This is a genomic window from Planococcus sp. ISL-109 (assembly GCF_018613655.1).
In the GTDB taxonomy this organism is placed as follows: Bacteria; Bacillota; Bacilli; order Bacillales_A; family Planococcaceae; genus Planococcus.
Map to the genome: position 1 here is coordinate 1 of NZ_JAGGPW010000022.1, position 51,449 is coordinate 51,449.

At 49.8% G+C, this 51,449-nt stretch carries 47 protein-coding genes and 1 tRNA gene; 43 read left to right on the forward strand and 5 right to left on the reverse strand.

From position 1 onward, the window contains the following. The first annotated feature begins 145 nt into the window (after positions 1 to 145). From J7E21_RS13710 to rsmI, 11 genes are all read left to right on the forward strand, one after another. On the forward strand, positions 146 to 1,567 hold the full coding sequence (locus J7E21_RS13710) for an aminotransferase class I/II-fold pyridoxal phosphate-dependent enzyme (protein ID WP_215108707.1): 1,422 nt from the start codon (positions 146 to 148) through the stop codon (positions 1,565 to 1,567). 63 nt (positions 1,568 to 1,630) lie between these two features. Then, positions 1,631 to 3,157: an exopolyphosphatase gene (gene ppx, locus J7E21_RS13715; protein WP_215108709.1), complete on the forward strand. Its 1,527-nt coding sequence runs from the start codon at positions 1,631 to 1,633 to the stop codon at positions 3,155 to 3,157. Positions 3,158 to 3,183: 26 nt separating this feature from the next. Then, a complete protein-coding gene (locus J7E21_RS13720) occupies positions 3,184 to 5,301 on the forward strand; it encodes an RNA degradosome polyphosphate kinase (RefSeq protein WP_215108711.1) in 2,118 nt (705 codons plus the stop codon). A gap of 86 nt (positions 5,302 to 5,387) precedes the next feature. After that, a complete protein-coding gene (gene tmk / locus J7E21_RS13725; RefSeq protein ID WP_215108712.1) occupies positions 5,388 to 6,017 on the forward strand; it encodes a dTMP kinase in 630 nt (209 codons plus the stop codon). 178 nt (positions 6,018 to 6,195) lie between these two features. After that, a complete protein-coding gene (locus tag J7E21_RS13730) occupies positions 6,196 to 6,525 on the forward strand; it encodes a cyclic-di-AMP receptor (protein ID WP_215108714.1) in 330 nt (109 codons plus the stop codon). Positions 6,526 to 6,625: 100 nt separating this feature from the next. Continuing rightward, on the forward strand, positions 6,626 to 7,618 hold the full coding sequence (holB, locus tag J7E21_RS13735; RefSeq protein WP_215108716.1) for a DNA polymerase III subunit delta': 993 nt from the start codon (positions 6,626 to 6,628) through the stop codon (positions 7,616 to 7,618). A gap of 4 nt (positions 7,619 to 7,622) precedes the next feature. After that, complete coding sequence (locus tag J7E21_RS13740) at positions 7,623 to 8,435, forward strand: PSP1 domain-containing protein (RefSeq protein WP_215108718.1); 813 nt, start codon at positions 7,623 to 7,625, stop codon at positions 8,433 to 8,435. 10 nt (positions 8,436 to 8,445) lie between these two features. Further along, on the forward strand, positions 8,446 to 8,805 hold the full coding sequence (yabA, locus tag J7E21_RS13745) for a DNA replication initiation control protein YabA (protein WP_215108720.1): 360 nt from the start codon (positions 8,446 to 8,448) through the stop codon (positions 8,803 to 8,805). A gap of 364 nt (positions 8,806 to 9,169) precedes the next feature. Then, positions 9,170 to 9,910 (forward strand): tRNA1(Val) (adenine(37)-N6)-methyltransferase, encoded by a 741-nt coding sequence (locus tag J7E21_RS13750; RefSeq protein WP_215108722.1) that lies wholly within the window; start codon positions 9,170 to 9,172, stop codon positions 9,908 to 9,910. Continuing rightward, the gene (locus tag J7E21_RS13755) at positions 9,894 to 10,166 is read left to right on the forward strand and encodes a GIY-YIG nuclease family protein (protein ID WP_215108724.1); all 273 of its coding nucleotides are present in this window, start codon (positions 9,894 to 9,896) and stop codon (positions 10,164 to 10,166) included. The genes J7E21_RS13750 and J7E21_RS13755 overlap by 17 nt, the downstream gene beginning before the upstream one ends. Further along, positions 10,163 to 11,035: a 16S rRNA (cytidine(1402)-2'-O)-methyltransferase gene (rsmI, locus tag J7E21_RS13760; RefSeq protein ID WP_215108726.1), complete on the forward strand. Its 873-nt coding sequence runs from the start codon at positions 10,163 to 10,165 to the stop codon at positions 11,033 to 11,035. The genes J7E21_RS13755 and rsmI overlap by 4 nt, the downstream gene beginning before the upstream one ends. A gap of 45 nt (positions 11,036 to 11,080) precedes the next feature. Here the strand turns inward: rsmI and J7E21_RS13765 are convergent, their stop codons facing one another. Beyond that, on the reverse strand, positions 11,081 to 11,365 hold the full coding sequence (locus J7E21_RS13765) for a transition state genes transcriptional regulator AbrB (RefSeq protein WP_215108727.1): 285 nt from the start codon (positions 11,363 to 11,365) through the stop codon (positions 11,081 to 11,083). Positions 11,366 to 11,671: 306 nt separating this feature from the next. Here J7E21_RS13765 and metG point away from each other — a divergent pair, with 306 nt between their 5' ends. From metG to J7E21_RS13855, 18 genes are all read left to right on the forward strand, one after another. After that, entirely contained in the window at positions 11,672 to 13,636 is a 1,965-nt protein-coding gene (gene metG / locus J7E21_RS13770) for a methionine--tRNA ligase (protein WP_215108729.1), read from the forward strand. Positions 13,637 to 13,829: 193 nt separating this feature from the next. Further along, positions 13,830 to 14,597 (forward strand): TatD family hydrolase, encoded by a 768-nt coding sequence (locus J7E21_RS13775; protein ID WP_215108731.1) that lies wholly within the window; start codon positions 13,830 to 13,832, stop codon positions 14,595 to 14,597. Between the two features lie 86 nt (positions 14,598 to 14,683). Continuing rightward, positions 14,684 to 16,054: a G5 and 3D domain-containing protein gene (locus J7E21_RS13780; RefSeq protein WP_251048010.1), complete on the forward strand. Its 1,371-nt coding sequence runs from the start codon at positions 14,684 to 14,686 to the stop codon at positions 16,052 to 16,054. 116 nt (positions 16,055 to 16,170) lie between these two features. Then, positions 16,171 to 16,734, forward strand: coding sequence for a ribonuclease M5 (gene rnmV / locus J7E21_RS13785; protein ID WP_215108808.1), 564 nt, complete (start codon positions 16,171 to 16,173; stop codon positions 16,732 to 16,734). Then, positions 16,731 to 17,609 (forward strand): 16S rRNA (adenine(1518)-N(6)/adenine(1519)-N(6))-dimethyltransferase RsmA, encoded by an 879-nt coding sequence (rsmA, locus tag J7E21_RS13790; protein ID WP_215108733.1) that lies wholly within the window; start codon positions 16,731 to 16,733, stop codon positions 17,607 to 17,609. Before rnmV ends, rsmA begins: the two co-directional genes overlap by 4 nt. A gap of 161 nt (positions 17,610 to 17,770) precedes the next feature. Beyond that, complete coding sequence (gene veg, locus J7E21_RS13795; protein WP_215108734.1) at positions 17,771 to 18,034, forward strand: biofilm formation stimulator Veg; 264 nt, start codon at positions 17,771 to 17,773, stop codon at positions 18,032 to 18,034. Between the two features lie 141 nt (positions 18,035 to 18,175). Then, positions 18,176 to 19,039 carry a 4-(cytidine 5'-diphospho)-2-C-methyl-D-erythritol kinase gene (ispE, locus tag J7E21_RS13800; RefSeq protein ID WP_215108736.1) on the forward strand — a complete coding sequence of 288 codons (864 nt, stop codon included), beginning with the start codon at positions 18,176 to 18,178 and terminating at the stop codon, positions 19,037 to 19,039. A 57-nt stretch (positions 19,040 to 19,096) separates the two neighbouring features. Continuing rightward, on the forward strand, positions 19,097 to 19,924 hold the full coding sequence (gene purR, locus J7E21_RS13805; protein WP_215108738.1) for a pur operon repressor: 828 nt from the start codon (positions 19,097 to 19,099) through the stop codon (positions 19,922 to 19,924). Position 19,925: 1 nt separating this feature from the next. Next, positions 19,926 to 20,303 (forward strand): RidA family protein, encoded by a 378-nt coding sequence (locus J7E21_RS13810; RefSeq protein WP_215108740.1) that lies wholly within the window; start codon positions 19,926 to 19,928, stop codon positions 20,301 to 20,303. Between the two features lie 150 nt (positions 20,304 to 20,453). Further along, on the forward strand, positions 20,454 to 20,738 hold the full coding sequence (spoVG, locus tag J7E21_RS13815; protein ID WP_215108749.1) for a septation regulator SpoVG: 285 nt from the start codon (positions 20,454 to 20,456) through the stop codon (positions 20,736 to 20,738). Positions 20,739 to 21,049: 311 nt separating this feature from the next. Next, entirely contained in the window at positions 21,050 to 22,420 is a 1,371-nt protein-coding gene (gene glmU, locus J7E21_RS13820; RefSeq protein ID WP_215108751.1) for a bifunctional UDP-N-acetylglucosamine diphosphorylase/glucosamine-1-phosphate N-acetyltransferase GlmU, read from the forward strand. 17 nt (positions 22,421 to 22,437) lie between these two features. Further along, entirely contained in the window at positions 22,438 to 23,400 is a 963-nt protein-coding gene (locus J7E21_RS13825) for a ribose-phosphate diphosphokinase (protein WP_215108753.1), read from the forward strand. A 97-nt stretch (positions 23,401 to 23,497) separates the two neighbouring features. After that, positions 23,498 to 24,136 (forward strand): 50S ribosomal protein L25/general stress protein Ctc, encoded by a 639-nt coding sequence (locus J7E21_RS13830; RefSeq protein ID WP_215108755.1) that lies wholly within the window; start codon positions 23,498 to 23,500, stop codon positions 24,134 to 24,136. Positions 24,137 to 24,252: 116 nt separating this feature from the next. After that, the gene (gene pth, locus J7E21_RS13835) at positions 24,253 to 24,816 is read left to right on the forward strand and encodes an aminoacyl-tRNA hydrolase (protein ID WP_215108757.1); all 564 of its coding nucleotides are present in this window, start codon (positions 24,253 to 24,255) and stop codon (positions 24,814 to 24,816) included. 108 nt (positions 24,817 to 24,924) lie between these two features. Then, a complete protein-coding gene (mfd, locus tag J7E21_RS13840) occupies positions 24,925 to 28,461 on the forward strand; it encodes a transcription-repair coupling factor (RefSeq protein ID WP_215108759.1) in 3,537 nt (1,178 codons plus the stop codon). Positions 28,462 to 28,480: 19 nt separating this feature from the next. Beyond that, positions 28,481 to 30,064, forward strand: coding sequence for a putative polysaccharide biosynthesis protein (locus J7E21_RS13845; RefSeq protein ID WP_215108761.1), 1,584 nt, complete (start codon positions 28,481 to 28,483; stop codon positions 30,062 to 30,064). 3 nt (positions 30,065 to 30,067) lie between these two features. Then, positions 30,068 to 31,546 (forward strand): bifunctional methyltransferase/pyrophosphohydrolase YabN, encoded by a 1,479-nt coding sequence (yabN, locus tag J7E21_RS13850; RefSeq protein ID WP_215108763.1) that lies wholly within the window; start codon positions 30,068 to 30,070, stop codon positions 31,544 to 31,546. Further along, positions 31,533 to 31,823 carry an RNA-binding S4 domain-containing protein gene (locus J7E21_RS13855; RefSeq protein ID WP_215108765.1) on the forward strand — a complete coding sequence of 97 codons (291 nt, stop codon included), beginning with the start codon at positions 31,533 to 31,535 and terminating at the stop codon, positions 31,821 to 31,823. The genes yabN and J7E21_RS13855 overlap by 14 nt, the downstream gene beginning before the upstream one ends. 651 nt (positions 31,824 to 32,474) lie before the next feature. Here J7E21_RS13855 and argF read toward each other — a convergent pair. Genes argF through J7E21_RS13870 form a run of 3 tightly spaced genes read right to left on the reverse strand, consistent with a single transcriptional unit; the run spans position 32,475 to position 37,580 of the window. Beyond that, entirely contained in the window at positions 32,475 to 33,425 is a 951-nt protein-coding gene (gene argF / locus J7E21_RS13860; protein WP_215108767.1) for an ornithine carbamoyltransferase, read from the reverse strand. Next, entirely contained in the window at positions 33,422 to 36,520 is a 3,099-nt protein-coding gene (locus J7E21_RS13865; protein WP_215108769.1) for a carbamoyl-phosphate synthase (glutamine-hydrolyzing) large subunit, read from the reverse strand. Before J7E21_RS13865 ends, argF begins: the two co-directional genes overlap by 4 nt. Beyond that, entirely contained in the window at positions 36,513 to 37,580 is a 1,068-nt protein-coding gene (locus tag J7E21_RS13870) for a carbamoyl phosphate synthase small subunit (protein ID WP_215108771.1), read from the reverse strand. Before J7E21_RS13870 ends, J7E21_RS13865 begins: the two co-directional genes overlap by 8 nt. A gap of 244 nt (positions 37,581 to 37,824) precedes the next feature. Here J7E21_RS13870 and J7E21_RS13875 point away from each other — a divergent pair, with 244 nt between their 5' ends. From J7E21_RS13875 to J7E21_RS13885, 3 genes are all read left to right on the forward strand, one after another. Beyond that, positions 37,825 to 38,235: an FtsB family cell division protein gene (locus tag J7E21_RS13875; protein WP_215108773.1), complete on the forward strand. Its 411-nt coding sequence runs from the start codon at positions 37,825 to 37,827 to the stop codon at positions 38,233 to 38,235. 120 nt (positions 38,236 to 38,355) lie between these two features. Beyond that, the gene (locus J7E21_RS13880; protein WP_215108775.1) at positions 38,356 to 38,775 is read left to right on the forward strand and encodes a S1 domain-containing RNA-binding protein; all 420 of its coding nucleotides are present in this window, start codon (positions 38,356 to 38,358) and stop codon (positions 38,773 to 38,775) included. Between the two features lie 192 nt (positions 38,776 to 38,967). Next, positions 38,968 to 39,429 (forward strand): DinB family protein, encoded by a 462-nt coding sequence (locus tag J7E21_RS13885; RefSeq protein WP_215108777.1) that lies wholly within the window; start codon positions 38,968 to 38,970, stop codon positions 39,427 to 39,429. A gap of 41 nt (positions 39,430 to 39,470) precedes the next feature. On the opposite strand, the gene J7E21_RS13890 is transcribed toward J7E21_RS13885, so the two are convergent. Continuing rightward, positions 39,471 to 39,544: transfer RNA gene (locus J7E21_RS13890), tRNA-Met, on the reverse strand. 121 nt (positions 39,545 to 39,665) lie between these two features. On the opposite strand from J7E21_RS13890, the gene tilS reads away from it, so the two are divergent. The 11 genes from tilS (at position 39,666) to lysS (ending at position 51,024) form a co-directional block, all read left to right on the forward strand. Then, positions 39,666 to 41,069: a tRNA lysidine(34) synthetase TilS gene (gene tilS / locus J7E21_RS13895; protein WP_215108779.1), complete on the forward strand. Its 1,404-nt coding sequence runs from the start codon at positions 39,666 to 39,668 to the stop codon at positions 41,067 to 41,069. A gap of 10 nt (positions 41,070 to 41,079) precedes the next feature. Next, on the forward strand, positions 41,080 to 41,631 hold the full coding sequence (gene hpt, locus J7E21_RS13900) for a hypoxanthine phosphoribosyltransferase (RefSeq protein ID WP_215108781.1): 552 nt from the start codon (positions 41,080 to 41,082) through the stop codon (positions 41,629 to 41,631). 120 nt (positions 41,632 to 41,751) lie between these two features. Further along, positions 41,752 to 43,767, forward strand: coding sequence for an ATP-dependent zinc metalloprotease FtsH (ftsH, locus tag J7E21_RS13905; RefSeq protein WP_215108783.1), 2,016 nt, complete (start codon positions 41,752 to 41,754; stop codon positions 43,765 to 43,767). A gap of 105 nt (positions 43,768 to 43,872) precedes the next feature. Then, the gene (locus J7E21_RS13910) at positions 43,873 to 44,640 is read left to right on the forward strand and encodes a type III pantothenate kinase (RefSeq protein WP_215108785.1); all 768 of its coding nucleotides are present in this window, start codon (positions 43,873 to 43,875) and stop codon (positions 44,638 to 44,640) included. A gap of 16 nt (positions 44,641 to 44,656) precedes the next feature. Further along, positions 44,657 to 45,538, forward strand: a complete 882-nt coding sequence (hslO, locus tag J7E21_RS13915; RefSeq protein ID WP_215108787.1) for an Hsp33 family molecular chaperone HslO — start codon at positions 44,657 to 44,659, stop codon at positions 45,536 to 45,538. Next, a complete protein-coding gene (locus J7E21_RS13920) occupies positions 45,519 to 46,445 on the forward strand; it encodes a peptidyl-prolyl cis-trans isomerase (RefSeq protein WP_215108789.1) in 927 nt (308 codons plus the stop codon). The genes hslO and J7E21_RS13920 overlap by 20 nt, the downstream gene beginning before the upstream one ends. 108 nt (positions 46,446 to 46,553) lie before the next feature. Next, a complete protein-coding gene (gene cysK / locus J7E21_RS13925) occupies positions 46,554 to 47,489 on the forward strand; it encodes a cysteine synthase A (RefSeq protein WP_215108791.1) in 936 nt (311 codons plus the stop codon). 148 nt (positions 47,490 to 47,637) lie between these two features. Further along, on the forward strand, positions 47,638 to 48,447 hold the full coding sequence (folP, locus tag J7E21_RS13930) for a dihydropteroate synthase (RefSeq protein ID WP_215108793.1): 810 nt from the start codon (positions 47,638 to 47,640) through the stop codon (positions 48,445 to 48,447). Continuing rightward, positions 48,447 to 48,809 (forward strand): dihydroneopterin aldolase, encoded by a 363-nt coding sequence (folB, locus tag J7E21_RS13935; RefSeq protein WP_215108795.1) that lies wholly within the window; start codon positions 48,447 to 48,449, stop codon positions 48,807 to 48,809. The genes folP and folB overlap by 1 nt, the downstream gene beginning before the upstream one ends. Further along, on the forward strand, positions 48,809 to 49,315 hold the full coding sequence (gene folK, locus J7E21_RS13940) for a 2-amino-4-hydroxy-6-hydroxymethyldihydropteridine diphosphokinase (protein ID WP_215108797.1): 507 nt from the start codon (positions 48,809 to 48,811) through the stop codon (positions 49,313 to 49,315). Before folB ends, folK begins: the two co-directional genes overlap by 1 nt. A 224-nt stretch (positions 49,316 to 49,539) precedes the next feature. Further along, positions 49,540 to 51,024, forward strand: coding sequence for a lysine--tRNA ligase (lysS, locus tag J7E21_RS13945; protein WP_215108805.1), 1,485 nt, complete (start codon positions 49,540 to 49,542; stop codon positions 51,022 to 51,024). Positions 51,025 to 51,449 lie beyond the last annotated feature (425 nt).

The following is a 51,449-nucleotide window of genomic DNA, read 5'->3' on the forward strand; positions in this document are numbered from 1 at the left end:
CATGAAGAAAGTCGTTACCGTTACCGTTACCGTCATCGGTAGCGGCTTTTTTGTGTTGTTTTTGTAAAAATGCAGGACGCCTTTTCGAAAGGGAGCTGTGTTCGGTATAATGAACTATGAATGAAAACGTGAGGATGTATGAGCTATGACGCAAAGACGTCCCATTGTGGATGCATTAGTGGAATTTCAAAGAAACCGGCCGACTTCGTTTCATGTTCCTGGCCATAAAAACGGACAGTTATCAGGGTTGCCGCAAGAATTGAAGGCTGCCCTTTTATACGATATGACAGAGTTGGAGGGGCTTGATGATTTGCATGCTCCAAAGGCAGCGATCAAGGAAGCGGAAGCGTTGCTTGCACATGCATACGGTGCCGAAAAAAGTTATTTTCTCGTTAACGGCTCTACAGCAGGTAATTTGGCGATGATCCATGCTGTCTGTAGAGAAGGCGACCGAGTTATTGTGCAACGCAATTCCCATCAATCGATTTTTCATGCGCTGGAGCTTGCGCGTGTAAGGGCGATTTATGTAGCGCCGGAGTGGGACGAGACATCTAAGAGTGCTGCCGCTGTCTCTCTTTCCTCGGTAACTTCGGCTTTACTGGAATATCCGGATGCAAAAGCTGCCGTATTGACGTATCCGAACTATTACGGAATGGGATCATCCGAACTGACAGCGGTTATTGAACTTTGTCATGAACAAAGTATTCCGGTTCTGGTCGATGAAGCTCACGGTGCCCATTTCACAGCTGGTGCACCGTTTCCCGTGAGTGCCCTGACCTGCGGAGCCGATGCCGTTGTACAATCTGCCCATAAAACCTTGCCGGCGATGACGATGGGCTCGTATCTTCATATACAAGGAGAGTTGGTGGATGAAGGGGCAATCCGGAAATATTTACGAATTTTTCAATCGAGCAGCCCTTCATATCCGATCATGGCTTCACTTGATGATGCACGGGCATATATTCAAAACTATTCAGCGTCCGATAAACAGGAGTTTCTTGAAAAGCGCGAGCACTTTGTAACTAGCTTAAAACGTATTCCTTTAATTGAAGTGGTTGAATCTACTGATCCGCTGAAATTATTGCTGCGAGTGGAAAAGTGTGGCGGTTTTCAGTTGAAAGACGCGTTGGAAAAGGTAGGCATTTATGCAGAGTTAGCAGACCCATTTCAAGTGCTGTTGATTTTGCCGCTGATCAAACGAGGATATGCTTATCCATCCGCTGAAATCTGCAGTCGCATCAAAGAAGCTGTAGCCAGTCTGAGCCATCAAGAAAGCGTTATTCCAAACTTTCAGCCCCGTCAGCAAAACCCAGTCGTCGTACCTGAATTGACGTTTGAGGAAGTTGACTTGTCGGCACGGAAATGGGTGCCATATACACAAGTAGCTGGGCGGATTTCGGCTGCGATGGTCACGCCTTACCCACCAGGCATACCACTTGTCGTGGCGGGTGAGAAATGGACCATCGATAAGGTGGAGGTATTGGCGGATTACGTGGCATCAGGCGCCGAAATCCAAGGCGAACACCGGCTGGCGCAAAAGCTGGTCTTGGTCATCGGCAGTGAGTAGAATAAACGCCCGGGTGGTATACAATAGCATATAGCGAAAGCGAGAGAGTGTGGGGATAATCATATGGAACAAGAAAAATACGCAATTATCGATATCGGCTCAAACACCATCCGTCTGGTCATCTATACACGGGACAAGAGCGGACGCTTTTCGGAAAGCGAGAACGTCAAGGCTGTTGCCCGTCTCCGTAATTATTTAGCGGAGGACAATACGCTTTCCGAGCAAGGAATCGGCGTATTGATCGATACGTTAACAAGCTTCCAGGAAGTCACGCGTCATCATCAGCTCGAGGCAATTAAATGCGTCGCGACGGCCGCTGTCCGGCAAGCGAAGAACCAAGAAGCCATTATTCAACGGGTAGCAGATGAAACGGATTTCACGATGCGCATTTTATCGGAATATGAGGAAGCGCATTACGGCTACTTGGCAGTGGTCAATTCGATGTCCTATAAAAGCGGCATCACCGTCGATATCGGCGGTGGTAGTACTGAACTGACCTTGTTCGAAGACCGGGAACTTGTCCATTTCCATAGTTTTCCGTTTGGTGCATTATCACTAAAAAAGCAGTTTATTGAAGGCGATACCCCGAAAGCGAGTGAGCTAAAGGCGCTGCGTGAGTTTTTGAAAAACCAGTTCCTGACGCTGGACTGGCTAAAAGGGCAGAAAATGCCGCTGATCGGCATTGGTGGCAGTGCGCGAAACTTGGCGCAGGTTCATCAGGAAAAAGTCGATTATCCGCTTTCCGGCGTCCATGAGTACACGATGGAGCGAAAAGAAGTGGAAGAAACAAACAAATGGCTTGTGTCTATGGAATTCGACGACTTGCAGCGCGTGGAGGGATTGTCACGTGATCGCGCGGACATCATCATCCCCGCAGTGGAGGTGTTCCGCTGTTTGATGGACTTGATTGATGCCGAACTGTTTGCCTTGAGCCGAAAAGGGCTTCGTGACGGGGTCTTCTATGAGGAGATGACCAAGGATTTCGAGATGCCGGTCTTTCCGAACGTCATCGAAGAAAGCTTTTATGACCTGGCAATCGACTATGACATCAATTTGACACATGCGATTCATGTTACGAACAGTTCGCTGATGATTGTTCGGGAATTGGAAGAGGAGGGGCTGCTCGAACTGACGAAAAAAGACTTCCAGTGGGTCCGCCTCGGCAGTTCGATGTATAATCTCGGCAGCTATATCGATTCCGAATCAAGCAACCAGCATACGTTTTATTTGCTGGCGAACCGGACGATCGACGGGCTTTTGCATCAAGAACGCATCATTGTCGCCTTGATGGCTTCCTATAAAAATAAAAATCTCTTTAAACGTAATGCCGCGCTTTATGAAGGCTGGTTTTCTGCGCAAGAGCTGGATAAATTCCACACGATCGGTGCGGTCATTAAATTTGCCTATAGTTTGAATGCGACCAAACGCGATATTGTCGAAGACATTCAATTAAAGGTTCAGAAAGAGGAACTCGTTTTCTCCATCAAGTGCCGGGAAGATTGGAAGCCGGAACAATATCAAGTCGAGAAGCAGAAAAAGCATTTGGAGAAACTATTGAAGAAGACGATTACCGTTGATTTTCATGAATGAGTAAAACCTGAGGGGGGAGTCTTGCCGTGGGAAAGAAAAAAGACGAAGCGACACAGTTGAACAATCCTTCTTATTATAATAACCGTGAGCTCAGCTGGCTGGCGTTCAATGAGCGGGTGCTGCAGGAAGCACTCGATCCACGCAATCCGCTGCTTGAGAAGCTCAAGTTCCTGGCGATTTTCAGTTCGAACTTGGACGAGTTTTTCATGGTCCGGGTAGCAGGGCTGCAAGATCAGGTAAAAGTGGGCTTTAATAAGCCAGAGAATAAAGCCGGGATGACGCCGAAGCAGCAATTGCGGGAAATCGCCTTGAAAAACCATCAATTGGTTAATTTGCAATACGAAACGCTTCGTAAAGCGCTGTATCCAAAGCTGCAAAAAGAGAGTGTTCATTTCCTGAAAGTCCGGGAGCTGAGCGATTCGCAGCGTGAGTCGCTGGAGACACATTTCGATGAGCATATCTTTCCCGTGCTGACTCCGATGGCGATCGATGCTTACCGGCCGTTTCCGATGCTGCTGAGTAAAAGCATCAATTTGGCGGTTGTATTGGAAGATAAATCGAAAGAAGCGGATTCCGAAAAGCGCAGACGGACTGCAATCGTGCAATTGCCGGCGATCCTTGAGCGGTTTGTGCAATTGCCGGAAAATGGTGGGTTGCATAAGTTATTGCTGCTTGAAGACGTCATCGGTTTCTTTATCGGCAAGCTGTTTTACGGCTATGAAGTCAAGGCAACGACCGCATTCCGCATTACCCGCAATGCGGATATGACGATACACGAAGAAGGCGCACGCGACTTGCTCAAGGAAATCGAGGAAGAGCTGAAAAAGCGCAAATGGGGCGCGGCGGTTCGGCTGGAAGTGCAGAAGGATGGGTTAGATCCGAGCATTCTTGATTATTTGATGGACGAGCTCGAAGTGCATCCGAAAGACGTGTATGAAATTGACGGTTTTTTGGATTTGACGGTATTTTTTGATTTTTATAAAAAGATGGCGCCATTATGGGAACATTTGGTATATGAAGGGAAGGTCTCTCAATTGCCGGCTGGGATGGAAAACGGCAAAGCGATCTTTGCGAAAATTGCTGAAGAAGATGTCTTTTTGCATCACCCTTACGAATCATTTGAGCCGGTCGTCGAGTTTATTTCGGAGGCGGCCGATGATCCGGATGTGTTGGCAATCAAGCAGACATTGTACCGTGTCAGCGGCGATTCGCCAGTCATCAATGCGCTCAAGCGAGCGGCGGAAAACGGCAAACAAGTGACGGTGCTCGTTGAATTGAAGGCGCGTTTTGACGAAGAAAACAACGTGCACTGGGCAAAGGAACTGGAAAAAGCGGGCTGCCACGTTATTTATGGCATGACCCATTTGAAAACTCACAGCAAGATCACTTTGGTCGTCCGCAGAAAGCAAGGCCACATCGAGCGGTTTGTCCACCTCGGGACCGGCAATTACAATGACCAGACCGCGAAAATCTACACCGATATGAGTTTGTTCACGTCTCAAAAAGAAATCGGCATCGATGCGACGAATTTTTTCAACTATTTGAGTGGATATACCGAAAAGCCGGAGTTCCATTATTTATCGGTCGCGCCATTTTCAATCCGTGAGGACATCCTCCATTTGATCGACTCGGAAATCCGCTATGAAAAGAAATACGGCACTGGCCGGATTGTTGCGAAAATGAACTCCTTAACCGATAAAACCATTATCATGAAGCTTTACGAGGCGTCACGTGCTGGTGTGAAGATTGAGCTGATCGTCCGCGGTATCTGTTGCTTGCGCCCGGGGATTCCTGGGGTGAGCGATAATATTCGTGTGCGGAGCATTGTCGGCCGTCTGCTCGAACATAGCCGGGTCTATTCTTTCCACCAGAACGGCAAACAGAAAATCTATTTGTCTTCTGCGGATATGATGACGAGGAATCTGAACAACCGCATCGAAATCCTGTTCCCGATACTCGATAAGCGTATTAAAGCACAAGTGTGGAGCATACTCGACCTGGCATTAAAAGATAATGTCAAAGCCCGCGAGCAGGACGAGAACGGAAATTACGGTTATATCCGGCGCTTGGAAGGGCAAGCGGTGATCGATAGCCAGATGGAGCTATTTGAGCGAGCTTACCAAGTGGCGGAAGACGAGGAATAAGTGTCTTTGGGCGTTTGTAAAAGTGGCGCCGCTTGCGGTATAGTGGATGGAGTTTCAGTAAAAAGATCAGGAAAACAGGTGAGAACATGAGTTATTTTATAACGCTTGAAGGCGGCGAAGGTTCGGGCAAAACAACGGCGCTTTCTAAGCTGGCGGAAAAACTGGCGGCTGCTGGTTTTGAAGTGGTGACGACACGCGAACCGGGTGGGATTGAGATTGCGGAGAAAATACGTGAGGTCATCCTGGACCGGTCGCATACGGCGATGGATGCCCGCACGGAAGCGTTGTTGTATGCAGCTGCGCGGCGCCAACATTTGGTGGAACGGGTTCTCCCGGCACTGCAGCAAGGCAAAATCGTTTTATGCGACCGCTTTGTCGACAGCAGTTTGGCGTACCAGGGACATGCACGAGGGCTCGGCTTAGAAGATGTGCTCGCCATCAACGAGTTCGCCATCGAAGGCCATATGCCTGATCTGACTTTGTATTTTGACGTCAACCCGAAAACGGGGCTTGCGCGCATCGACCTCGACCAAGGCCGGGAATTCAATCGGTTGGACGAAGAGTCGTTGGCGTTTCATTACAAAGTGCGAGAAGGCTATTTGTTATTGCTCAGTCGTTACCCGGAACGCATCCAGCTGATCAATGCAGAAAATGAACTGGATGAAGTGGTAGCGGATGCGTTCGAAACTTTGCAGCGCTTTCTGGCTGAAAAATAATAAAATGACTGCAACAGCCCTGTTGGTTCAGGGCTGTTTTTTCATGGGATGGAACAAACATAGTCCTGTGCATATTGTCATGAATTTTTCGTATCGCTTATAGGAAAGTTATGACGAGACGTTCTCCGTTCGTGCTATACTAATACATAGAGAAGTAACCAAAAAGGAGTGAGTGCTGATGAAACTTGTCGTTGCAGTGGTACAGGATCAAGACAGTAACCGCTTATCCAATGCGTTGACGAAAAATGATTTTCGGGCTACCAAACTTGCCAGTACTGGAGGGTTTTTGCGCTCAGGAAATACCACCTTTTTGATTGGGGTCGATGATAGCCGTGTACCGAAATTAATGGATTTGATCCGCGACAATTGCCGCTCACGTGAGCAGATGGTGGCGCCGGTTTCCCCGATGGGCGGAAATGCGGATTCATATATACCGTATCCGGTCGAAGTGGAAGTGGGGGGCGCGACGATTTTCGTCTTGCCGATCGAACAGTTCCAGCAATTTTAAGCAGCAGCTAGAGCCGTCTCGGCGACAGCTGCTGCTTCGTCCGCACTACCCGTGATCCATCTGGAACACGGGATTTTTTACAAAGTTTGAAGGTGGAATCATGCACAAGACAATTGAGGAATTGCAGGACATGCAGCCCGTCGTAGTAAAGCGGATGCAAGGGGCTTATGCGAAAGACCGTTTGGCTCATGCCTATTTACTTGAAGGGCCTTCGGGGTCCGGAAAAAAGGAACTGACGCATTTTTTCGTCAAATTATTATTATGCGAAACACCACGTGAAAATGTTCCATGTGAAACATGCAGAAGCTGCAAACTTTATGACAGCGGCAATCACCCGAACATTTTATTCATAGAACCAGACGGCCAGAACATCAAAATCGACCAGATCCGCGAGTTGATTTATACGATGAACAAAACCGCCCTCAAAACCGGGCGAAAAATCTACGTGATTGAGAAGGCAGACCGGATGAATAATTCATCTGCCAACGCCCTGCTGAAGTTTTTGGAAGAACCGGAAGCGAATGTCACGGCAATCCTCTTGACGGAGCGCTTGAACGCCATCATGAGCACGATCCGCTCGCGCTGCCAGCTGTTGTCGTTTCAGCCGCTGTCACGGCCGAAGCTGATGGAAAATCTGATGGCGGACGGCATGACTGGTTCGATGGCTGCTACCGTGAGTATGCTGACGCAAAGCGGGCAGGAAGCGAAGCGGCTAAGCGAAGAAGAGCATTTTGCCGAAGAGCGGAAACTCGTTTTGAAGTTGGTGGAGACGGTAGGGGACAATGTCCACGAGGCATTACTTTTGGTTCAATCTGACTGGTTGCCGTTGTTCAAAGAGAAAGAAGATGCCGAAAGAGGGCTCGACATGTTATTATTTGCATATCGGGACATTGCTACAGTGAAAGCGGGTCTTGAAACTGCACGCACATATCCGGACATGGAAGAAACTTGGAAGCAGATGGCGCTTCAGCGTTCGTTCGATGTATTGTCCAGGCAGCTGCAGGCAGTGCTACAAGCCAAACAGCAATTGCCGCGCAATATGAACCGGACACTGTTGATGGAGCAATTAATGCTGAATCTGCAGGAGGGGTAAGCAATTGTATAAAGTAATAGGAGTCCGCTTCAAGAAAGCGGGTAAAATATATTATTTCGATCCAGGTGAAGCTGTGATCGAAAAAGACGATTATGTCATTGTGGAAACAGCGCGCGGCGTCGAGTACGGAAAAGTGGTCGTGCCCGTTAAGGAAGTCGGCGAGAACGATGTTGTTCTGCCGCTTAAGCAAGTCGTACGGGTCGCAACCGAACGCGACCGCCTGCAAGTGGAAGAAAACCGTTCGGAAGCGGAACGCGCTTTTGAGGTCGGTACGGAAAAAATCGAATCGCACCGACTCGATATGAAGCTGGTTGAAGTGGAATATACATTTGACCGCAACAAAGTCATTTTCTATTTCACCGCTGAAGGCCGCGTCGATTTCCGCAATTTGGTGAAAGATTTGGCGTCGATTTTCCGCACGCGCATCGAGTTGCGCCAAATTGGTGTACGGGACGAGGCGAAAATGCTCGGTGGTATCGGGCCATGCGGACGCATGCTTTGCTGTTCGACTTTCCTCGGCGATTTTGAACCGGTGTCGATCAAGATGGCGAAAGACCAGAACTTGTCATTGAACCCGTCGAAGATCTCAGGACTATGTGGCCGTTTGATGTGCTGCTTGAAATACGAAAACGACGAATACGAACAGGCGAAAAAAGAAATGCCGGACGTCGGGGCACGCGTCGAGACGCCGGATGGCAATGGCCGCGTCGTCAGCTTGAACTTGCTCGAACGGGTATTGAAAATCCGCCTGTCAGAGCAAGAGCAGACGCTGGAATATACATTGGATGAAATTATGAACCAGGGAACGAGAGCGTGAGGTGGTTTCAGTGAAGGATAAGAATTTTTTGGATACGGTCATGGATTTCGAACAGCAATTGGAATCGATGCAAGAACAGTTCCGCGACCTGAAAGTGGTCGTGGCGCGGACGATGGAAGAACATCACGCGCTGCAATTGGAAAATCACCATTTGCGTGCTCGACTTGATGAGCTGAATGCAAAAGTGCCGGAGCCTGAAAAAGTTGATCCGGTCAAATTGAAAAAAGCCGTCATGGACATCGGCGAAGGCTACGATAACCTGGCGCGCCTATACCACGAAGGCTATCACGTCTGCAATGTCCATTTCGGCAGCTCCAGAAAAGGCGACGACTGCCTGTTCTGCCTATCGTTTTTAAACAAGCAAAATTAAAGAAGAAAAGCGGAGGCAGCCGTTTAGACCCGACAAGCACAAGCCGGTTTGCCGCATAAGCAAAGTGGCTTGTGACCTCGAGGGTCTGGCTGCCGCAGCTAGACAACGAAGAAAAGTCGAAGCGGCAGTTCTGGCTTGACAGGCGTAAGCCGAGTTCCCGAAGCGGCGCACTTTGCCGCACAGGGAAATTGGCTTACGATTCGAGAGCCAGGCCGCTGAGGCTAGACACGAAGAAAAGCGAGAGCGGCTGTTCAGCTCCGACAGGCATAAGGCCCGAGACGGCAGGCGCGATCATGAAAAAGTACCAAAAGGCTTCCGACACTCCGTGTGGCGGCAGCCTTTTATTATGGCAGGAGTGAACGATATGTTAACAGATGACGAACGGTTGGATTATTTATTAGCGGAGAATTTGCGCATTATCCAAAGTCCGTCGGTATTTTCATTTTCTTTGGATGCGGTGCTTTTGGCACGTTTTGCGTATGTGCCAAAAAAACGCGGCAGAATCGTTGATTTGTGTACAGGGAACGGGGCCATTCCGCTGTTTTTGAGCGCACGCACCGAATCACGCATTACGGGTGTCGAGTTGCAGCCGCGGCTTGCAGGGATGGCACAGCGCAGCGTGGAATTTAATGAGCTGACTTCGCAGATCGACATTGTCGAAGGGGATGTGAAAGAAATCCCGGCAAGCCTCGGCTACGAGAAATTCGATGCTGTTCTATGCAATCCGCCGTATTTCCCAGCGCATGAAATGAGCGACAAAAACTTGAGTGAGCATATGGCGATTGCGCGTCATGAACTCCACCTGACACTCGACGAAGCGGTGCGGTCTGCGAGCCAGTTGTTGAAACAAGGAGGCAAAGCGGCATTTGTCCACCGCGCGGGCCGATTGATCGACATCATGGCGGCGATGCGGGCAAACCGCTTGGAGCCGAAGCGTATCCGGCTAGTGTATCCGAAAGCGGGAAAAGAAGCGAATACTTTATTGATCGAAGGCATCAAAGACGGCAAGCCTGACTTGAAGGTGTTGCCGCCGCTCATCGTCTACGGAGACGACGGCGAATACACCGAAGAAGTGCGGGGCTTGTTGTATGGAAACGAGCAGTGAGCATTATTTTTACGTACTCGAATGCGGGGACGGCTCGTACTATGCGGGCTATACAAACGATTTGCTAAAGCGCTTGGCCAAGCATGAAAGCGGCAAAGGTGCCAAGTATACGCGCTCACGCGGCCCGCTAATATTACTCCATTCCGAGCCGTTCGACACCAAGCCGGAAGCAATGAGGGCGGAATACGCCTTCAAGCAATTGAGCAAGGCGGAAAAAACCGCCTATATTCGGAACAGAAAGGCGGAACGTACATGAAATCACAAAAAAGCTTCAGCGGTGAACAGCCGACGCTTTATTTGGTCGCGACGCCGATCGGCAATTTGGAAGACATCACGGTCCGCGCACTTCGGCTCTTAAAGGAAGTGGACGTCATTGCGGCGGAAGATACCCGCAACACACGGAAACTGTGCAATTACTTCTCCATCGAGACGCGCTTAGTCAGCTATCATGAGCACAATCAGGAAAGCGGCGGCGAGAAGATTTTGGCATATTTGGCAGAAGGCAAATCGGTCGCGCTCGTGAGCGATGCGGGCATGCCGTGCATTTCCGATCCTGGAGAAGACATCGTGAAAAAAGCAGTCGATGCGGGTTATCCCGTCGTGCCGGTGCCCGGTGCGAATGCCGCACTCAGCGCATTGATTGCGTCCGGAATTACGCCGCAGCCGTTCCTGTTTTATGGATTCCTATCGCGCAATAAGAAAGCGCGTCTTGTGGAACTCGACAAGCTGAGCCAAAAGCAAGAGACGCTGCTGTTCTATGAAGCGCCGCATCGTTTGAAAGACAGTTTGAAAAGCTTGGTGTCGGTGTTTGGCGGGGAGCGTCGGATTGTGTTAGCGCGGGAAATAACGAAGAAGTTTGAAGAGTTTCTGCGCGGAACACTAGAAGAAGCAGTCGTTTGGGCGGAAACGAATGACATCCGCGGCGAGTTTTGCCTCGTCATCGAAGGCAATTCGGAGCCTGATGAGGTAGAAGTGGATGAGTGGTGGAAAGAACTGACAAACGAAGAGCACGTCAATCAGTTAATGGAAGAAAAGCAGTTATCTTCAAAAGAAGCGATCAAGGAAGTGGCAAAAGCGCGTGGTGTCCCGAAGCAGGAAGTGTACCAAGCCTTCCATCAGGATTGACTGGATTCCATAAAAAAACCGGTGTGCACAAGCACTCCGGTTTTTTTATTTCTTCAAGTTGTTTTGGATTTCTTTCACAAGCAACTCGGCGCCTTCTGAGCTAAGGATCAATTTCCCGCCAACCAATTTCATGTTTTCGTCCGAAACTTCTCCAGTTACGGCACATGTCATATTTGGCATATATTTTTTCAAAATAATTTTGTCGTCGTCGACGTAAATCTCCAACGCGTCCTTCTCTGCGATTCCAAGCGTACGACGCAATTCAATCGGAATAACTACGCGGCCCAATTCGTCTACTTTACGCACAATGCCAGTCGATTTCATAATCATTAGCCCCTTTCAATTTTAGCGGCAGAATTCGTCAAAATTCGACATTTACCACTTCTTGTCATAAATCATACCAAGTAATGTCAATTGGGTCAATAAAAAACTATAGATTTCATAATAAATTTTGGGTTTTTGAGGAAAATGCCTGTTTTCCCGCCATTTTTCTGCCATCTTATTTCCTGTACTTCTATTTTTGGGAGTATTCACCAATTAGTATAAGGCTCCGGTGACTCGTTGGAAGGAAATATTGTACAAAATTCGTGACTTCGTTAAAATGAAGAATATACAAACAAACTGGAGGAATTTTTCGTGACTGCCAACAACAAGACATTTTACCTGACCACGCCCATTTATTACCCGAGCGGAAAATTCCATATCGGGACAGCTTATACGACCGTAGCTTCCGATGCGATGGCGCGCTACAAACGTCTGCGTGGCTTCGACGTCCGTTTTTTGACGGGTATGGATGAGCACGGCCAAAAAATCGAAGAAAAAGCACAGGAAGCCGGCCAAGAACCACAAGCCTATGTAGACGACATGGCAGAAGCAGCGAAAAAAGTCTGGGAAGTTATGGACATTAGCTATGATGACTTTATCCGCACGACGGAACAGCGCCATAAACAAGGCGTCGAAAAGATTTTCCAGACATTCCTCGACAATGGTGATATTTACAAAGGCGAGTACGAAGGCTGGTATTGCACACCGTGTGAGTCTTTTTATACAGAAGCCCAACTCGAAGACGGCAATTGTCCGGACTGCGGACGCCCAGTCCACAAAGTGAAAGAAGAATCGTATTTCTTCAATATGAAGAAGTACGCAAACCGTTTGCTTGATTATTACGACAAGCATGTCGAATTCATCGAGCCGGAATCGCGCAAAAATGAAATGGTTAATAATTTCATCAAACCGGGACTTGAAGATTTGTCCGTGTCCCGCACGTCCTTCGACTGGGGAATTCCGGTTCCGGGAGATCCGAAGCATGTCATTTATGTTTGGGTCGACGCCTTGTCGAATTACATCACGTCACTCGGTTACGGCTCTGATGATGAGTCCGATTTCAATAAATATTGGCCGGCGGATGTGCACGTAGTCGGTAAAGATATCGTACGATTCCATACAATATACTGGCCAATCTTCCTTATGGCCCTTGATTTGCCGTTGCCGAAAAAAGTATTTGCACACGGCTTCATCATGATGAAGGATGGGAAAATGTCCAAATCGAAAGGCAATGTCGTCTATCCGGAAATGCTTGTCGAGCGCTACGGACTCGATGCAGCGCGTTATTTCCTATTGCGTGAGCTGCCGTTCGGTTCAGACGGCGTGTTCTCACCGGAATCGTTTGTCGAGCGGACGAATTACGATTTGGCGAACGATCTCGGGAATTTGCTGAACCGCACCGTGTCGATGATCAATAAATACTTTGACGGCAAAGTGCCGCAAGTCGATGGTATTAAAACCGATTTCGATGAAACTTTGCAGAAAGTCGCAAAAAATACGGTCGCTGTCTACGAGGAACATATGGAGAAAATGCAGTTCAGCCTCGTGTTGAGCGAAGTGTGGGCATTGATTTCCCGCACGAATAAATACATCGACGAAACACAGCCGTGGGTGCTGGCGAAAGACGAAGCCGGGCGTGAACAATTGGCGTCCGTCATGGCCCATTTAGCCGAGAGTTTGCGCATGACCGCTGTCATGCTGCAGCCATTCTTGCCGAATGCGCCGAAACAGATCATCGAACAGCTGGGACTCGCTCCAGAATTTTTGGAATGGCACACACTTGAAATATTCGGTGCGATTCCTGCGGATACGTCCGTCGTTAAAAAAGGCACGCCGATTTTCCCTCGCCTCGAAGTCGAGCCGGAAGTAGCGTATATCCGCGAACAGATGCGTGGCCCAGTCGCTCCACAAGCGGAGCCTCAAGCGCCAACTGTTCCGGAAAAGCCGGATGTCCCGGAAATCACCATTGATGAATTCATGCAAGTGGACCTGCGCGTTGCAACGGTCACTGCATGTGAACCGGTGAGGAAAACGGATAAGCTGTTGAAGCTTCAAGTGGATATGGGCTATGAAGAGCGCCAAGTAGTCTCCGGCATTGCCGAGCATTACAAGCCGGAAGAGCTCGTCGGACGAAAAGTCATCATTGTCGCCAACTTGAAACCGGTAAAATTGCGTGGCGAACTGTCGCAAGGCATGATCCTCGCCGGGCAGCAGGATGGTTACTTGACCATTGCCTCGGTGGATCAGAAATTACCAAACGGCACGAAAGTTAAGTAAATATTCATGTGACAGCCTACTCAGTCGAGTAGGTTGTTTTTTTGCGTTCAAGGACTTATCGACTAGAAAAATCGCAAATTCCGCCCAAATGTCTTCAAATCATCATGTTTTGTAATCCAAATGTAATATTGCTGTGAAGAAAGAAATGACTGTAACCCTTACAATGAAATCTATGTGAAGGAGACTGATGAAGATGTATATCGATACCCATGTTCATTTAAACGCCATTCAATACGACGAAGATTTACAAGACGTCATTGATCGCGCGTTAAAAAGCAAGGTGGAGAAAATGGTCGTCATCGGTTTTGACCGGAAAACGATCACTCGTGCCATTGAATTGGCCGAACACTACGATTTTATTTATGCGGTCGTTGGCTGGCATCCTGTCGATGCGGTCGATTGCACAACAGAAGATCTCGAGTGGATCGAACAACTAGCTGCCCACCCGAAAGTGGTCGGCATCGGCGAAACGGGTCTTGATTACCACTGGGACAAATCGCCGAAAGATATTCAACAAGACATATTCCGCAAACAAATCCAGCTCGCAAAACGTGTCGGCTTGCCGATCATCATCCATAACCGGGAAGCGACAGAAGATGTGCTAAGCATTCTCCGAGAGGAAGATGCACAGGAAGTCGGCGGCGTCATGCACTGCTTCGGAGGCAGCGTCGAAACAGCCCGTGAAAGCATCGACATGAATTTCATGATTTCACTCGGCGGACCCGTGACTTTCAAAAATGCCAAAAAACCGAAACAAGTGGCAGCTGAAATTCCATTGGAATATTTGATGATCGAGACGGATGCCCCTTACTTGGCGCCGCATCCACACCGTGGAAAGCGCAACGAGCCTTCGTATGTGCCGCTTGTCGCGGAAGAAATCGCTCGCCTGAAAGAACTGCCGGTCGAAGAAGTGGCAAAAGCGACGACAAAAAATGCTGAACGATTCTATAAATTTTCATAAATGCCGGTTAATTGAAAAAACGTATCCATTGACACGGAAGATTGAGGCACCTATAATCACTCAGGTGTACAAAGGAGGAGTTATTTTTGACAAAAGAAACAAATACTGCCAATTCAAATAAATCATTTACAGGGAAATCGGTGGCTGTCAGCATTGCGACTGTCTTATTATTCGCAGCGGTTCTCGCGTTCGCGATTTTCGAAGGAACGAAAAACATGGTGACGATCACTGCAAATGGTGAAACCGAAGAAATCCGCACGCACGCAAAAACGGTCGGGGATGTCCTCGATGAGCAAGCGATCGAAGTAGGGCAAGATGACTTTTTAAGCCATTCAGCCGATACCGCGATTGAAGAAGACGCTGCAATCGAATGGGATGAAGCAGAACAATACACAGTCACAGTAGACGGCGAAGCCCGTTCGGCTTGGACGACTGAAAATACCGTTTCCGCTATTTTGGATAAAGCGGAAGTTGAAGTAACAAAGCATGATAAAGTAAGCCCGGCACTTGATGATACAGTCGCTGAAACAACTGTAATCGATGTCGAAAAAGCATATGAAGTAACTATCGTTGATGGCGGAAAAGACAAGAAAGTCTGGTCCACTTCGACTACGGTCGCTGACTTTTTAAAAGAGCACAAAGTGAAAGTAGGCAAACTCGATCGCGTGGAAAAGGACATGGATGAACTCGTTCTTCCAAACACGAAAGTCGAAGTTGTGCGCGTAAAAAAAGTCACCGATGTAGTGGAAGACGCTGTGAAATACGCAGTGGAAACGAAGAAAGACTCTTCTCTTTTGAAAGGCAGCGAAAAGCTTGTTCAAAAAGGACAGAACGGATTGGTTAAGAAAACGTACGAAGTTGTGACAGAAAACGGCAAAGAAGTAAAACGCGAATTGAAAAAAGAAAAAGTCGTCAAAGAACCGAAAAAGCAAATTACAGCTGTCGGAACGAAAACTATCGTGGCGAGCGTATCACGCGGCACTGCGAAAAAAGAAACAGCGACACCTGTCAAGCAAGCATCTAGCGAAAAAGCGGCAACACCAGCGAAGAAGGCCGTTGTGAAAACAGCTTCTAAGCCTGCCAAAAAAGCAGCAGCAAAAGCACCGGAAAAAAAGCAAGCTGCTCCTCAGCCAGCGAAAAAAGAAGCGCCTTCTGAACCAACAGGCGGCAAGGAGTTCTACGTATCCGCTACAGCGTATACGGCAAGCTGCACAGGCTGCTCCGGCATCACTGCTACAGGCATCAACTTGAAAGCGAATCCTGGACTTAAAGTGATTGCAGTTGATCCGCGCGTCATCCCACTCGGCTCGAAAGTATGGGTGGAAGGCTACGGAAACGCGATCGCTGGCGATACAGGCGGCGCCATCAAAGGCAACAAGATCGATTTGTTCATGCCAAACCGTGCCGACGCGATTGCATTCGGACGTAAGCAAGTGAAAATCAAAGTATTAAACTAAGCGATATTATATAGAAGAAAAAGCTTTCCCGTAGTATAGGGAAAGCTTTTTACATGTTTGCCTAAAGCACGGTAGAATGGACAGTACTTGCAGAAACGAGGGAACTAGCGATGAACATGAACATAAAAGAAGTGATCGTCGTCGAAGGAAAAGACGACACCGTCGCCATCAAGCGGGCAGTTGGAGCGGACACGATCGAGACGAATGGTTCGGCCATTTCGAAAGATACGCTGCGCCGCATCCTTCATGCCCAGGAAAAGAGGGGCGTCATCGTCTTCACCGATCCCGATTATCCGGGCCGGCGGATTCGTGCTATTATTGAAGAGCATGTGCCGCATGCCAAGCACGCCTTTTTGCCGAAAGAAAAAACGATCGCCAAAAACGGCAAAGGGGTCGGTATTGAGCATGCCTGCGATGAAGACATACGCACCGCGCTATCCGCAGTTTATACGCCGCTAACCGAAGCGCGGCCGGTGGAGATCACTTTAGAGGACTTGATCGATGCCAAGCTGATTGCCCATCCGTCGGCGAAAGCCCGCAGGACAGTGCTCGGCGAAACGCTCAATATCGGCTATACGAACGGCAAACAGCTGCAGAAGCGTTTGCATGTGTTCGGCATCACGAAGCAGCAGTTTATCGAAGCGGTGCAAGCGTTAACCCAGGAGGACAGAAGAATATGACCAAAGATATAGCAACACCGATCCGCACACAGGAAATCATGGCTAAACACGGCTTGACGTTCAAGAAAAGCCTCGGCCAGAATTTTTTGATCGACCCGAATATTTTACGCAAAATCGTCGCCCAGGCTGGCCTGACGAAACAATCGGCAGCCATTGAAATCGGCCCCGGCATCGGTGCGTTGACCGAACATTTGGCGCGTGACGCAGGGAAAGTGCTGGCGTTTGAAATCGACCAGCGGCTGCTGCCGGTGCTAGCTGATACATTGTCCCCTTACGACAATGTCAAAGTGATCCACTCCGATATTTTAAAAGCAGACGTCGAACAAGCAATCCGGGAAGAACTTGCCGGTTTCGACGATATCATGGTCGTCGCCAATTTGCCGTATTATGTAACGACGCCGATCATTCTTAAATTATTACTCGAAAAGCTGCCGATCCGCGGACTGGTCGTCATGCTGCAAAAAGAAGTGGCAGAGCGCATCACGGCGAAGCCCGGAACGAAAGCATACGGTTCTTTGTCGATCGCCATCCAGTATTACACGCAAGCTGAATTCGCAATGACGGTACCGAAATCGGTGTTCATGCCGCAGCCGAACGTCGACTCTGCGGTCATCCGTATGATCAAGCGGACGGAACCGGAAGTGACAGTCATTGATGAAGACTTTTTCTTTACCGTGACACGCGGTTCATTCGTGCAGCGGCGCAAAACCATCCTTAACAATCTGCAAAGCGCGTTGCCGGATGGAAAAGCCAAAAAAGAGCAGATTCTCCAAGCGTTAGAAGAAGCTACCATCGACCCGACGCGGCGCGGTGAAACGCTTAGCATCAAGGAATTCGGATTGCTTGCCGATAAATTATATCCTCATTTCAATTGAATGTTGAAACTGTAACAGTTTCGGCACAGTTTGATTCGGAAGTAGAATATTTCGGATAAAAAACTGTTGCAATTCCTGTAGCGCGCTGTTAAAATTTAAAATTTGATTGACTCCAAAGGCATTTTATGATAGACTTTAGACTATAGTGAGGTGTAGACAAAATGCCCAAAACTTTGGCGGAGATTAAAAAGTCATTAGACCTGCATTTAGGTAAAAGGTTGCTGTTAAAAGCAAACGGAGGTCGCAAGAAGACGGTCGAACGTGCCGGGATTCTGCGTGAAACCTATCACTCCGTGTTCGTGATTGAATTAGATCAAGATGAACATGCATTTGAACGCGTTTCTTATAGCTACGCGGACATCTTAACTGAAGCAGTGGAAATCACTGTCTATGAAGGAACAGAAGACGCATTAGTCGTTAAATAATTGAACTTCATTTTATACTTATTGCATAGCCCGCTTTCGGTGAATCTGCCGCAAGCGGGTTTTTTCTGTCGTTCCGGTTCTTCCGAAGCGCTGCGACTGTGTTAAAATAGTTTTCATTAGAACAGAAAAGGAGGCAGTGGAATGCTCTATGTAAAAGCACCTGCCAAAATCAATTTGACGCTTGATGTGCTGTACAAGCGTCCGGATAATTACCATGAAATCGAAATGATTATGACCACCGTCGACTTGGCGGACCGGATCGGCCTGCAAGGCACAGCAAAAGGCATACATATCCAGTCGGCGGACCGTTTCGTGCCGAACGACTCGCGTAATTTGGCGTACCAGGCGGCACAATTGATCAAAGATACATTCAACATCAACACCGGCGTCATCATCTCGCTCGACAAGCAAATTCCGGTAGCTGCGGGACTTGCCGGGGGTAGCAGCGATGCTGCCGCGACATTGAAAGGGCTGAACCAGCTATGGCAATTGAATTTGTCGCTCGATGAACTGGCGGAGCTTGGTGCAAAAATCGGTTCTGACGTATCGTTTTGCGTTTACGGCGGAACGGCGCTTGCCACAGGGCGCGGCGAGATCATCGAAGAATTGCCGGCCCCGCCGCATTGCTGGGTCATTCTCGCGAAACCGTCCATTGGCGTGTCGACCGCTGATGTCTACGGAGCGTTCAACCCGGAAAAAGTGGATCATCCGAATACGCAATCCATGATTGAGGCATTGCGGACGGGTGATTACGATGCGATGTGCCAAAACCTCGGCAATGCGCTCGAGAGCGTAACGATGAATATGCATCCGGAGGTTGGTCAAATTAAAGAGCAAATGATCAAATTCGGCGCGGACGCTGTCCTCATGAGCGGAAGCGGGCCGACTGTCTTCGGTTTGGTCAACCAAGAAGCGCGCATCCCGCGCATCTACAACGGCCTGCGCGGTTTTTGTTCGGAAGTTTACGCCGTACGCTTGCTCGGCGACCGTGAGCCTCTTGCTTAAAGACGTATATTTATGGTAAGTTTTCATTATAATATTCGTGTTTAGGAGAGGGTAGCAGTGAAATGGAAGCGCAGTGAACGCTTGGTCGACATGACGCATTATTTATTGGAGCATCCGCATCAATTGATTCCGCTGACATATTTTTCAGATCTGTACCAATCGGCTAAGTCTTCCATCAGTGAAGATCTTGGGATTGTTAAAGAAACGTTCGAAGAAAAAGGTATCGGGCTGCTGAAGACCGTGCCTGGAGCTTCGGGCGGCGTGAAATACGTGCCTAGATTGCGGGATGCAGAAGTGCGTCAAGTCATGGAGGAATTGATCACCGAGCTGAGCCAGTCTGACCGGCTGTTGCCGGGGGGCTATTTGTATATGACCGATGTGCTCGGCAATCCGCAAATGATGAACCGTGTCGGCAAAGTGTTCGCTAGTGCGTTTGCGGGGGGAAAAATCGACGCCATCATGACGGTGGCGACAAAAGGCATTCCGATTGCCCACGCGATTGCGCGGCATTTGAATGTGCCGGTCGTCATCGTCCGGCGCGACAGCAAAGTGACGGAAGGTTCCACGGTCAGCATCAATTATGTGTCCGGCTCCACGCGTCGCATCCAGACGATGGTGCTGTCGAAACGCAGCATGAAGAGCGGCCAGCGCGTCCTCATCACCGATGACTTCATGAAAGTCGGGGGCACGATGAACGGCATGAAAAATCTGCTCGAGGAATTCGACTGTACGCTCGCCGGTGTAGCGGTGCTTGTTGAATCAGAGCATCAGGATGAGCGGCTCGTCGAAAAATATTTATCGCTCGTCAAATTGGCGGAAGTCAGTGAAAAGGACCGGACCATCGCACTCAAGGCCGGAAACTATTTTGAACATGGAGGCAACTAATATGAAATACGTAGCGACAGACAAAGCAGCAGCGGCAATCGGGCCGTACTCACAAGGCGTCATTGCAGGGGATATGTTCTATAGTTCCGGACAGATTCCGCTGAAAGCGGACGGAGAGCTCGTACAAGGCGGCATTACCGAACAAACGCATCAAGTGTTCGCCAATCTGCAAGCTGTCTTAGAAGAAGCGGGATCGTCCCTGGCGCATGTTATCAAGACGACCGTGTTCATTAAAGACATGAACGATTTTACGGAACTCAATTCCATCTATGCTTCTTATTTCGGAGACCATAAACCGGCGCGCTCGACTGTCGAAGTGGCACGCCTGCCAAAAGATGTGAAAGTGGAAATCGAAGTCATTGCAAAAGTTGCACAGTAAAACCACCTTTTTAGGTGGTTTTTGTTTATTTTTCATTTATTAAGTAAATTTTCTAATAAATTCTGTAATTTTTGAAGGAATTTAGTCCTCCCCCCCAGAATACAAACAAAAGCGCCAAAAAATTACAGCAAGAGAAGGGGAGATTTGAGAATGGAAGTAACTGATGTAAGGTTGCGCCGGGTCCAGACCGATGGACGTATGCGGGCGATCGCCTCAATCACACTTGATAATGAATTTGTTGTTCACGACATCCGCGTCATTGATGGCAACGATGGGCTGTTTGTGGCAATGCCAAGCAAGCGGACGCCAGACGGTGAGTTCCGTGACATTGCACATCCAATCAATTCCGGTACACGCAATAAATTGCAGGAAGCGGTACTATTCGCATACGGACAAAGTGAAGAGCAGGCCGTTCTTGAAAATGCTGGCATCTGATTACCCTGAAGAACCTTCAACTTTAGAGAAGGTTCTTTTTTTATGGACGAATAGTGGAGTGCTTGCTGCAGGTTTTCGGTGGGCGAAAGGCACAAGGCGTAAAAAAAAGCGGTGAATTGCGCTCGTTTCGGGCTTTGTCATGGGATTGTCATGCCTTGGAACCTTGAAAATCAAGGGTTTTTCAGCTATAGTCAATAAGGAAACGTGAAAGTGGCATTTTTTTGTCTTGCACGGCTGGCGCTTTTACCAGACAATTAGTTTTTCAGTTAATCAAAGTGCAGTTGATTACAGGAAATGGAGGGATTCGACCGATGGACCATACATATGCGGTAATTCTGGCGGCCGGACAAGGCACACGAATGAAATCGAAGTTGTATAAAGTGCTTCATCCAGTATGCGGCATGCCGATGGTAGAGCATGTTACTGGAAATATCCAGCGCCTCGGCGTTGAAAAAATCGTGACAATCGTCGGCCACGGAGCGGAAAAAGTGAAAGACCAGCTCGGGGACATGAGCGAGTATGCGCTGCAGGAAGAGCAGCTCGGCACAGCCCATGCGGTGCAGCAAGCAGCACCGCTCATTGAAGGCAAACTGGGAACGACATTGGTCGTTTGCGGGGACACGCCATTGATCCGTGCGGAAACGATGCAGGCGCTGATTGACCACCACAAGGAAACCGGAGCGAAAGCGACGATTCTGACAGCGATTGCAGGGGACCCGACAGGTTACGGCCGCATTATCCGCGCCGCTTCGGGAAGTGTTGAGAAAATCGTCGAACAAAAAGATGCGTCGAAAGAAGAACAGCAGGTCAAAGAAATCAATACGGGAACCTATTGCTTTGATAACGAAGCGCTGTTTGAAGCATTGAAGAAAGTTTCAAACGATAATGTCCAAGGCGAATATTATTTGCCGGACGTCATTGAAATTCTGCAAAAACAAGGCCAGATAGTCGCAGCATACGCAACCGATAGTTTCGAAGAGACGCTCGGCGTGAACGACCGTGTAGCGCTCAGCCAGGCAGAGACCTTCTTGCGCCGCCGCATCGCTGAACAGCATATGCGTGCAGGCGTGTCGATTATCGACCCTTCAACGGCTTATATTAGCGCCCAAGCTAAAATCGGTGCGGATACCGTCATCCAGCCGAATGTTACGATCGAAGGCGCGACAGTGATCGGGGAAGATTGCGTCATTACTTCTAATACGCGCATAGTTAACAGTACGATCGGTGAACGGACAGAAATCCGCAGTTCGGAAGTATATGACAGCACGATCGGAGACGACACAGCTGTTGGCCCGTTTGCACACATTCGCCCGCAATCGGCACTTGGCGATAAAGTGAAGATCGGCAATTTCGTGGAAGTGAAAAAATCTTTGCTTGGCACGGGCAGCAAAGTGTCTCATTTGAGCTATATCGGTGATGCGTTGGTCGGCAGCGGCGTCAACATTGGCTGCGGCACGATTACCGTTAACTATGATGGCAAAAACAAGCATCTCACGACGATCGAAGACGATTCATTCATCGGCTGCAATTCCAACTTGATTGCACCGGTGACCATCGGCAAAGGTTCTTATGTAGCGGCAGGATCGACCATCTCGAAAGATGTTCCAAGTGACGCCTTGGCGATTGCCAGAGCGCGCCAGGAAAACAAAGAAGGCTACGCAAGCAAACTAAACCGCAAATAATAGGAGGGTTTCCCCCAATGGGCATTCAAAATACTAACACGAAGTTGAAAATCTTCTCGCTGAATTCGAATAAAGATCTAGCTGCGGAAATTGCAGAACAAATCGGCTTGCCGCTTGGCAAAAGTTCCGTCACGCATTTCAGCGACGGCGAAATCCAGATCAATATCGAAGAAAGCATCCGCGGCTGTGATGTGTTCATCGTCCAATCGACTTCACAGCCAGTCAACGAGAACTTGATGGAACTGTTGATCATGATCGATGCCGTGAAACGTGCATCTGCGCGCACTGTGAACGTGGTTATCCCTTACTACGGCTACGCTCGCCAAGACCGCAAAGCGCGCTCACGCGAACCAATCACAGCGAAACTCGTCGCAAACTTGCTCGAAACAGCAGGCGCAACGCGTGTGGTAGTTTTGGATCTTCATGCTCCGCAAATCCAAGGGTTCTTTGATATTTTGATTGACCATTTGGTAGCTGTCCCACTCCTATCCGATTACTTCCTGAACGAATCGAACATCGATCTTGAGAATGCCATTATCGTGTCGCCGGACCACGGCGGCGTGACGCGTGCGCGCAAAATGGCAGACCGCCTGAAAGCACCGATCGCCATCATTGATAAACGCCGTCCGCGACCGAACGTCGCGGAAGTGATGAACATTGTCGGGAACGTCGAAGGCAAAACGGCCATCATCATCGACGACATCATCGATACAGCGGGAACAATCTCCATCGCAGCAAGCGCGTTGATCGAAAGCGGCGCAAAAGAAGTATACGCATGCTGTACGCACCCGGTATTGTCCGGTCCTGCTGTCCAGCGCATCCAGGATTCCGTCATCAAAGAATTGATCGTCACGAATTCGATTGCGCTTCCGGAAGAAAAGAAAATCGGCAAAATCAAGCAATTGACTGTCGCACCGCTTCTTGCGGAAACGATCATCCGCGTTCACGAACAGAAATCCGTCAGCACACTGTTTGATTGACCCTGACTTCCGGCGTTACAGCCTTTTAGGTTTCGGAACGTTGTAAACAGGGTAATAATAGTTTATGCTTATTAATATAACTGGAGGTTGAAATAATATGGTCAAAATGACAGCAACGAAAAGAGAAACAGGTAAGGCACAATCCGCATTGACGGACTTGCGCGGAAAAGGACATGTACCAGGTGTCGTTTACGGCTATAAAACAGAAACAACACCGATTGCCGTAGCGGAAATCGATTTGATCAAAACTTTGCGTGAATCAGGACGCAACGGTGTTATCAGCTTGGAAATCGGCGGCAAAAGCACGAACGTCGTATTGAGCGATTATCAAATGGATTCCTTAAAAGGCAGCTTCAAACACGTTGACTTCTTGGCGATCAACATGTCTGAAGAAATCGATGTTGATGCTACGGTTCACTTGATCGGCGAATCACCAGGCGAAAAAGAAGGCGGCGTCGTAACGCAGCCGAACCGCGAAGTGCACATCCGCGTCAAACCGAGCGATATTCCGGATTCTGTTGACATCGATGTCAGCGAGTTGCAAATCGGCGACTCTGTGTCAGTCAGCGACATCCGTGATAAATTCAGCTTTGAAATCTTGAATGACGACGATTTCCTTCTAATCTCTGTAACAGCACCACGTACAGAAGAAGAGCTAGAAGAGCTTGAAACGGTTGAAGAAGGCGCAGAGCCTGAAGTCATCGGCGGCGAAGAAGACGCAGAAACAAAAGAATAAGTTATGCATTGTCCAAAACAGGGACTGTCCAATGGCAGTCCCTGTTTTTTGTACGGGCGTATATTATGGTAAAATAGTTGGCAGTGAAGAGGCAAAGCGGAAAAAAGGAGTTTGCTATGAAAATGATCATCGGCCTGGGAAATCCGGGCAAAACATATGAAAAAACACGCCACAATATCGGCTTTCAAGTGATCGACCAATTGGCGAATGACTGGAATGCACCTTTGACGCAGTCCAAATTCAAAGGCATGTACGGGGTCGTCCACAGGCCGGAAGGTAAAGTGATGCTCGTCAAGCCGCTGACGTATATGAATTTGTCCGGTGAGTGTATCGGCCCGCTCATGGATTACTACAATGTCGACATCGAAAACATCGTCGTTATCTATGACGATCTGGATTTGCCGACAGGACAGCTGCGCTTGCGCCAAAAAGGCAGTGCCGGAGGACATAACGGCATCAAATCGCTCATTCAGCATCTAGGCACCCAGCAGTTCAACCGCATGCGCATCGGCATCAGCCGCCCGTCGGCGGGCATGAAAGTGCCGGATTACGTACTTGCCGGCTTCGGGGAAGAGGAAAAGCCGTTTATGGCAGATGCGGTCGCAAAAAGTGCGGAAGCGTGCAATTACTGGCTATCAAAGCCGTTCGTAGAAGTCATGAATGAATATAACGGGGCATAATCGCTTTGGCGCATAAGGCGTCCAAGGCTTTTTTCCGTTTCCTATCGTTTTTAAAAGGGTAAGGTAGCCATCAAACGGTTTTATTTTGGACAGGAAGGAGGAATCTTCATGAAGCACATCTTACAGACATTTTTAGGGGATTCCCATACACAACGATTTATCACCGACCTTGAGAAAGGCCAGGACCACCAGCTCATTTCAGGGCTTTCCGGCAGCGCACGGCCGATTTTCTACCAAACGGTATTTGAGGCGCTGGGCAAGCCGCCGCTGCTCGTCGTTACGCCGAACTTGCTGCATGCCCAGCGCGTCTATGACGACCTAGTGCGGCTGCTCGGAGAATCGCTCGTGCATTTGTATCCGGCAGAAGAGACGATTGCAGCAGATGTGGCATTTTCCGGACCGGAACTTCGCGCACACCGTATTGATACACTCGATCACATGAAATCGACTGGGAAAGGGATTTACGTCACGCCAGTTTCCGGCTTGCGCAAACTGTTGCCATCTCCTGCCCAGTGGGACGGTGCGACATTACGCGTTGAGGGCGGCGATGAAATCGACACGGAACAATGGCTTTTGAAGCTGGTGTCGATGGGCTATTCCCGTACGACAATGGTCACCTCACCAGGCGAATTTGCGTTGCGCGGAGGAATTTTGGATGTCTATCCACTGCATTTTGAGCATCCAGTACGCATCGAATTATTCGATATGGAAGTCGATTCAATCCGCTTGTTTTCTGCAGAAGACCAGCGCTCACTCGAGAAGGTCGACTCGCTGTGCATTTTGCCGGCCGTGGAACTTGTGCTGTCGCCCGGGCAAAAGCGGCTGCTCGCAGACCGCTTAGAAGACCGGCTTGCTGCCAGCTTGAAAAAACTCAAGAATGACGATACAAAAGAGTTGATGCTGCAGCACATTCAACACGACATCGATACATTGCGGAGCGGCGATGAACCGGAACAGCTCGCCAAGTACGCGGCACTCGCCGATTCGCAATCAGCCTTTCTCGGTGATTATTTCCCAGGGGACGGACTGGTGTTTTTCGATGAGCTCGGCCGCATCCAGGAAATGACCGAAACATTGGAGCGCGAAGAAGGCGATTGGATCGTCTCACTGCTCGAAGAAGGCAAGTTTCTTCACGACGTACCATTGGCTTACCCGTTCCGCGACGTGCTTGCGAAACTCCAGCAGCCGGCCAATTTTCTGTCGCTATTTACGCGGACATTTCCGCTTGTCAATATCAAGAAGTCGATTGCCTATTCCTGCAAACCGATGCAATCGTTCCATGGCCAGATGAATCTATTGCAAGCGGAAATGGAACGCTGGACGCTCGGCAAATTCCGTGTGTTCATCGTCGCAAGCGGCGAAGAGCGCTTGCAAAAAGTCCGTTCGGTGTTGGAAGATTACGAGATGGATGCAGAAATCATTACCACGGACACCGAATTGCAAGACGGCAAAGTGTATCTCGTCGACGGCGAATTGTCGAGCGGCTTTGAAATGCCGCTGCAGCGCATGGCGCTCATCACGGATGCGGAACTGTTCAAAAAGCAGCCGAAGAAAAAGACCCGTGCGCAAAAGCTAACCAATGCTGAGCGCATCAAAAGCTATTCGGAAATCAAACCGGGTGATTACATCGTCCATATCCACCATGGCATCGGGCGTTTTGTCGGCATCGAAACGCTGGAGAACGCCGGTGTCCATAAAGATTATCTGCATATCGTCTATAAAGGCGAAGATAAGTTATTCGTGCCGGTCGATAAAATCGACCTCGTCCAAAAATACATCGCCTCTGAAGAGAAAGAGCCGAAGCTTCACAAGATGGGCGGGGCGGAATGGAAGAAAACCCATACAAAAGTATCGGCTGCAGTACAGGATATCGCCGATGACTTGATCAAGCTTTATGCCGAGAGGGAAGCACTCGAGGGCTTTGCGTTCAGCGAAGAGCAGGACATGCAGCGCCAGTTCGAAGCGGAGTTCCCTTATGAGGAAACCCCCGATCAACTGCGCTCGATCAGTGAAGTGAAAAAAGACATGGAACGCAAACGCCCAATGGACCGGTTGATTTGCGGCGATGTCGGCTACGGTAAAACAGAAGTCGCCATTCGCGCTGCATTCAAAGCGGTGCTCGACGGCAAGCAAGTGGCATTTTTGGTGCCGACGACGATTCTCGCCCAGCAGCATTTCGAGACGATGAGCGAACGCTTTAAAGATTATCCGCTCGAAGTCGGCTTGATGAGCCGCTTCCGTTCGAAAAAACAGCAGGCTGAAACCGTCAAAGGCTTGAAAAACGGTTTGGTCGATATCGTCATCGGGACGCACCGCATCTTGTCGAAAGACGTGCTCTATAAAGATCTCGGCTTGTTGATCATCGATGAAGAACAGCGTTTCGGGGTAACCCATAAAGAAAAGATCAAGCAATTAAAAGCGACGGTCGATGTGTTGACGCTTACTGCAACACCGATTCCACGGACTTTGCATATGTCGATGATCGGCGTGCGCGATTTGTCCGTCATCGAAACGCCACCTGCCAACCGTTTCCCGGTGCAGAGCTACGTCATGGAACATAACGGCGGGCTCGTGCGCGAAGCGATTGAGCGTGAAATGGCGCGCGGCGGCCAAGTGTTTTATTTATACAATCGGGTAAGCGACATGACCCGCAAAGTGGACGAAATCCAACAGCTCGTCCCAGAAGCGCGCGTCGGCTATGCGCACGGGCAAATGTCGGAAACCGAACTCGAATCGATCATCCTCGGTTTCCTCGACGGCGAGTACGATGTATTGGTGACGACGACGATCATCGAAACCGGTATCGACATCCCGAACGTCAATACGCTCATCGTCTACGATGCAGACCGCATGGGCTTGTCGCAACTGTATCAATTGCGCGGCCGTGTCGGGCGTTCGAGCCGCGTGGCGTATGCGTATTTCATGTATCAGCGCGATAAAGTGCTGACCGATGTAGCGGAAAAACGCCTAATGGCAATCAAGGAATTCACCGAACTCGGCTCCGGCTTTAAAATCGCCATGCGCGATTTGTCGATCCGCGGGGCAGGCAATCTGCTCGGTTCCCAGCAACACGGATTTATCGATTCGGTCGGTTTTGATTTGTATTCGCAAATGCTCGAAGAAGCGATTGAAGAGCGCCGCACCGGCATGAAAAAAGAAGTTGTGCCGGAAGTGGAGATCGTGCTGACAGAAGATGCTTATATTCCGGATAGCTATATTGGCGATGGCTACCAGAAAATCCAAATGTACAAACGCGTCAAAAATATGGAGACAGTAGAAGAAATGGCCGATTTGCAGGACGAACTGATCGACCGCTTCGGCGATTTGCCGATTGAAACCGAGCAGCTGCTGCGCATCGCTCGGATGAAAGTGTGGGCGCGCGAAACCGGCGTCGAATCGATCAAGCAGCAAGGACAACTCGTCAGCATCAAACTGAGTGAAGCGGGCACGCAATCGATCGACGGCGGCAAAGTGGTCGCGGCGTCGGGCGTGTACGGACGTGCTGTCGGCTTCACGCTGGCCGGCCAAGCGCTCATCTTGACTGTAGATGGCAAAAAGACCGGCAAGCATCATCCGTTCGATGTGCTCGAAGGCATGATGGAAATTTTGTCGAACTCACTTAGGGAAGAAGCCTCTGTCGGGTGACGGCGGGCGTGAAGAACCAATGACGACGCAACATTCGATGGCCAGCTTTCTCAAGGGAGCGGCACTTCTGACGCTGGCCGGTTTTTTCGTCAAGCTGCTGAGTGCTGTCTACCGCGTGCCGTTTCAAAACCTGGTCGGCGACGAAGGTTTTTATATTTACCAGCAAGTGTATCCGTTTGTAGCGATTTTCGGCATTTGGACGTCCTACGGTTTTGCCGTTGCGGTCTCTAAGCTGTTAGCGGAACACCCGAACCGTGAGCATGCGGGAATTTTGCGCACCGCGTTCTGGCTCATAGCCGGCATTTCCGTTCTGACTTTTGTAACGCTTTATACGGGCGCTGGCTTTTTTGCGGATAGGATGGGCGACCCGGAACTTTCGGGCTTGCTGCGGGTAGGGGCGTTTGCGGTTGTCTTCATGGCGCCGCTCGCCATTATGAAAGGGCGTTTGCAGGCAGACGGCAAAATGGCGCCGGTCGCTAGCGCCCAAGTCACAGAACAAGCGGTGCGTGTCGCGGTTATTCTGATCGGCAGCTACGCGGCAGTCAGCTCTGGCTTGTCGCTTTATGCGGCCGGGCAAGTGGCGATTGCCGCTGCGGGCGCTGGCGCTTTCGCGGCGGTAATTTTGCTGATCCGCTCGTATAAAAAACAAGGTCCACTTGCGGCAGGCACAACACTCAAAGGAACGGCGAGAAAACTTCTCGTGACAAGTCTCGGCATCAGTATGAGCTCGCTTCTGTTAGTGCTGTTTCAACTGGTCGACTCATTTACGGTGTACCGTCTGCTTGCAGAACAACTCGGCGATATGCAGGCGATGGTTCAAAAAGGGGTCTATGACCGTGCGCAGCCGCTCGTGCAGTTCGGCATTTTGCTGGCGACTTCCTTGACGCTGTCGCTCGTGCCACTCATTGCACGCACGAATCGGCAAAAAGCAGGGCGCCCTCCGGAGCTTTATGCGAGTCTTGCGTTCCGCGTCTCTTTATTGTTTGCTGTCGCCGCAGCAGCGGGTTTGACATTGGTTATGCCGTATGTGAATGAAGCGTTGTTTAAAACACGGGACGGCTCGTTCGCACTCATCATTTTTAACTGGCAAATTGTCTCGATGTCGCTCGTTTTGGTGCTGACGGCTATTCTCTATGGGTACGGCAAGGTCCGTGTGCCGGCGCTGCTGTTAGTTCTTGGACTGATGCTCAAGCTGGTCGGTAATTTACTGCTTGTGCCAACTTACGGCATCACCGGAGCGGCGCTTGCTGGCAATATGGGCTTAGCGTTTATTGCGATAGCACTCATTTGGTATTTCAAAAAAGTTTGGCCGTTGCGCTTTGCGCCTCTCCGTTTTTACGGCTGGCTCACCGTTGCTATAGGCGCGATGAGCATCGCGGTGCTCGGCTTTGAAGCGTTCATCGTGCCGCTGGTTTCAGGCTGGCCTGACAGGCTTGTCGCTGTGTTCGTCACTTTGACGGCCGTACCGCTTGGCGGGTCTGTCTTTTTGCTGGCCGCTGCGAAATCACGGCTCATTACCGAAAAAGAATGGTATATCATACCGTTCGGCCGGCGCCTTGCTGCTATGCAAATTGCAATCAATTTACGAAAGAAAAGGAGCTAGACGATGCATACTATTCATATACTTGGCCTTGGAGCTGGGGACCTTCTGCAATTGCCGCTGGGCGTTTACCGTACGTTAAAAGGAGCGGATCCGCTTTATCTCCGAACGGCTGATCATCCTGTCGTTGAAGAGCTCGAGACAGAAGGTTTACGTTACGAGAGCTTTGACGCTATTTACGAAAAGCATGATGACTTTGCGCCTGTTTATAAGGAAATTGCCGAAACGCTCATCGCACACGCCGAGAACGGGCCGATTTATTACGCGGTTCCGGGCCATCCGCTCGTCGCGGAGCAAACGGTGCAGTTTTTGATCGATGCTGAAAAACAAGGCCGCTGTGAACTATCGGTATCCGGCGGACAAAGTTTTCTTGATGCGATATTCGGTGCCTTGCGCATCGATCCAATCGAAGGATTCCAGCTCGTCGACGGCATGGGTATCGACAGCGACCGCTTGAATATGACCGAACACCTCCTGATTGCGCAAGTATACGATCAATTCAGCGCATCGGAAGTGAAGCTGTCGTTAATGGAGAAATACCCGGACGATTACCTGGTGACGATCGTTACGGCCGCAGGATCTTCTTCGGAACGTCTGCGCACCGTGCCGCTTCACGAACTCGACCGCTCAGCGGAAATCGATAATTTGACCACCGTTTATGTACCGCCTTCCACTGAGCAAACACAGCGCCTGAAAGAATGGCAGACTTTCCGCGAAATCATTGCGAAATTGCGCAGTCCGGAAGGCTGTCCGTGGGACCGGGAGCAGACGCACGAATCGCTGCGCCCGTATTTGCTTGAAGAAGCGCATGAACTTTTGCAGGCGATCGAGGAAGAGGACGACGAGGCGATAGCAGAAGAACTCGGGGATGTGTTATTGCAAGTATTTCTGCACGCACAAATCGGGCAGGACAGCGGTTATTTCCAGCTCGAAGATATTTTGCAGGCAATCAGCGATAAAATGATCCGCCGCCACCCGCATGTGTTCGGCGACTTGGACGTGTCATCTGCTGATGAAGTCGTCAACAATTGGCAGGAGATTAAGCAGCAGGAAAAACCGGCGGGCGCATCACTGCTCGATAGCCAAGACCGCAGCAGCTCATCGCTGTTGACTTCGTATAATTACCAGAAGAAAGCAGCGAAAGTCGGCTTCACATGGAAAGATGCAGAAGGCGCATGGGCGAAGTTCGAAGAGGAATTGCAGGAGTTCCGGATTGAAGTGGCGAAAGGTTCCAAAGACCAGCAGCTCGACGAATTCGGCGACCTGCTGTTCACGCTCGTCAACATCGCGCGCTTTTACGGCTTGTCGCCTGAGCAGGCGATGGTCCAGGCGAACCGCAAATTCCGCACGCGCTTTGCTCACGTCGAACAGCGCGCCAAAGAAGGCGGCCGCTCGTTTTCTGATTACACATTAGACCAGCTCGATAGCTTCTGGAACGAAGCAAAGACTGGACACGGAGAGGACGAAGACCATGAGACTCGATAAATTCCTGAAAGTATCACGCTTGATCAAGCGCCGCACCTTGGCGAAACAAGTAGCCGACCAAGGCCGCATCCTGATCAATGGCAATAAAGCGAAAGCCAGCACCGTCGTCAAAGAAGGCGATGAACTGCAGATCCGCTTTGGACAGAAAGTGGTCACCGCCCGCATCGATCAATTGCGGGAAGTTGTCCGTAAAGAGCAGACAGCGGAAATGTACACGATCTTGAACGAAGAAAAGCTTGAAAAAGTGGACCCGACGTTTATCGATGACGATGCATGAAGAGTGAAAAAGAGCCTAGCCGGTTAACGGCTAGGCTCTTTTTGTGTTGTAGAGAAGTATGGGGATTTTACATTTTATTGGGCTGCTCATTGAACATTTGGTGTGGAATAGTGATAAGTGGGGATTGCGCTGCAGGGGCACGGGGCGGGCGTCGAACCTTTGCGGCGAGCCGCAAAGGTTTCGCCAGTCCCGCGCGATCCCCTAGGCGCCGGCCCCTTCCGCTCCATCTCTAGGTTTAGAGGGGTAATTAATTGCGTCATCTTCTTAAATCAGCAAGTGAGAAAATAAAGTACACAGTTATTTGAAACGATCAGTTCGCTAAATTTGTTCAGCACTCGCAATACCAATTAAGCATCATACCCAAAAGCGGACGAACCATACAGAACCGGAACCATCTCACTTACTCGCATCAACGAAATGTAAAAGCGGCCATGCGCATACGGGTGAGCCGATACAATGAGACAAGTGTTTTTCTTGGCTCATTGCGGGAGGACAACCCAAAGCGGGGCGGCGAGTACGAAAGTGATGAAAAAAACAAAGATTGCCACCGTGTTACACTAGAACTCCAACTATTATCTACACTTTCCAGCATCTAAAAGAGCCTGACCGGCAAGTGGTCAGGCTCTTTTTTCAGTATCTGTATCGATAAGTTCAATCTCCCATCAAAGTGACGAGCACCGCTTTTTGGGCGTGCAGGCGGTTTTCCGCTTCTTGGAAAATGACCGAATGGGGCCCTTCCAAAATGTCGGTCGTCACTTCTTCTTCGCGATGGGCCGGCAAGCAGTGCATAAAGATGTAATCGGCTTTGGCATGCTTGACGAGTTCCGCATTCACCTGAAAGCCAGCGAAATCGTTGAGGCGCTGGACAGTTTCCGCTTCTTGGCCCATGCTCGCCCAGACGTCTGTGTAGATTGCATCGCTGCCTTTGACTGCAGCTTTCGGGTCATCGGTAACCGTAACGAGCGCGCCGGTCTCTTTCGCGATGGCTTGCGCGAGCTCGACCATTTCCGCGTTCGGTTCATAGCCTTTTGGCGCGGCGATAGTGATGTCGAGGCCGACTTTCGCGGCGCCGATCATCAAGGAATTGGCCATATTGTTGCCGTCGCCGATATACGCCAGTTTGCGGCCTTTCAATTCCCCGAAATGTTCGATGAGCGTCATGAGATCAGCGAGCACTTGGCACGGGTGATAATCGTCGGTTAAGCCATTGATCACTGGGATCGAGCTGAATTGTGCCAGTTCTTCGACAGCGGATTGGTGGAAAGTGCGGATCATCAGTCCGTCCAGGTAGCCGGACAACACACGGGCGGTATCTGCGATCGATTCACCGCGGCCGAGTTGGGTATCTTGCGAACTTAAGAACATGGCGTTTCCGCCGAGCTGCAGCATGCCCGCTTCGAACGACACGCGTGTACGGGTCGAGGATTTCTCGAAAATCATGCCGAGTACTTTTCCTTTTAGGAGCGGCAAGTATTTGTTTTCAGGTTTTTTCAGTTCAATCGCCAAATCGAGCAGGTCAAGAATCTCCTCAGTGCTATAGTCTTTCAAAGATAGAAAATCCTCCTGGGCAACGGTCGGGGCAAGTGGCATTATCATGGTCATTGGGCAAGCACTCCTTTCAAGCGTTCAGATTGTATTTTTAGGCTTATGGCAAAAGCAGCGGCAGTCTCAGGGCGCGACCAAGCGTGGAGACGGTGAATCGCCGCTTGCGCCATACGTTTGGTGTCGGGTATTTCAGAAAAATCAAGGTAGGCGACGGCTGCTGTCGACAGCAGCCAATCGTCAAAAGAAACCTGGTCTTCCGTGACAACGGTGAACCCAAGTGCCTGCCAAGCAGCGAGTTCGCTGGAACCGGCACTTTCTGTGGCGGCGAAAAGCGTTGCGCCTTTTTTAAACTGGGCCAGTTGGACAGAAGAACCGATCAATGCTTTTTCGAGCGCTTCTTCAAACAGCGGTGACGTGCCGATGACTTCGCCTGTCGACATCATTTCCGGCGACAGGATTGGAGACAATCCCGGCAGTTTGATATGGGAGAATACCGGTGCTTTAACCGTGAAGTCGGGCTGTCCATTATACATGTCTTCAATGCCGAGTTCTGCATACGGCACACCCAGCAATAAAGCGGTGGCGTGCTGAACGAGTGGGACATTCGTCACTTTCGAGCTGATCGGCGCAGTGCGTGATGCGCGCGGGTTGATTTCCATAACGTATAATTGCTCGTCTTCATAAACAAATTGGATATTGAAAAGGCCAGTGTAATCGAGTTGTCTCGCGATATGTTTTGCAGTTTCCACCAGTTTTTGCTGCTGCATTTCCGTTAGCGTCACAGGTGGTGTGCTCGCGATGCTGTCTCCGGAATGGACGCCGGTGCCTTCGATATGCTCGAAAATCGCTGATACCCACACATTTTCGCCATCGGTTAAAATATCGGCTTCTGCTTCTTTGCCGGTAACGAAATGGTCGACCAGGACGGGGAACGCTTGTTCAGCGCTGCCAAGCCAAGCGGTTAGTTCGGCTTCGTCATGGAGCACAATCATGCCGCGTCCGCCGATGACATAAGATGGGCGCAATAACACCGGGAATCCGAGCGCCTCGGCTGCTGGCAGCACGTCTTCCGGCTTGTGGGCAGAAGTTCCAGGGATGGTGGGCAAGCCGATCGATTCGAGAAACGCATAAAAGCGGTCGCGGTCTTCCATTTGATCGAGTAAATCGACCGATGAACCGAGCACCGTGATGCCGGCTTCTTCCAATGCTTTCGCCATATTGAGTGAAGTCTGGCCGCCGAACTGCAAAATGACTTGGTTGATGCCTTCAAATTCCAATACGTTCAGCACGTCTTCTGCTGTGATGGGCTCGAAATAAAGCGCATCGGCCACTTCGTAATCAGTGCTGACGGTTTCGGGGTTGTTGTTGATCATGACGGCTTCATAGCCGAGCTTTTGGGCAGCCATGACGCTATGCACGCAGCAATAATCAAATTCGATGCCTTGTCCGATGCGGATCGGGCCGGATCCGACGACCGCCACTTTTTTCGAGCCTGTTGTGCGATCGACGTCTGGTGCTGTGCCCCATGTCGAATAGAAATAATTTGTGTGTGAACGGAACTCTGCAGCACATGTATCAATCATCCGATAAGAAGGGGTGATGTTGTAACTTCTGCGCTGTCCCCAAATTTCGGCGCATGGCACATTCCAAATATCGGCCAATTGCTGATCGCTGAAGCCGAGTTTTTTTGCCTGCAGCAAGCGATCCGGAGTGATATCGTTCCAGCTCATTTTGCCCAGGTCTTGCCATTCGGTCACGATATTTGATAAAGCATATAAGAAATAAGGTGTGATGCCGGTGATGGCATGCAGTTCATCGATGGTTTTCCCACGGATAAGCAACTCGAACAACACGAACAAACGGCGGTCGTCCGGGTTCATCGCCAGTTCCTGCAAATCGCTTGTCGACAGGGCGGCGACACTTGGAAGGCGGAAGCCGTTCGTCGGCAGTTCGAGTGAGCGGATCGCTTTTTGCATCGCGGCTTCCATGCGCCGCTCGATCGCCATTACTTCGCCGGTCGCTTTCATTTGCGTGCCGAGTGAGCGGTTCGCCCCTTGGAATTGATCGAACGGCCAACGCGGAATTTTCAAAGCGACATAATCGAGTGCCGGTTCAAAGCTGGCATAAGTTGTGCCGGTTACCGGGTTCTTCAATTCATCGAGCATATAGCCGATGGCAAGCTTGGCCGCGATTTTCGCGATCGGGTAGCCGGTCGCTTTCGAGGCGAGCGCTGATGAACGGCTGACACGAGGATTGACTTCAATCAGAAAATAGTCGGAGGTTTCCGGATGGAGAGCGAACTGCACGTTGCAGGCGCCGATGATGCCGAGCGCTTCGATGATGTTGATGCAAGAGGAGCGCAGCATGTGGAAATCCGGATCATTCAAAGTTTGGCTCGGAGCGACGACGATGGAATCGCCGGTATGGACGCCGACTGGATCCAAGTTCTCCATATTGCAGATGGTGATGCACGTGCCGTTTGCGTCGCGCATCACTTCGTATTCGATTTCCTTGTATCCTGCTATGCTCGTCTCGACGAGGCATTGCGAAATCGGGCTAGCAGATAAACCTTGTGTGACCAGTTTTGTATAAGTCGCTTCATCTGCTGCGATGCCGCCGCCGAAACCTCCGAGCGTATACGCGGGGCGGACGATGGCCGGGTAGCCGATCCGCTGTGCAAAAGCCAGCGCCCCGTCGATCGAATAGACGATGTCACTGTCCGGCACCGGTTCGCCGAGCTTGTTCATGAGCGAGCGGAACTGGTCGCGGTCTTCGGCTTTTTTGATTGCCGTCATATCAGTGCCGAGCAGCTGGACGCCGTATTGGTCCAGAATGCCGGCGTCCGCGAGTGCCATCGCCAAGTTCAAGCCGGTCTGGCCGCCGACGGTCGCAAGCAGGCCGTCTGGGCGCTCTTTCTGGATGATTTTAGTAGCGGACTCGAGCGTCATCGGTTCGAAATACACTTTTTCTGAGACGCTTTCATCGGTCATGATCGTCGCTGGGTTGTTATTAATGAGCACCACTTCGATGCCTTCTTCTTTCAGTGCCAGGCACGCTTGTGTGCCGGAATAATCGAACTCGGCTGCCTGCCCGATGACGATGGCGCCGGAGCCGATAACGAGTACTTTTTCAATAGAGTCTAATTTAGGCATGCATTTTCACCTTCTTCATATCATTGGCGGTCTCTAAGAACTGGTGGAACAACGCGAGATGGTCCGCGGGTCCTGGGGCTGCTTCCGGATGGAATTGCACAGTCGTGATCGGCAAGTGCGGATGGATCAAGCCTTCGATGCTCCCGTCATTGACGTTTTCATACAGCACGTCGAACGGTGTTTCTTTTAAGCTGTCCGCTTCGACAACATAGCTATGATTTTGGGAGCTCATGCTGACACGTCCCGTCTTTTTATTTTTGACCGGATGATTGGCACCTCGGTGGCCGTAAGCAAGCTTGGTGGTATTCGCACCGAATGCGGCAGCGAGCACTTGATGACCGAGGCAAATACCGAACGACGGGTAGCGTTCCGCCCAAGCGCGGTAGACTGGCAGGCGGCTTGTCAATGCTTGTGGATCTCCTGGGCCGTTCGAGAACAGCAGTCCGTCGACGCCGAGAGACTCGGGAAGCTCGGCAGGTGCGTTGTAAGGAAGTATGCTGACCGTGCAACCAAGGGCAAGCAATTCTTTTAAAATGGAAGCTTTATAATGGAAGTCGACTAAGCCGATATGCAAATGGCCTTCACCGACCTGCTTTATATCCATATTTTCACCGGCTGGGAAAAAGTCGGCCGTCAGCAATTGCCACGGCTGTTCAGGCATTTCCTTATGGAGCAGCTGTGCGGGCATCGTTCCGGTTTCCCGTACGGTTTGGATAACTGAGCGCGTATCGATACCGCTGAGGACCGGCACACCTTGCGATTCGGCGAAGTGCGCTAAAGAACTTGCCCGTTTCGGCAGCGGCCCGTCGTACAGTTCAGCAACGATGATGCCGTTTACTTGGATTTTCTCGGATTGTGCATAAAGCGATTCGATGCCGTACTGGCCGATCAATGGATAAGAAAAAACGATGACTTGTCCTTTATAAGAAGGATCGGTGATGACTTCCTCATAGCCGGTCATGCCGGTGAAAAAAACGACTTCGCCTTGCACCGAGGCTGGTGTGCCGTGCCAGTTTCCGTTAAATGCTTCGCCATTCGCCAAAATTAATTTACCTGTCATTCTCCCAACTCCTTTAATGAATATATATGCATGATAAGTAATTTTTATAACAAACGATGTGTCCTGTATTATAGTGTTGCATAAAAATTAAGTCAACAGTATTTTTATTAATTCCCGGGTAGTTTGGTTAAATTCCGGTAAAATGCAGGAAAAAAAGGAGAAAGGGCTTACAGAAAATCTTTTTATAGTGAATGTTTTTCATGTATAATAATGACAAAATCAGTTGGAAAGGGGCGCGAACGGAATGAAGAGAGAGAAAAAGTGGGAGCAGCAAGGGGTGACTCCACTCCAAAACGACTTTACACGTGCAGCAGAAATTGAAGGCGCGCGAAAAAAGGCGCATCACATCCGTCTTTACCGTCGGCTTACTGTATTTGGATTGATTATTCTGCTGACGAGCATCTGGCTCGGCTCCACCATTTATGCGCAATCCCAAACCATTGCGGGAAAAGAGCAGCAGCACGAAGAAAAGCTGGTGCAGCTTGAGGTAGTGGAAAAGCAGCAAAATAAATTGGAAGAGCAGATTCGCCTGTTGAATGACGATGATTATTTATCGAAGCTAGCACGCAAAGATTACTTCCTGTCAGATGAAGGCGAGATCATTTTCACTATGCCGAATGATGCCGGAAAATCTGCAGAAGATGGCAAGAAATAAGAGTAGTCGGTTGACACTCTTTTTTTCATTGCTATAATTAAAGGTGGGAGTAGTCCCACAAACTGTCAATTTGGCCCGAACGTGGAGTCATCTTAAATTTTAAGGAGGAGCATTTTTTTTATGTCGATTGAAGTAGGCAGCAAGTTAGAAGGAAAAGTCACGGGTATTACAAACTTTGGAGCGTTCGTTCAGCTTCCAACCGGTGCAACAGGCCTCGTGCATATTAGTGAAGTCGCCGACAACTATGTGAAAGATATTAACGATCACTTGAAAGTTGGCGAAATGGTAGAAGTGAAAGTAATGAATGTAGAAGCAGACGGGAAAATCGGTTTGTCGATCCGCAAAGCGAAGCCGCAGCCGGAAGGCGCTCCTAGCCGTCCTAGCCGTCCGCGTCCGAGCAATCGTTCTTTTGACCGCGCCCCTAAGGAAACCTTCGAAACGAAGATGGCAAAATTCCTGAAAGATAGTGAGGATAACCTGTCAACGTTAAAACGAGCCACAGAATCTAAGCGTGGCGGTCGTGGTGCAAAAAGAGGCTAACTTGCTAGCTGTTTTAATAGCATAGAGAAATTGCTTCAACGTAGTTGAGAATTAAACATGGAACGCTTCTCCCTTTGGGGGAGGGCGTTTTTTTATCGACTGGAAAAGCCGCAGATGGTAGGGAAAAGCGATGCGTTTGTCTAAGTAATTACATATCAAGCCTGCAGTATGCAGCGGAAAGGTGTGAAAAGGATGGAACAAAAGAAAATTCTCCAGGTATTCGAAGAGTACGAAGTTTATATGGAGTCGCTTCTCAAAACCTTGTCCGAATCAAGTGACGCGCATAAGCCGATTGCAGACGGCAAATGGTCGATTGCACAAATGGTTATGCATTTGGCGGAATGGGACCGGTTTATCCGCAGTGAGCGCTTGCCGCACATGAAGGCGGGTGCTCATCTCGATGCGTTGTCAGACGTCGATGCGTTCAACCGGCAAGCGATCGACAAAGCAAATACGCTCGGATTTCCGGAAATTGTCGGCCAGGCCATCCAGGAGCGCCGTGCTTTAAAGCAACAGCTCTCGGCGGTGGCGCCGGAACAATGGAGTGCAGTGTTTTACGTCGGCCAAAAAGAAATGACGATGGGCCAGTATTTCGCCGGAATCACTCAGCACGATGCGCATCATTTCAAACAGATCGATGCTTTTTTAACATAAAAAAACAGCGCCCTCCATTTTGGAGGGCGCTGTAAATAAGATGGCGGCAGAGGGGATCGAACCCCCGACCTTACGGGTATGAACCGTACGCTCTAGCCAGCTGAGCTACGCCGCCTTGTTCAAGCGAACAGTTAACAGCATACTATCCCGCCGCACGCGTGTCAATTGGCTTTTGGTGTTTTTTGTTAATTTATTTTATTCGGACTGGCAAGCCGGCAGAACAGGAGGGACGAGCCGTGAAACAATATGAACAGACGATGCTCACATATCTCGCTGAGCATGAGCTATTTGAAAAAGGAGATCGCCTCGTTATCGGCGTTTCGGGTGGCATCGATTCAATGGTACTCTTGCATTTTTTGTCGAGCAAGCGCCATCAGCTCGGCATCACCATCACCGCAGTGCATATCGATCATATGCTTAGAGGCGACCAGTCCGAACAAGACCGGCGTTTCGTTGAACAGTACTGTGAATTGTGGAGCGTCCCGTTCGAAAGTTTTGCGGTGCCGGTGCCTGCCATTTTGGAGCGGGACGGCGGCAACCCGCAGCACGTCTGCCGAACGGAGCGCTACCGCATGTTCGAGTGGGTAATGGCAGATACGGCATCGTACGTTCTCATAACGGCGCATCATGCGGATGATCAACTAGAGACGGTTTTGATGGAAGGCATGCGCGGCAGTTTGAAAAATGGGGCTTTTGGCATGCGCATCAAACGGTCTTTCGGCGGCGGCTCGCTCGTGCGTCCGCAGCTCGCCGTCACCAAAGCGGAAATCGTCCGGTACGCAAAAATGCACCAAGTGCAGCATCGGGAGGACCCGAGTAACTCAAGTGAAACCTACACACGCAACCGGATCCGCAAAGCTATTGTACCTGCAATTATAGAGGAAAACCCTCGCGCAGCGTTACACTTTGCAGAACTCGCGGAACAAATAAACGAGGATGAAGAATTTCTCCAGAACCTTGCCGAACAAACGCTTCGGGAACTCCTGGCTTGTCCGGATGAATTGGTTGTTTCTGCCGAAAGTTTCAGAAATCATGCCGTTGCTTTACAAAAAAGGATGGTTCTACTACTATTAAACTATCTGTATAATCAGAAGCAAGTGTTGATAACAAGCCAATTGGCGGAACAAGTGCGCGAGCTGCTACAAAGTTCTTCGGGCACTGTTTTTTTACATTTGCCGAAAAATTATATGATGAGACGCCAGTACGACCGGGTTTTCTTCGAAAAAGCCAAAGAACAGCAGGAATACATTCAGGCGGATATCGGCCTTGCATGGTCGCCACCTGTGAAAGGTGTCCGTTACTGCGTCACGGCTGTCGGTGAAGAACCGGAAGCGGCGGATGCCGCCTTCTGGTATTTCCAGTCGGCGGAGACAAAATTTTGTCTTCGCGGGCGAAAGCCTGGCGATCGGATCGAGCTCGCTGGCATGAGCCAGGAAAAAAAACTTGCTCGGCTCATGATTGATGAGAAAGTTCCTGTCCAGGAGCGGCAAAACTGGCCAATCATTGTTGCCGGAGACGATCAAGTATTACTAGTGCCCGGTTTGCGCACGGCTGCGTGTTTAAGTCGAACAAAGCGTGCGGGGGACAATCGCGTATTAGTTGAACAATGCACAGACTATGCAAAACGAGGAAGAAACTAGGAGGCCCACCATGCTACAAAAGGACATTAAAGAAGTATTGATCAGTGAAGAACAGCTGCAACAAAAAGCGCGCGAACTCGGAGAAACCTTAACCCGCGATTACGAAGGGAAATATCCGCTGGCAATCGGTGTATTAAAAGGCGCAATGCCATTTATGGGCGATCTTATGAAGCGCATCGACGGCTATATCGAAATGGATTTCATGGACGTTTCAAGCTACGGCAACGCCACGATTTCTTCCGGGGAAGTCAAGATCGTCAAAGATTTGAACACGAGCGTTGAAGGCCGCGACCTGCTTATCATCGAAGACATCATCGATAGCGGACTGACGCTTAGTTATTTAGTGGACTTGTTTAAATACCGCAAAGCGAATTCCATTAAAATCGTTACCTTGCTTGATAAGCCGACTGGACGCAAAGTGGATTTGAAAGCAGATTATATCGGCTTTGAAGTGCCGGATGCATTTGTTGTCGGCTACGGCCTGGATTATGCGGAAAAATACCGCAACCTTCCATATATCGGCATTCTCAAGCCAGCTGTTTACAGCGGCGAAGAGGAATAGTCAAGAAACGTTCAAAGAACCGATGATTTAACCATGCCGTAAAGGCTTTTCATTGTATGCATTTTTGTCCCTGTGTTAGTATTTAGTATAGTTTTGGGAAACTTTGTGAGGAGGCGCGGGATGAATCGAATATTCCGATACACCATATTTTATCTACTGATATTCCTAGTCATCATCGGTATTCTAGGGACTTTCAATAATAGCAATCAACCGACGCAAGAAATTAATTACAACCAATTTTTGGAAGCGCTAAACGCTGGCGAAATTTCGGAAGTGACCATACAGCCGGATGCACAAGTGTATGAAGTAACCGGCCGGATGGCGAATTACGAAGAAGGCGAATCGTTCGTGACCAACATTCCAATTGAGAATGAAGCATTGGTTACACAGATTGATGAAGTCGCGACAGCGCAAGATGGTGTAACAGTTGAGTTTTTGAAAGCTCCGCAAACGAGCGGCTGGGTTCAATTCTTTACGGGCATCATTCCATTCATCATTATCTTTATCTTGTTCTTCTTCTTGCTTAACCAATCACAAGGCGGCGGTGGCGGCCGAGTGATGAACTTCGGGAAAAGCAAGGCGAAGCTTTACGATGACCAGAAGCAGAAAGTTCGTTTCGACGATGTAGCGGGAGCGGATGAAGAGAAACAGGAACTTGTCGAAGTTGTCGATTTCCTGAAAGATCCACGCCGCTTCGGCGAAGTCGGTGCACGCATTCCGAAGGGGATCTTGCTTGTCGGACCTCCAGGTACAGGGAAAACCCTGCTTGCCCGTGCAGTAGCTGGCGAAGCAGGCACGCCGTTCTTCTCGATCAGTGGTTCTGATTTCGTGGAAATGTTTGTCGGTGTCGGAGCTTCGCGTGTTCGTGATTTGTTCGAGAACGCGAAGAAAAACGCACCATGTATCATCTTCATCGATGAAATCGATGCAGTTGGCCGTCAGCGCGGCGCCGGACTTGGCGGCGGGCATGATGAGCGGGAACAAACGCTCAACCAATTGCTCGTCGAAATGGATGGCTTCGGCGCGAACGAAGGCATCATCATAATTGCTGCAACCAACCGTCCAGACATCCTGGATCCGGCACTTCTGCGTCCTGGCCGTTTTGACCGCCAGATTACAGTTGGCCGTCCGGATGTTAAAGGGCGCGAAGAAGTGTTAAAAGTCCATTCGCGCAACAAGCCGCTTGATGAAAGTGTCGACATGAAGGCAATCGCTCAGCGTACGCCTGGCTTCTCCGGTGCAGACCTTGAGAACTTATTGAACGAAGCAGCTCTTGTAGCCGCTCGCCGCAATAAAAAGAAAATCGACATGTCCGATATCGATGAAGCGACAGACCGTGTTATTGCCGGTCCGGCGAAGAAGAATCGCGTCATTTCGAAAAAAGAACGCAATATTGTCGCTTATCACGAGTCAGGCCATACCGTTATTGGCTTGATATTGGACGATGCAGACATTGTCCACAAAGTGACAATCGTACCGCGCGGCCAGGCTGGCGGATATGCCGTCATGCTGCCGAGAGAAGACCGTTACTTTATGACAAAACCGGAACTTCTCGATAAGATTGCCGGCTTGCTCGGCGGACGTGTTGCAGAGGATATTGTCTTCGGCGAAGTATCCACTGGCGCGCACAATGACTTCCAGCGTGCGACAGGGATCGCCCGCAGCATGGTTACTGAATACGGGATGAGCGATAAGATCGGCCCAGTCCAATTTGGCCAATCCCAAGGTGGAAATGTCTTCCTTGGACGCGATTTTAATTCGGATCAGAACTATTCCGACGCCATCGCATTCGAGATCGACCAGGAAATCCAGCGCATCATTAAAGAGCAATATGTCCGGACTAAAGAGATCCTCACTGAAAAGCGTGAGCTACTCGAACTCCTCGCCAAGACGTTGCTGGAAGTGGAAACATTGGATGCTGCTCAAATCCAGCACTTGAAAGAACACGGCACATTGCCGGAGCGTTCGTATGAAGCCTTGAACGGCAACTACGAAGACGAAGGAGAAAGCGAAACGGATCAAGACGCCGTCAACCCGGATGTTACGGGAGCGCCGAATGATCCATCATCAGGCGATTTGCCGGAAGAAGGCTCATCGACTGATTCGCAAGGCCCGATCAAAGAAGACCGCAAATAATCAAAAGCCGGTGCCGGCCCTCTCAGGGGCTTGGCACCGGCTTTTTGGTTTCGTGAAATTATGGTATGATGTGTTGGAAATTCAGCAGATAAATGGGGAGAAACTATGATCTTAGTGATGGATACCGGCAATACCAATATCGCCCTTGGCGTATATGATAATGACACACTTCTGCACCATTGGAGGATGGAAACTGATCGCCACAAAACCGAAGACGAATACGCCATGCAAATCAAAGCGTTCTTGAATCATGTCGGTCTCGGTTTCGACGCAATCGACGGCGTCATCATGTCATCGGTCGTCCCGCCGATCATGTTCGCGTTGGAGCGCATGGCACAAAAGTATTTTCATACAAAAGCGTTGGTCGTCGGACCGGGCGTTAAGACCGGCCTCAATATCAAATACGAAAATCCGCGCGAAGTCGGCGCGGACCGCATCGTCAATGCTGTCGCAGCTATCCAGGAATACGGCGGCCCGCTGATCATTGTCGATTTCGGCACCGCCAACACGTTTTGTTATATCGATGAACACAATCATTACCAAGGCGGCGCGATTGCCCCCGGCATCCAAAGCTCGACCGAGGCGCTTTACACGCGCGCGTCGAAATTGCCGCGTATCGAAATCGCCTGCCCGGACTCAGTCGTCGGCAAAAATACCATTTCAGCGATGCAGGCGGGAATCGTCTACGGATATGTAGGCCAGGCGGAGGGCATTATCGTGCGCATGAAAAAACAAAGCAAAGAGCCCCCGAAAGTCATTGCGACTGGTGGCCTCGCACCGCTCATTGCGGCAGAGTCGGATATGATTGACCTCGTCGATCCATTTTTGACATTGAAAGGTTTACATTTTATTTATAAACGCAATCAAGCGTAAAGGAAGGAAGAACTATATGGCAGATTATCTAGTACGCGGCCTCGGCTTTAACGGCCATGTCCGCGCATTTGCAGTGAATACGACAGAGACGGTCGGCGAAGCGCAGCGTCGCCACCAGACGTGGCCTGCCGCAACAGCGGCACTGGGCCGCTTAATGACAGGAGGCGTCATGTTCGGCGCGATGTTAAAAGGAGACGACCGCGTCACCTTGAAAATTGAAGCAGGCGGTCCAATCGGGCATCTATTGGTCGACAGCGATGGCAAAGGCAATGTGCGCGGCTATGTGTCCAATCCGCAAACTCATGTCGATAGCAAGGGCGGCAAGCTCGATGTAAAAGGCGTCGTCGGCACGAACGGCATGCTGTCGGTCGTCAAAGACCTCGGCATGCGCGATTATTTCACTGGCCAGACGCCGATTGTCTCCGGGGAGATTGCTGAAGATTTGACCTATTATTTTGTCGTTTCTGAACAAATCCCGTCATCAGTCGGTCTTGGAGTGCTCGTGGATACCGATAATTCCGTGCTCGCGGCCGGCGGGTTCATCATCCAGTTGATGCCGGATACTGATGATGAGACCATCACCGCCATCGAAAAGCGTTTAGCTAAAATAGAACCCGTGTCTTCAATGATCAAGCGCGGACTTTCGCCGGAAGAAATTCTGGAAGAAGTACTCGGGCATGACAATGTCCAGATTCTCGGGAAAACACTGGTGCAATTCAAATGCACTTGTTCCAAAGAGAAATTTGCTGAAGGGCTGATCGGGCTCGGAGCGGCGGAAATCCGTGAAATGATCGAAACAGACGGACAAGCAGAAGCGGAATGCCATTTCTGCCACGAGAAGTACCACTACAACAAAGAAGAATTGGAAGCGTTGCTCAATGAAATCGAATCGAACTAACACAATACCCCCGCAACAGAAGCGCCATTTGAAAACGAAACCGGTACTCTTGATAATCGGCATCTTGCTGCTGGCCAATTTGCTATGGTTTATCGCTTGGCTCATCCCGAACGGCAGCAGCGCAGCTAACGAAGAAGTCGCAGCGGTCGACGGGGAAGAAGTTACCCGCGCCGAGTGGATGGCAGCTATGGAAGAACAGCATGGGCGCGGGGCATTGCTCGAACTCGTCAACGAAAAAGTCATGTCCGCAGCAGCGGACGATTACGGAATCGACGTATCCGACAAGGAGATCGATCTGGAACTCGCGATGCTCCGGACCGCCCAGGACGGAACAGAAGAACTACTCTATGCGAATGACACGGAACGCCAGCGTGAGAAAGTGAAAGCACAATTGATTTTGGAGAAAGTACTGACGAAAGACGTTCTGATTGAGGAGCAAGCTATCAAAGATTTCTATGAAGACAATAAGGTGATCTATGAAGTCAAGGATTCATACCGCACGAGCATGATCGTCTTGAATTCCAAAGCGGAAGCGGAAGAAGCGATCAAGGAGCTGGAAAGTGGATCAAGCTTTGAAGCGCTGGCGCGTGAACGCTCTATCGATAACGCTACAGGCAATCTAGGGGGGGACATCGGTTTTGTTTCGCCGAATCAACCATCGATCGACCAGCAGATTGCCGAAACGGTAGGTAGCCTCGAACCTGGAACTTGGTCATCACCGCTCGCGCTTGATGACGGCCGGACGGCCATCATTATGGTGAAAGAAAAAATCGAAGGCCGCAAGTTCAGCTATGACGAAGTGCAGGAGCATATCAGCCGGGAACTAGCACTTGAGCAATTGCCGCAATCCGTTTCTCCGGAAGCATTTTGGCAGGAATTCGACGCGGAATGGTTCTACGGGGAATGAGTTGCTCTCTATAGAGCCTTTCCTCTAAAGTTTGACAGCATATATGACAATTGCTAAGATAAATTCATACAAAGTCGATAAAAACACTAGGGATTAGGAGTGGTAAGCATGGCACGAGTAGGAAATTCGATTATTGACTTGATTGGGCAAACGCCGATTGTTAAATTGAACCGGCTGACAGGACCTGAGGATGCGGAAGTTTACGTGAAATTGGAATATTTCAACCCTGGCTCAAGCGTCAAAGACCGCATTGCACTCGCGATGATCGAAGCGGCTGAAAAATCCGGTGACTTGAAATCCGGCGATACCTTGATCGAGCCGACAAGCGGCAACACGGGCATCGGCCTGGCCATGATTGCGGCAGCGAAAGGCTATCGCGCCGTGCTGGTCATGCCTGAAACGATGAGCATGGAACGCCGCAATTTATTGCGCGCCTACGGGGCGGAACTGGTCTTGACGCCAGGCCCGGACGGAATGAACGGCCCAAACGGCGCCATCAAGACAGCCGAAAAGCTTGCAGGGGAAAACTCGTGGTTCATGCCGCAGCAATTCAACAACCCGGCAAACCCGGAAGTGCATCGTTTGACGACCGGTCCTGAAATCGTGGAAGCGATGGATCAATTGGATGGATTCATTTCCGGTATCGGAACAGGCGGCACGATAACAGGCGCTGGCCAAGTATTGAAAGAACATTTCCCGAACGTCCATATTGTGGCCGTTGAGCCGACTGATTCCCCTGTCCTGTCCGGCGGAAAACCAGGGCCTCACAAAATCCAAGGCATCGGCGCTGGTTTTGTTCCAGCCGTATTGAACACAGAAATCTACGACGAAATCATGCAAGTGAGCAACGAGCAATCCTACGACACGGCACGCAAAACGGCGCGTGAAGAAGGTATTCTCGGCGGTGTTTCATCCGGAGCGGCCATCTATGCTGCACTCGAACTCGCCAAGCGTCTCGGGAAAGGCAAGAAAATATTGGCGATTTTGCCATCAAACGGCGAGCGCTACTTAAGCACTCCGCTTTATCAATTCGACGAAAATTAATGAGGGGTTTAACAGGGTCTGCTGACAAGCGGGCTCTTTTATTGTGGCGAAAAGGCATGGGTTCGCGATAAGATAAAGGCAGTTTGAAAAATATTATTTCCCAGGAAATGACCTGTTTCTTTATTCCATAGATGGACGGTGAACTACGATGAATCTAAACTTAAACGAAAAAACGCGCGTTATGGGCATTTTGAATGTGACGCCGGATTCTTTTTCCGACGGCGGGCAATTCGATAATGTTGAAAAAGCTGTCGCCCGTGCCAAGCAAATGATTGGAGACGGAGCGGAAATTATTGATGTCGGCGGCGAATCGACGCGTCCCGGGCATACACAGATCTCCGATGAGGAGGAAATTGCGCGAGTTGTTCCGGTCATCAAGGCGCTCAAACAACAAGCGGATGTCCTTATTTCCATTGATACATACAAATCCGGCGTCGCCAAAGCGGCCATCGAGGCAGGCGCGCACATTATCAACGACATATGGGGCGCAAAATACGACCCTGAAATCGCCAAAATCGCAGCCGACAAAAAAGTGCCGATCATCCTCATGCACAATCGGACTGAGGCGGTTTACGAGGATTTTTGGCAAGACGCCAAAGAAGATTTATTGGAAAGCATCCACATCGCACGTGCTGCGGGTGTTCCAAACGAACAGATTTGGCTGGATCCCGGCATCGGTTTTGCCAAAACACTCGCACAAAATATCGAGATGATGCACCACCTCGACCAACTCGTAGCAATGGGTTATCCGGTGCTTCTCGGCACGTCACGCAAATCGTTTATAGGGAAACTGCTCGATGTCCCGGTCGATGAACGTTTGGAAGGGTCTCTCGCGACGGCAGCTTACGGCATCATGAAAGGCTGCCAAGTGGTCCGCGTCCACGACGTCAAAGAGACTGCAAGAATAGTGAAAATGATGGATTTCTTGAATGGCAAGACCAAGATGGAGGGGTATTGATGGATTATATTCATTTGAATGATATGGAATTTTATGGGTATCACGGTGTCTTCCCAGAAGAAACCAAGCTCGGACAGCGCTTCCGAGCGACGGTGACATTGGCGGTTGATTTAAAGCGTGCAGGAGAAACCGATGAACTGGAGCATACAGTCCATTACGGCGAAGCCTACGAAACATGCCGCGAAATTATTGAAGGAAAGCCGAAAAAGTTGGTGGAAGCAGTAGCAGAGACAGTAGCCGCCGAAATCCTAAGCCGCTTCCCGCTCGTCCAAGGAGTGCGTGTGCAACTAGTCAAACCAGATCCACCGATTCCGGGCCATTACAAATCGGTGTCGATTGATATCACTCGGGGGAACTTCTAATGAACACTGCATATTTGTCGCTCGGTTCGAATTTAGGGAACCGGAAAGCGCAGCTTCAGGAAGCGGTGCGGCTGCTTCAGGAACATCCCGGAATTTCTAATGTGAAAATTTCTTCTATCTATGAGACGGCTCCCGTCGGCTTCACCGAGCAGTCGGCGTTTCTGAACTTGGTCGTTCAATTGGAGACCACGCTTTCCGCGCTCGAATTATTGGATGCGTGCCAGGAGATAGAACAGGCACTGCACAGGGAGCGCATTGTCCGTTGGGGGCCGCGCACGGTAGACCTTGACATATTGCTTTATAATCACGACAATATGCAAACGGAGAGGCTGGTTATCCCGCATCCCCGTATGCAGGAGCGGGCTTTTGTACTCGTCCCGCTGCGCGACCTCATGCCTTCGCTGCTTCTTCCGGAAGATGTGGAGGCGCAAGAGGTAGCCTTACAGAAAACCTATAGCGACACAAACGCTTTTCTGCGTGATAACGACTCATCGCAGAAACTTTGAACATCTATCATGGATTTTTATAGAGACCAATAGAACCGCATGAAAACAAGTGGCAAACGAGAAGACGTTTCAAAAAGAGCTAACGGTACCTTAAGTAGTGTAAATTGAGATAAAAAGCTGCCACCGAACATTGGCAGCTTTTTCTTATGTAGCAGCAAGAGAAATTGTGTACAATGGATAAATACACGAAAGCACGTGGTTTTAACATAAAAGGAGTGTAGGACATGTCAGAAGAATTGAATGACCAATTATTGGTGCGCCGTCAGAAAATGCAAACTTTCCGTGATCACGGACTGGATCCGTTTGGTAAGCGTTTTGAACGCACGCACCTTTCGCAAGAGATCGTTGAGCAATACGACCAATTCTCCAAAGAAGAGCTAGAAGAAAAATCCGTTGAAGTCATTATCGCCGGCCGCATCATGACCAAACGCGGTAAAGGAAAAGCCGGCTTTGCGCACCTGCAAGATTTGAAAGGCCAGCTTCAGATCTACGTCCGCAAAGACGCAATCGGCGAAGAAGCATACGAATTCTTCAAAACGGCAGATCTGGGCGACATTATCGGTGTTCGCGGGACTGTTTTCAAAACAAATGTCGGTGAACTTTCTGTCAAAGCACGAGAAGTGGAATTCTTAACAAAAGCCCTTCGCCCGCTGCCGGAAAAATTTCACGGCCTAAAAGACGTAGAACAGCGCTATCGTCAGCGCTATCTAGACTTGATCGTAAGCGAGGAAAGCAAAGAGACGTTTATCCTCCGCAGCCGCATCATCCAATCGATGCGTCGCTACCTGGATAACGAAGGCTTCCTGGAAGTCGAAACACCGATGCTTCATTCCATCGCTGGCGGAGCGACAGCACGCCCATTCATGACTCACCACAATGCATTAGATATGCAGTTATATATTCGCATCGCCATCGAGCTTCATTTGAAGCGCCTCATTGTCGGTGGGTTGGAAAAAGTTTACGAAATCGGCCGCGTTTTCCGCAACGAAGGGATTTCAACGCGCCACAATCCGGAGTTCACGATGCTCGAACTTTACGAAGCATACGCTGACTATAACGACATCATGGAACTTACGGAGAACTTGATTGCCCACACAGCACAAGAAGTTCTCGGCATGACTACAGTCCGCTATGGTGAAGAAGATATCAACCTTGCTCCGGGCTGGACGCGTCTGCACATGGCAGATGCGGTTAAAGAATATACAGGCGCCGACTTCTGGAAGCAAATGTCGAAAGAAGAAGCTCAAGTGCTCGCTAATGAGCATGGCATTGAAATCAAACCGACGATGGAAGTTGGGCATATCCTAAACGAATTCTTCGAACAAAAAGTCGAAGAGCAGTTAGTACAGCCAACATTCATCTACGGACATCCAGTTGAAATTTCCCCGCTGGCTAAGAAGAATCCAGAAGATGAGCGCTTCACGGATCGCTTCGAGCTATTTATTGTACGTAGAGAACACGCAAACGCCTTTACTGAATTAAACGACCCAATTGATCAGCGCAAACGCTTTGAAGCTCAACTCGTAGAGAAAGAGGAAGGTAACGATGAAGCGCACGAAATGGATGATGATTTTATCGAAGCGTTGGAATATGGTCTTCCACCAACTGGAGGCTTAGGCATCGGAATCGATCGCTTAGTCATGTTGCTAACAAATTCCGCCTCGATCCGAGACGTATTATTGTTCCCGCAAATGCGACCAAAAGAATAATAGAAATAGAAATCCAGATAAGCTATCCAGCTTATCTGGATTTTTTTAAAGAACTCTCTTGCGCTCACGTTAAATAGATGATAAGATACTTCTTGTCGCGTTTTTAGAAAATGCGTGTTATAAATAAAGGCGAAAAAATTCGCTCTTGACTCTTAATTAAGAGTTTGGTAATATAGAAAAGTCGCTGTCATATAAGCGTATTCAAAACTTGAACCTTGAAAACTGAACAGCAAAACGTCAACGAAAGACGTCACGAGCGCTTAGGCGTGCGAACGGCTTTTGCGAGGGTCGCCTTTGGCGATCACCGCACAGCTTTTCGATCATCTCGGTGTTCGTGACTTAACTTACTGATCAGCCCTTGTGCAGATCAAAGCGAATCGTGCGTTTTCGGACGGCGATACGCCAGCAGTATTGAGCAATCAAAT

What these genes read in the sequence shown, in the direction of transcription:
- mfd (WP_215108759.1), top strand. Translation starts at nt 24,925, where the DNA reads ATGAAGCACATCTTACAGACATTTTTAGGGGATTCCCATACACAACGA.
- J7E21_RS13730 (WP_215108714.1), top strand. Translation starts at nt 6,196, where the DNA reads ATGAAACTTGTCGTTGCAGTGGTACAGGATCAAGACAGTAACCGCTTA.
- J7E21_RS13775 (WP_215108731.1), top strand. Translation starts at nt 13,830, where the DNA reads ATGTATATCGATACCCATGTTCATTTAAACGCCATTCAATACGACGAA.
- folP (WP_215108793.1), top strand. Translation starts at nt 47,638, where the DNA reads ATGAATCTAAACTTAAACGAAAAAACGCGCGTTATGGGCATTTTGAAT.
- rsmA (WP_215108733.1), top strand. Translation starts at nt 16,731, where the DNA reads ATGACCAAAGATATAGCAACACCGATCCGCACACAGGAAATCATGGCT.
- J7E21_RS13710 (WP_215108707.1), top strand. Translation starts at nt 146, where the DNA reads ATGACGCAAAGACGTCCCATTGTGGATGCATTAGTGGAATTTCAAAGA.
- J7E21_RS13855 (WP_215108765.1), top strand. Translation starts at nt 31,533, where the DNA reads ATGAGACTCGATAAATTCCTGAAAGTATCACGCTTGATCAAGCGCCGC.
- J7E21_RS13825 (WP_215108753.1), top strand. Translation starts at nt 22,438, where the DNA reads ATGGGCATTCAAAATACTAACACGAAGTTGAAAATCTTCTCGCTGAAT.
- ftsH (WP_215108783.1), top strand. Translation starts at nt 41,752, where the DNA reads ATGAATCGAATATTCCGATACACCATATTTTATCTACTGATATTCCTA.
- rnmV (WP_215108808.1), top strand. Translation starts at nt 16,171, where the DNA reads ATGAACATAAAAGAAGTGATCGTCGTCGAAGGAAAAGACGACACCGTC.
- cysK (WP_215108791.1), top strand. Translation starts at nt 46,554, where the DNA reads ATGGCACGAGTAGGAAATTCGATTATTGACTTGATTGGGCAAACGCCG.
- glmU (WP_215108751.1), top strand. Translation starts at nt 21,050, where the DNA reads ATGGACCATACATATGCGGTAATTCTGGCGGCCGGACAAGGCACACGA.
- J7E21_RS13810 (WP_215108740.1), top strand. Translation starts at nt 19,926, where the DNA reads ATGAAATACGTAGCGACAGACAAAGCAGCAGCGGCAATCGGGCCGTAC.
- J7E21_RS13920 (WP_215108789.1), top strand. Translation starts at nt 45,519, where the DNA reads ATGAAATCGAATCGAACTAACACAATACCCCCGCAACAGAAGCGCCAT.
- J7E21_RS13765 (WP_215108727.1), bottom strand. Translation starts at nt 11,365, where the DNA reads ATGATTATGAAATCGACTGGCATTGTGCGTAAAGTAGACGAATTGGGC.
- lysS (WP_215108805.1), top strand. Translation starts at nt 49,540, where the DNA reads ATGTCAGAAGAATTGAATGACCAATTATTGGTGCGCCGTCAGAAAATG.
- ppx (WP_215108709.1), top strand. Translation starts at nt 1,631, where the DNA reads ATGGAACAAGAAAAATACGCAATTATCGATATCGGCTCAAACACCATC.
- J7E21_RS13875 (WP_215108773.1), top strand. Translation starts at nt 37,825, where the DNA reads ATGAAGAGAGAGAAAAAGTGGGAGCAGCAAGGGGTGACTCCACTCCAA.
- J7E21_RS13830 (WP_215108755.1), top strand. Translation starts at nt 23,498, where the DNA reads ATGGTCAAAATGACAGCAACGAAAAGAGAAACAGGTAAGGCACAATCC.
- hslO (WP_215108787.1), top strand. Translation starts at nt 44,657, where the DNA reads ATGGCAGATTATCTAGTACGCGGCCTCGGCTTTAACGGCCATGTCCGC.
- J7E21_RS13750 (WP_215108722.1), top strand. Translation starts at nt 9,170, where the DNA reads ATGTTAACAGATGACGAACGGTTGGATTATTTATTAGCGGAGAATTTG.
- tmk (WP_215108712.1), top strand. Translation starts at nt 5,388, where the DNA reads ATGAGTTATTTTATAACGCTTGAAGGCGGCGAAGGTTCGGGCAAAACA.
- rsmI (WP_215108726.1), top strand. Translation starts at nt 10,163, where the DNA reads ATGAAATCACAAAAAAGCTTCAGCGGTGAACAGCCGACGCTTTATTTG.
- folK (WP_215108797.1), top strand. Translation starts at nt 48,809, where the DNA reads ATGAACACTGCATATTTGTCGCTCGGTTCGAATTTAGGGAACCGGAAA.
- pth (WP_215108757.1), top strand. Translation starts at nt 24,253, where the DNA reads ATGAAAATGATCATCGGCCTGGGAAATCCGGGCAAAACATATGAAAAA.
- holB (WP_215108716.1), top strand. Translation starts at nt 6,626, where the DNA reads ATGCACAAGACAATTGAGGAATTGCAGGACATGCAGCCCGTCGTAGTA.
- J7E21_RS13865 (WP_215108769.1), bottom strand. Translation starts at nt 36,520, where the DNA reads ATGCCTAAATTAGACTCTATTGAAAAAGTACTCGTTATCGGCTCCGGC.
- J7E21_RS13870 (WP_215108771.1), bottom strand. Translation starts at nt 37,580, where the DNA reads ATGACAGGTAAATTAATTTTGGCGAATGGCGAAGCATTTAACGGAAAC.
- J7E21_RS13880 (WP_215108775.1), top strand. Translation starts at nt 38,356, where the DNA reads ATGTCGATTGAAGTAGGCAGCAAGTTAGAAGGAAAAGTCACGGGTATT.
- J7E21_RS13845 (WP_215108761.1), top strand. Translation starts at nt 28,481, where the DNA reads ATGACGACGCAACATTCGATGGCCAGCTTTCTCAAGGGAGCGGCACTT.
- yabN (WP_215108763.1), top strand. Translation starts at nt 30,068, where the DNA reads ATGCATACTATTCATATACTTGGCCTTGGAGCTGGGGACCTTCTGCAA.
- J7E21_RS13755 (WP_215108724.1), top strand. Translation starts at nt 9,894, where the DNA reads ATGGAAACGAGCAGTGAGCATTATTTTTACGTACTCGAATGCGGGGAC.
- ispE (WP_215108736.1), top strand. Translation starts at nt 18,176, where the DNA reads ATGCTCTATGTAAAAGCACCTGCCAAAATCAATTTGACGCTTGATGTG.
- J7E21_RS13910 (WP_215108785.1), top strand. Translation starts at nt 43,873, where the DNA reads ATGATCTTAGTGATGGATACCGGCAATACCAATATCGCCCTTGGCGTA.
- spoVG (WP_215108749.1), top strand. Translation starts at nt 20,454, where the DNA reads ATGGAAGTAACTGATGTAAGGTTGCGCCGGGTCCAGACCGATGGACGT.
- J7E21_RS13885 (WP_215108777.1), top strand. Translation starts at nt 38,968, where the DNA reads ATGGAACAAAAGAAAATTCTCCAGGTATTCGAAGAGTACGAAGTTTAT.
- folB (WP_215108795.1), top strand. Translation starts at nt 48,447, where the DNA reads ATGGATTATATTCATTTGAATGATATGGAATTTTATGGGTATCACGGT.
- veg (WP_215108734.1), top strand. Translation starts at nt 17,771, where the DNA reads ATGCCCAAAACTTTGGCGGAGATTAAAAAGTCATTAGACCTGCATTTA.
- hpt (WP_215108781.1), top strand. Translation starts at nt 41,080, where the DNA reads ATGCTACAAAAGGACATTAAAGAAGTATTGATCAGTGAAGAACAGCTG.
- argF (WP_215108767.1), bottom strand. Translation starts at nt 33,425, where the DNA reads ATGACCATGATAATGCCACTTGCCCCGACCGTTGCCCAGGAGGATTTT.